Origin of the sequence: Paraburkholderia phenazinium, from assembly GCF_900141745.1 — a bacterium.
Lineage (GTDB): Bacteria > Pseudomonadota > Gammaproteobacteria > Burkholderiales > Burkholderiaceae > Paraburkholderia > Paraburkholderia phenazinium_B.
The window spans coordinates 2,295,854-2,352,815 of the sequence record NZ_FSRM01000002.1 but is presented as its reverse complement, the minus strand read 5'-3'; the positions used below and the strand labels follow the sequence as shown (position 1 = coordinate 2,352,815).

Genomic DNA, 56,962 nt, shown 5'->3' with positions numbered 1-56,962 from the left:
ACCAGCTTCGGATCGTCGCGATGCCGCGGATACGGCGCGTCGTTGCGAACTTCCGCGAGGATGCGTGCCGGCCGCTCGCTCAGCACGATGACCCGGTCGGCAAGCAGCAATGCCTCTTCGACGTCGTGGGTCACGAGCAGGACCGAGAAACCTGCGCCCTGCCACAGGCGCGCCAGTTCACCCTGCATGCGGATGCGCGTCAGCGAATCGAGCTTGCCAAACGGTTCGTCGAGCACCAGCAACGCAGGATCGTTGACGAGCGCGCGCGCCAGCGCCACACGCTGCGCCATGCCGCCTGAGAGTTGATGCGGAAACGCATCGGCGAATTCGCCAAGACCGACGAGTTGCAGTACGGCATCGATGCGGTCCTGCGTCTGGTCGTGAAGCGCGTTGCGTCGCCAGCCGCGCCGGCGGCGCTGCGCCTCGGGGCCCACACCGACATTGCCGCGCACCGTGCGCCACGGGTACAGCGTGGGATCCTGGAAGACCACGACCCGCGACGGATCGGGCCCGGTGATCTCGGTGCCATCCGCGTGCAGCGTGCCTTGCACCGGCTTATCGAGGCCGGCGACAAGCCGCAGCAGCGTCGACTTGCCACAACCGCTCGGTCCCAGCAAGGCAACGAACTCGCCGGGTTCAACAGAGAAGTTGATGTCCTGTAGCACCGGCAAAGTCGCGCCACGCAGCGCGAACTGATGGCTCACACGACGCACATCGATACGCGCGCCGCCACGCAACGCACGGCCACTGTCGGATCGCGCAAGCACTTCGGGTACGGCTACCATTTGAGCAATCCTTTCTGCCATCCGAGCAGCCGGTCGCGAACGCGGAACAGCAGCGTGACGAGGCCCGAGCACATCAGCGCCATCACGAAGAGCGCCGCATACATGTTTGCGTAGGCGGCCCAGCCTTGCGCCCACTGCAGATACCAGCCGAGCCCGGCCTTCACACCCATCATCTCGGCGACGATCAGTACTGAAAACGATGCGCCGAGTCCCATGAAAAGACCCACGAAAACCGACGGCAACGCCGCGGGAATCGCCACCCTGAGAATCAGAAACCCGGGCCTCGCACCCAGCGTGCGCGCGATGTCGTAATAGGCCGTGTTGACGCTGGCGACGCCCGACCACGTCAATACAGCTACCGGAAACGCGGTGGCGAGCGCGATCAGGAACACGCTGGCGCTGAAACTCGATGGAAAGAAGAAGAAAGCCAGTGGCAACCAGGCGGTCGCCGGCAGCGGGCCGATGAGACGCAGCACCGGATGCACCCAGTAGCCCACCGCCTTCGACCAGCCAATACTGACGCCCACGACAAAACCGGTCGCGGCACCGAGCACGTAGCCATAGGCAAGCAGACCAAACGAATGCGCGATGCTCGAACCGAGCCGCGGATAGTCCTCCGCGTAAACACCGATCAGCGCCTGCGGCGGTGCGAAGAAAGGCCGCGGCAGCCATTCGAGTTGTGCGGTCAGCACTTCCCACGCCGTGATGCCCACGGCCAACGCGAGCAGCCACGGCATCGCGTGTACCCATGCATCGACGCGCGCCTGCGGTTTGACGTTATGTTGCGCTGCACGCGCATCGCCCGCTTTGCCGTCTTCGCCCGCCCGGCTGCGCCACCCGGCCACGCCGACGGCAACAGCCAATACCGCGAGCACCAGCTTGATGACGAGGTATTGCCGCGTGTAAGGCCAATCATCGGCGGCGGCCCAACATTGGGTCAGCCCCGCGCTGCCGAACCACGCCAGCGCGGCGAGCCACGTAATGGCCGCGCCACGCGAAAACCTGGTACGCGCCGATACAGCCGCCTTCACGCTGACCGCATCGCGCGTCGTAACCGATTCGAGCTGGGTGGACATGATGGTTTCAATCTCCCGCATGGTTTCGCAAGCAAGCCGCAAACGCTGCGCTGTTAAAACGCCTGGATGGCGAAGAGTTCTTGTCCGAAGAAATGGAGCGCTAATGCGAAGCAGGGGCCAACGTCAACCCGCGATAACCTGCGCTCTCCAGGCCCTGAGAAACCAAGTATCGCGGCGGCCCGCGCGAGCCCCAACCAACAAATTTCGCTTTGCTTATGTGTTGGCGCCGCGGCTCTCTGTTTTAACGTTTGCGCGGCCAGCATGAGAAATGGACGCACGGGCTGGTGACATCAATCCAGGGCAATCCCGTGACAATCGACCGGTTTAAAGCTTGCCGTCACTTACATTGAAAGCATTTTGAAAACATATCGGGTGTCGACGCCTGTCGTTTCGTCCAGCCGCGATATATGCACATAACAAAGTAATAGGTGCCTCGCTTATGCACGTTGTGAGAACGAGACAGAGCAAAATTTTCCAGCCCTAAACAATTCTGTTTTGGATATATTCACGGCATTCTTACTGGCCACTGATAGCGGTACCCCGAATTGGAGACGGGGAGGTCCTGGCCGAGCAGAAAACGCGGGAACAGCATTGCTGTCGTCCGTTCTCGCTATCAGCCGGTTGTTCGAGCGCGGGGTTTATATCGTAGTCCATACGATTCGTGCACCGAACAGCTGACATAAATGGGGCTCGCCCGCCTTGCGAGTGATAGCCCTACTCACACAAAGTGAAATCAGATGAAAATGAAAAAGACCTCGGTGGCACTACTCGCTCTTGGCGCGTTTGCCGGCGCCGCACATGCACAAAGCAGCGTGACCCTGTACGGTATCGTCGACGCGGGTATTCTTTTCAATAACAACGTCAAAGGCTTGCACGAATACGCACTCTCGCAGGCAAACTCGTCGCGCTGGGGCTTGAAGGGCACGGAAGACCTGGGTGGCGGTCTGTCGGCAATCTTCACCCTTGAAAGCGGCTACACCACGGGCACGGGCGCACTCGCCCAAGGTGGCCTGGAATTCGGCCGTAAAGCCTTCGTCGGCTTGAGCAGCACCACGTTCGGTACGTTGACGGCTGGCCGTCAATACTCGGCCAGCAACGACCTGACCTCTGTGTTCGCATCCGGCGCCGATTGGGCCGCTTCGGGCCTCGCCTACGGCACTCGCGCCGCCGACGTCGACAACGTCGATACGTCGAACCGCGTCCAGAACTCGCTCAAGTACATAAGCCCGAACTACAACGGTCTGCAAGCAGGCGCGCTGTACAGCCTGGGCGGTCAGGCTGGCGACTTCACGAAGAACTCGGTGATCGACGCGGCAGTCTCGTATGCGAACGGTCCGCTCCACCTCGGCGCAGGCTACACGTTCGTGAAGGATCCGTACTACGCGACCTACGGCAACCAGGGCAATTCGTCGACGCCGACGACTACGGCTTCGGCGAGCGCAACCGACAACATGAACAACAAGATCTACGGCGGCTACGCTTCGGCGGGTTCGCAGCAGATCATCGTGGCAGGCGGTTCGTATGCAATCGGACCGGCAACCGTCGGCCTGCTGTACTCGAACACGCAATTCGGCAACCTGGGTTCGGTCACCGCCATCGGCCAGATCTCGGCTCCGAAGTACACGGGCAATGCAACGTTCAACTCGGGCGAAGTCAACCTGAAGTACCAGGTGAACCCGGCTCTGCTGCTGGCAGCCGCGTATATCTACACGCATAACAGCGGCGCAGACGACGTGGGCAGCGCGAAGTACAACCAGTTCAACCTGGGCGCGATCTACTCGGTATCGAAGCGCACTTCGTTCTACGCGATCGGCTTCTTCGAAACCGCTTCGGGTATCGACTCGACGGGCAAGAAGGCAGTGGCCGATCTGAGCAGCAGCACCTACTCGGCTGACAACCATCAGCTCGCCGCAATCGTCGGCATCACCCACCGCTTCTAAGTGGGTGAACACCGGCCGCTCCCTCGCGGCCGGTTAGTCAGAAGAACCGCAGCGCTCACAGTTCGATACTGCGAGCGCTGCGCGCATCGACGACCAAAGCGCTCATTCCAGAGCCCGCTTCCCCTTAAAACGATTCGCTGAACGGCCGCAGATCGATTTCCTGCGACCATGCGCTGCGCCGCTGCTGATGGAGATGCCAATAGGCCTCGGCGATATCGTCGGGATTGAGCAGACCATCCGCACCGCTTTCGGCAACCCGCTGCGGTGCCGACGTACGCAACCGCTCGCCGTCGATGCCTCCATCGATCACCACGTGCGCAACATGAATATTCTTTGGCCCGAACTCGCGCGCGAGACTCTGCGCGAGTGAGCGCAAAGCGGCCTTGGCAGAGGCAAATGCGGCAAATGGCGGACGGCCGCGCAACGAAGCGGTCGCACCCGTGAACAGCAGCGAACCTCGGCCCGCGGCCAGCAGCGCAGGCAGCGCCGCCCGGGCGAACAGGAAGCCGCCGAGCGTCGTGACGCGCCACGCCGCTTCAAACTGCTCGCCAGTCAATTCGAGCGTCGGCACACGTATCCCGCCAGCGGCATTGAAAATTGCCGCTTCGAGCGTGCCTGTCTCAGCAAGTTGCCTTGCAATTGCGATCAGGTCACTCTCGCTTGTGACGTCGCCGGGGAATGCCAGAGCATGACCACCCGTACCGCGAATTTCATCGACGAGGGCATCGAGCCGCTCACGCGAACGGCCCGTCACGGCAACGCTAAAGCCCTCGCGAGCAAAACGGCGCGCAAGCGCCGCACCGAGTCCAGCGCTCGCTCCCACACCGGCAATCCACGCGACACGCTTGTGCGCATCGCCTTGCCCGACAGCGTCGGTCATTGCGCCCTCCTTTGCGTTCTGTTCGTGAGCATCATCCCGGCGGGATGTCGAGCGGCACGACAAACATGCCGGCAGTGTATTCCATATGAAAATAGCCGCTGCGCGCGTAGGCGGCAATGCGTTCCAACCGCTCGGACGATTGGCCGCTGCGGGCTGCCGCCGATCTCTCGTCAGGGGATTGATCCAGATTCACGGGTACGCGTTTTGACAATTGCTTTTGCAGGCTTCGCACGGGATGGCGAAGTCCGCCCCAGAAAAGCGTCGCTGAATGCGTGGCCATACGACCTCCGTCGATTGAATACCATCCAGTCAAATCTAGTGACCCGCTCAAGCAAGTGCAAACAAGTTTTTGTGGATTGGTTTTCGGAGAACGTAGCAAAAACCGCATTGGCAATAAGGGGAAACGGCCTGCTTCGCCTCGGCACCGCTCAGAGTCGTCCCGGTCGGGGATCGGCTACGAAGCCGTCGCGGTTCGGCATTTTCACAGCGGGCAAAGACCGTGCGTCCAGACGGGTATCCGGTGGCACGATGCCGTTCTGGTTGAGCAGGAATGCGCAAACGGCATAGACGTCATCGGCTGAAAGCGACTCGGGCGCGGTAAAGGGCATTGCACGACGAATATAGTCGAACAGCGTGGTCGCATAGGGCCAGTAGCTACCGACCGTGCGCTTCGGCTTCGCACTCGCCAGCGTACCGCGACCACCCACCAACGCATCTCCGAGCAGCCCTTGGCCCTGCGCGCCATGGCATGCGGCACATTGGGCCGCAAACACGCGCGCACCCGTGGCGACGTCGCCGCTGCCTGCGGGCAAGCCACGGCCGTCGGGCGCGATGTCAATATTCCACGCCGCGAGGTCCTGGTCCGATAACGGTGTGCCGACGCCGTAGCCCGCGTGTGCGCTCGACGCGAGCAAACTCGCAACGACAAAAGCTGTAGGCGCAAGCGTACGTCTCAAGACATTAAGCATTTCGCACCTCGCCACTCGCGTCGACACGCCACTGCTGAATCGCGTTGTAGTGATACTGCGAGTTCAACCCGCGTGCCGCCACTAGCGCTTCCCGCGTAGGCTGCACATAGCCGGTCGAATCCGTGGCGCGCGACAGGATCACTGCAGGCGCACCTTGCCACAACCAGTCCAGTTGGAAGCGCGTCAGCGCGCGATCGCCCGGGGTTCCGTCGAGGCGCGCGAGTTGCCACGTAGCGCCCGCATCCGTCGATACCTCGACCTTGCGAATCGCGCCGCGCCCCGACCAGGCGAGGCCACTGATCGGGTAGTAGCCTTGCGTGCTCAGACGATGCCCCGGCGAAGGCCGCGTGATCACGGACTTCGCATCCATTTCGAATGCGAACTGCCGCGCGGTTCCATTCGCCATCAGGCTCGTGTATCGCGAGGTTTCCTCGCGCGTCTGCAGCGGCGCATCGACGAACTTCAGGCGGCGCAGCCATTTGACGTTCGTATTGCCTTCGAAGCCCGGCACGATCAGGCGCAGCGGATAACCGTTTTCCGGGCGCAAACGCTCGCCGTTCTGCGCATAGACCACCATGGCGCGCTCGAGGATGCGATCGAGCGGCAAGCTGCGCGTCATTGCCGCGGCATCCGCGCCCTCCGCCAGCACCCAGCCGCCGCGTCCACCTTGCCCATCTTTCGACGTCGACAGGCCCCCCACCTCTTCCAGCAGGGTCGAAAGCCGCACACCCGTCCATTCGCAGCACGACAGCAAACCGTGTGTCAGTTGTACCGGTTGACCGCTCGGTCCATTCCATTCGCCACCGGTATTGCCGGAACATTCGATGAAATGGATCCGCGATTCGGACGGCAGGCGAACCAGGTCGTCCATCGTGAACAGTTTCGGCTCGCGTACAAGACCATGAATCACGAGGCTGTGCTGATCGGGATCGATATCCGGCACACCGTTGTGATGCCGTTCGTAGACGAGGCCGTTCGGCGTGATCGTGCCGAACAGGTCCGCTAGCGGCGTCATCGACGAAGCGGCCCCGGGCAACGGCCACGCCTTCGCGCTACGACGCACCACATCGGCTTCGTGCGCTGAGGGCACGCCATAGGGATGCTCGAGTATCGGCGCGCCCGGCGTGCGGCTCCATGGTGCGATATCAAGTGGCTTTAGCAGCGGGTTCGCGGCCGCGCCGGCACGTTGTGCGGCCACCAGACCGCTCGCGGCGAGTCCGCCCAGCAAACGGCGACGGCCGCGCGAAGTGGGCCTATCGGCTGCATGGGGTGAAGTGTCGCGAACCTTTTTCATCGGTGTCAGTGCGTCATGGGCCAACTGGCCACTGTAGCAACTGAAGCGGCGCCGACAAAACGAGCAATCGTGATATCGATCGAACCCAATGTGTGGAACGCCCCTTGCCCTCGGCTTGCCAGGCTTACCAGGCTTACCAGGCTCGCAAATAAACTAAACAGAAATGCGCCGATAAGGATTTGAGGATTCGTTATTGGAGCGCCCCGTTGGCGATTCTTATACTCGATCACGGTCAGCACTCGCCAGCGAAGAGTGCCAAATCTCCACAGCAGGAATGTCTAAATGAGCCTACGTCCTTTGCATGACCGCGTGATCGTCAAACGCCTCGATCAGGAAACGAAAACCGCTTCGGGCATCGTCATTCCCGAGAGCGCCGCGGAAAAACCCGATCAAGGCGAAGTGCTCGCCGTCGGCCCCGGCAAGCGCGATAACGACGGCAAGCGTATCGAGCCGGACCTGAAAGTCGGCGAGCGCGTGCTGTTCGGTAAATACGCGGGCCAACAGGTCAAGGTCGACGGCACGGATCTGCTCGTGCTGCGCGAAGAAGACATCGTCGCCGTAGTCCACCAATAAGGGAGCATCACAAGATGGCAGCCAAAGAAATCGTCTTTAGCGATAGCGCGCGTTCGAAACTGGTCGAAGGCGTCAACATTCTCGCCAATGCAGTGAAAGTCACGCTCGGCCCGAAAGGCCGCAACGTCGTGCTCGAACGTAGTTTCGGTTCGCCGGTTGTGACCAAGGACGGTGTGTCCGTGGCCAAGGAAATCGAGCTGGCCGACAAGTTGCAGAATATCGGCGCGCAACTGGTGAAGGAGGTCGCCTCGCGTACCAGCGACGCCGCCGGCGACGGCACCACCACCGCCACGGTGCTGGCGCAAGCGATTGTCCGCGAAGGCCAGAAATACGTCGCGGCAGGCCTCAATCCGCTGGATCTGAAGCGTGGTATCGACAAGGCCGTGACCGCGGCAATCGAAGAGCTGAAGAAGATCAGCAAGCCAACTACCACGAGCAAGGAAATCGCTCAGGTTGCAACGATCTCGGCGAATGGTGAAGAATCGATCGGTCAGCGTATTGCCGAAGCCATCGACCGTGTCGGCAAGGAAGGCGTGATCACCGTCGAAGACGGCAAATCGCTCGCCGACGAACTGGACGTGGTCGAAGGACTGCAGTTCGATCGTGGCTACCTGTCACCGTATTTCATCAACAATCCGGACAAGCAGGTCGCCGTTCTCGACAGCCCGTTCATTCTGCTGCACGACAAGAAGATCTCGAACATCCGCGATCTGCTGCCGGTGCTCGAGCAGGTTGCCAAGGCAGGCCGTCCGCTGCTGATCATCGCTGAGGACGTCGAAGGCGAAGCACTTGCAACACTGGTAGTTAACAACATCCGCGGCATTCTGAAGACAGTGGCGGTCAAGGCGCCGGGCTTCGGCGATCGCCGTAAGGCCTTGCTCGAAGATATCGCTATCCTGACCGGTGGTCAGGTGATTGCCGAGGAGACCGGTCTCACGCTCGAAAAGGCGACGCTGGCGGAACTGGGCCAGGCCAAGCGCATCGAGGTGGGCAAGGAGAACACCACGGTCATCGACGGCGGCGGCGACGCGAAGAACATCGAAGCGCGTGTCAAGCAGATCCGCGTGCAGATCGAAGAAGCCACCTCCGACTACGACCGCGAAAAGCTGCAAGAGCGCGTCGCCAAGCTCGCAGGCGGCGTGGCGGTGATCAAGGTAGGCGGCGCAACCGAGATCGAAGTCAAAGAGAAGAAGGACCGCGTGGACGATGCGTTGCACGCGACTCGTGCGGCCGTGGAAGAAGGCATTGTGCCGGGCGGCGGTGTCGCGCTGATCCGCGTCAGGAACGCAATCAAGGATCTGAAAGGCAGCAATCCCGATCAGGACGCCGGCGTGAAGATCGTGCTGCGCGCGCTTGAAGAACCGCTACGCCAGATCGTGGCCAACGCGGGCGAGGAAGCGAGCGTGGTAGTGGCGAAGGTCGCGCAAGGCAGCGGCAACTTCGGCTACAACGCGCAAACCGGCGAGTACGGCGATCTGGTGGAATCGGGTGTGCTCGATCCGACCAAGGTCACGCGCACGGCATTGCAGAACGCGGCATCGGTTGCGGGCCTGTTGCTCACCACCGATGCGACCGTGTCTGAAGCACCGAAGGACGCGCCGCCGCAGTCGCCGGCGGGTGGGCCGGGCGCAGGCGGTCCGGGTTTCGACTTCTGACGATCGATGAGCCCCGCGCGGTTCGCGCGCGTTGATTCTTTGGTCTTAACAACACGCATGCCTGCCTCGCGCAGGCATGCGTGTTTCTGCAATAACGTCCTTAAGCATTTTTTCGCAAATGCTTATCAGCATTTGTCGTTTCGGCCATATTCAGCAGACCATTAACATCCTGTCGTCCCGGCCCGAGCGCGCCGGAGGATTCACAGGAGAGCATCATGGTCGCTCATCACGGCGGAGCGCCAGAGGTCGTCATCGTCGGTGGCGGTCTTTCCGGCACGGCGCTCGCCATCAAGCTGCTGCGCGAAGCACAGCAAGCCCTCGCGATCCGCCTCGTCGACCCGTGTGCGCAGCCGGGTCGCGGCCTCGCTTACTCGACCCGGGAGCCGGGACATCTGGTCAACGGCCCTGCCCTCCTTTTCACGCTATATCCAGAGCAACCGGAGCATTTCGTCGACTGGCTTACCGCGCAGCCCGAGTTTGCCGCCCAGCCTCGTGATGCAGTCGCCCAGGCGTATGTGCCGCGCTGGCGCTTTGGCGATTACGTAAACGAGCAATTGCGGCAGGCACAGCAGCAAGCTGCGCCCGGCGTCACGTTTGAACATGTCCAGGCACGCGTCGAAGATCTCGATGTTTCATCAAACGGCGTCACGCTCGCGCTCGACGCAGGCCGGGTGCTGCTCGCCGATCACGCGGTGCTCGCGCTCGGCGTGTTCCAGTCGCGGCCGCGTTTTGACGCGAACGGCCGGCTCACGCAAGCGGGCCAGTATGTCGCTAACGTGTGGGACTGCTCGCGTCTTGCAGCACTCGTCGACGCAGACGAGCTCGTGCTGGTGGGTGGAAGTCTGACGATGATCGACGCCGTCGTATCGCTCGAAAAGCTGGGGTATCGCGGCACCTATAAGGTGCTGGCGCGGCACGGCCTGACGCCGGTCGAACGGCGTAACCCCGCGCCTGATGAAGCGCCTTTCGGAAGAGTGGGACCGCCGCGCACATTGCGGCAGGTCGTGCGCGAACTACGCGAAAAAGCTCGAACCATCATCACGCATGGCGGTGACTGGCAATCGCTACCGGGCGCGCTCAGGCCATACCTTGCAGACTGGTGGCATAACGCAGCGTTGATCGACAGGCAGCGGTTCTTCCGGCACGTGAGGCCGCATTGGGACGTGTTTCTGCATCGCGCGCCGCCCGTCAGCGCAGCGCTGGTCGACGCGCTGCGTGCAAGCGGCCGTCTGAGCGTCGAGGCGGCCATCGTCAACGATCTCGCGGAAGCTCTGGGGGGAGGCGTGAACGTGCGTTACCGGCTACGCGGTAGCGAAGAAGAACGCACGATCGTCACCCAGGGTGTCATCAACTGCACCGGGCCCGACTATCGCTGGCACGCCGGTTGTGAGCAGCCCCTGGTGCGCAATCTGTTTTCGCGCGGCCTTGTGCAAACGGGACCGGTAGGGCTTGGCATTACGGTCGATCCATCGCTAGCCGCGATCGCAGCGAACGGTGCTGCTTCGCCGTACATTTCGGTGCTCGGCGCAGCATTGCGCGGCACGATCGTCGAACCTGGGACAGTCATCGAAATCGCCAATCAGACCACGAAGCTCAGTGCGCGTCTGCTCGCAGCGTTAAGTGTTGCGCAGGCGCCTGCGGTGCTTCAGGTATCCTGATCAGACACCTGAAGCACCTGGAAGCGCTAAACGCTAACGCCGCGTCGACAAACGCCGCACCACCGCGACCAGCGCATCGACCTCATCGCAGGTGTTGTAGAACGCGAGCGATGGCCGCACGGTAGCTTCGAGGCCGAAACGCCGCAAGATGGGCTGGGCGCAATGATGCCCCGAACGTACTGCAATGCCCTCTTCGTTCAGCGCCTGCCCAACCTCTTCCGTCTCATAGCCCTTCAATACGAACGACAACACGCTCGCCTTGTCCTTCGCAGTGCCGACCAGCCGAACACCTGGAACGGGTTGCAAGACGCTCGTCGCATACGCAAGCAGATCGTGCTCATAGCGGGCGATATTCTCGATGCCCACGCGCGTCACGTAGTCAATCGCCGCACCCAGACCCACCGCATCCGCGATGTTGCCAGTGCCCGCTTCGAAGCGGTTGGGCGGCGGCTGGAACACAGTGCGCTCGAAGGTTACGTCGGCGATCATGTTGCCACCACCTTGCCACGGCGGCATGTCGTCGAGAATCGCGCGCTTGCCGTAGACCACGCCAATGCCGGTCGGACCGAACACCTTGTGGCCCGAGAACACGAAGAAGTCCGCATCGATTGCCTGCACATCCACGCGCATATGCGAAACCGACTGCGCGCCGTCGACCAGCGCCTTCGCACCGGCACGATGGGCCATCTCGACGATTTCCTTCACAGGTACCACCGTGCCGAGCGCGTTCGAAACCTGGGTTACCGAAACGATCTTCGTGCGATCGTTGAGCAGTTTGCGGTATTCGTCGAGCAGCACCTGGCCGGAGTCATCGACCGGAATCACGCGCAGCTTCGCCCCGGTTTGCGCGGCAAGCTGCTGCCACGGCACGATGTTAGCGTGATGTTCCAGGTGCGACACGATGATCTCGTCGCCCTCGCCCACGTTCTGCACGCCCCACGACTTCGCGATGAGATTGATCGCCTCGGTGGTGCCGCGCACGAAGACGATTTCATCGGGCGAGGCCGCGCCGATAAAGCGCTGCACCTTGCTGCGCGCCGCTTCGTAGGCATCCGTCGCACGGCCCGCCAATGCGTGGGCGGCACGATGGATATTCGAGTTCTCGTGGGCGTAGAAATACGCGAGCCGGTCGATCACGGACTGCGGCTTGTGCGTCGTCGCCGCGTTGTCGAACCACACCAGCTGACGACCGTTCACCCGTTCCGAAAGAATCGGAAAGTCGCGCCGGATTGCATTGACGTCGAACGGCGGGTGCGCCGAAGCCGCTGCGTTCGGCACGCCGTGAGCGGTTCTCGCCGGACCGGTAGACGGATGCGCTTCCTCGACGAAATAGCGTGACCCACCGCTATTGACAGCGACCGGTTCATACGAGCCGGCATCATGCGGAAAACGCTGCACCGAGAGCAACGAGCGAAGCTCGTTCTCGCCTGGCAGGCCGAACGATTGAGCGGTGACCGAATCGCTCAACTGTACGACGATGTCCCGGCCGCCCGCACCGCTGCTGTACCGCGTATCCGCGTGCGGATCGAGAAAGTAGTACGGCGAAGCATTAGCAGACGTACTTGAAGCCCCACCCGCAGACGGACGTTGCGCACCATGTCCCTCGGGCACGGCCAGCGCTGCACCACCGAAGCGCGGCTCGAGCGCCGGAGCGATCGTCACCGCGCTATCCGGCAAGCCATTCTGCGCAGTGGCATGCGGTACGAGCGCCGGTACACGATTGCCGAGCGACAGCACATGAGTCGGCGCCGAGGGCAACAGGTTCGCTCCAGGCACCTTACCTTGCGGCAAGGCGGCACCCGGCACGCCCGTGCCGAAACCACCAGGACCCGCGAGCGGCGAACCCGCCGGCGCCGGATTGCTTGCGGTGGACAGCACCGGCGCAGCGACCGGCAATGCCGAAGCGAACGACGCCGACGACGAGGCGTCGCTCAGCCTATTGCCACCCGGCACCGCGGACGACACCCCGCCACCGGGCAGGGCCGAGAAAAACTCCGTCGCGAGACGTGCGAGCGTTGCCGGATCGGGCAAGCCGGCCGGCAGCGTCTGCGGTACACCTGCGCCTGGCGGATTACTTGTAGGTGTCTGGATAGTCATGGTACTTACCGATCTCCACGTCATCGAGAACCGCCAGCGCGTCCGGCGAATGCACCGCCAGCGAGCAGTACAGGGAAATCAGATACGACGCGATCGCATGACTGTTGATGCCCATGAAGCGCACCGACAACCCCGGACCCTGCTCGCCCGCGACACCCGGCTGGAACAGGCCCACCACGCCCTGGCGCTTGTCGCCCACACGTAGCAGCAGGATCTTGGTCTTGCCGTCGGCCACCGGCACCTTGTCGGACGGAACCAGCGGAATCCCGCGCCATGTCAGGAACTGCGAGCCGAACAGGCTGACGGTGGGCGGTGGCACACCACGGCGCGTGCACTCGCGGCCAAACGCAGCAATCGCGAGGGGATGGGTCAGGAAAAACGCCGGCTCTTTCCATACCTTGCTCAGCAGTTCGTCCAGATCGTCGGGCGTCGGCGCGCCGGTCAGCGGGAACACGCGCTGCTCGTCCGCCACGTTTGCAAGCAGACCGTAATCCGGATTGTTGATGAGCTGGCTTTCCTGCAGTTCCTTGATCGTTTCGATCGTCAGGCGCAACTGTTCCTTGATCTGATCGTGCGGACTGCTATACAGATCGGAGATACGCGTATGCACGTCGAGCACCGTGCTCACGGCATTCAGGAAGTATTCGCGCGGCTCTTCTTCATACGGCACAAACGTGCGCGGCAGCACCGTTTCGTCTTCGCGCTGTGTGCAGGCAACCTTCACGGCGTCCGGATTCTTGACCTGATTCAGGCGGTAGATACCCGCTTCGACCGGCACCCATTGCAGCAGATGCGTCAACCAGCGCGGCGTGATCGTCGCAAGTTGGGGGACGGTCTTGGTGGCGTTGGCTAGTTGCCGCGCGGCATTATCGCTAAGCGCCGTATGGCCGCTCGCTATGGTCGACATGTGTGGCTCCGGGTTCTATAGATGAAAAACAGGAAAGCTTATGACGAGCAGTGATTATGAGGACCGGATCCACTCTGGCTCAACATGCTATAGACGTCACGAGGACGTCTTCAGCACATTAGTGAGCGTGGGAAGCGGCGCGGCGGACGGTGTTGGAGCGACTGCCGCACTGGCACCCGCGAACGACGAACGCAGCAAACTCGAGATAGGTACGCCGAGCGCGCGTGCGAGCTTGTCGACTGTAACGATCGACGCAATCGCGCCGCCGCGCTCGATCTCGCCGACGTAGGACCGGTTTAAACCGGCATGCTCGGCGAGCTGCTCCTGCGACCACGTGCGAGCCTCGCGCAACTCACGTACTGCAGCGCCGAAGTTTCTGACGATCGTGCTCATGACGTGGCGCTCGCAACAGGGTTCAACTGCGGCGCCTGTGGCACCAGCGTGACCTGCGCCGGCTGCGAAGCCTCATTGCGCGACACGGCCTGGGTGACGTGACTACCCGGCGCGACATCCTGCGTCAGCCATACATTACCGCCAATCACCGCCCCTCTTCCAATCGTCACGCGGCCAAGAATCGTGGCACCGGCATAGATCACGACATCGTCCTCGACGATCGGATGACGCGGCAAACCCTTCTCCAGATGACCCGCCGCGTCACGCGGAAAACGCTTGGCGCCGAGCGTCACCGCCTGATAGACGCGCACGCGCTGCCCGATTACAGCAGTTTCGCCGATCACGACACCCGTGCCGTGATCGATGAAGAACCCCGCGCCGATCTGCGCGCCCGGATGAATATCGATGCCGGTCTCGCCATGAGCCTGCTCGGCCACGATGCGCGCCAGCAGCGGCAACTCAAGCCGGTAGAGTTCATGCGCGAGCCGATGATGGATCATCGCCAGGATGCCCGGGTAGCACAGCAGCACTTCGTCCACGCTGCCCGCCGCCGGATCACCATGAAACGCCGCCAGCACATCACCGTCGAGCAGACCGCGAATCTCCGGCAGCCGCGCGGCGAACTTGCGTACCGCTGCGCTCGCCTGTGCCTCGATCTGCTCGTCGGCGCGCGCGTGATGGCGGGCCTTGTAGTTCAATTCGAGCCGCGCCTGTCCAAGCAGTGCGTGCAGCGCCGAATCGAGCGCATTGGCCACGTAGAAATTTTCGCTTTCCTGACGCAGATCGGGCGGCCCCAGCCGCATGGGAAACAGCACGCCCTTGAGCGTGTCGACGATGTGGGCCAGCGCCTCGCGGGCCGGCAAGTCGCGCCCGCCCGGCTCGAGCGAACGCTTTTGCACTTCGCGCCAGCGCTGACGCACGGTCTGGAGCGATTGAACGATATCGTCGATGTCAAATACGGCCACAGTCAATGCTCCCCGTCCTTATGTTGATCTCGCTAGTCCTGCACCCACGGCAAGCCGTGAAAGCGCCAGCCGTTATGGCGGCCGCGCTGCTGCTGCGCGTCCAGTTCGCCTTCGAATCCTTCCAGCACATTGAAGACCTGGGTCATGCCCGCCTTCGCCGCCGCCTCGGCAGCAAGTGCCGAGCGATTGCCGCTGCGGCACAGCAGCAGCACGACTGCCTCCTTGCCCGTCTTCGCTTCCAGTTCGCGCGCGAAGCGCGGGTTACGGTTCAGGCTCGTGCCGGTCGCCCAGGCGACATGCAGGCTATCCGGCACGTAACCGACAAACTTGCGCTCCTCGGGGGAGCGCACATCGACCAACACCGCCTCACCCGCCGAAAACAACGCCCACGCATCTTGCGGAGAAATCCCGCCCGCATAGGGCAAACCCGCAGCTACGGCGGCCTCGCGGGCCGCTACCAGCGCTGCATGTGTAGTGTGTTCTGCCAGTTCAACTGTCATGACATCTCCTTGCTCATTCGTCGTACCTGTCCGGATCTCCCCCGAACGGCGATGCTGGCCGGCCGTTGCCCAACACCTGGGCTTCACCGCCTATAGCCATCAAAACGTACTATGCGAGCGCGTCATCGAAAGCAGAACCAATAAAAAGTGATTTCTAAAGAAGCACGACGATGGACGCTTGAGCAGCGAAGCTTCACGGTGGCCTTTCAACTCCTTTGTGCAGCGTCTGATCGCTCACCAGCATAAATTTTCGGATCTGTGTCGCACAACAAAGAAAACCATCTATCGATATGCGCGCCACCCGATGCTTCCGCATGCAAATCTTCATCGAGGCAGAAGCAGGCACGCACCTCGTCTACGCCATGCGCCAAACACATAAACACACCCGGCAATATGCATAGCTCAAATCCTTTCTTGTCCTTAACAGTGTCGTCGGCAAAGAATGGCTGTGCTCTGGCGCGGCAGCAGCCTGCAATTCGCGGCTACAACGAATGCGGCCCCGGCGCACCCACTTCCCTATCCCCACTCGAATCGATGCGATATCTACGTTTGCTCAAGTCAGTACTCGCGACCGCTACATTGGCGCTAGCGGCCATGCATGCCTATGCCGACAAACCGACGGTGATCCGCATCGGCGTGGCGGAACAAGGCTCCGGGGACCCGCCGACCTTCGGAGGCTCACCAGCGGCCACGGTGCAGATTCAGCAGTTGCTCGAAAAGGAGTTCGCGCCCGACGGCATTAAGGTTGAATGGCTCTTCTTCAAGGGAGCCGGGCCAGCTGTCAATGAGGCGATTGCCGACAAGTCGCTCGACTTTGCCTTCCAGGGCGATCTGCCATCCGTATTGGGGCGCGCCAATGGTTTGAAGACACGTATCCTGCTCGAATCGGGCGTGCGGGTAGGCGTGAAGATTGCCGTTCCAGTCGACTCCAGCATCCACGGCATCAAGGATCTGAAGGACCAGCGCGTGTCGATCTTTCGCGGTACGAATCTGCAACTTGTCGCAGATAACGCCCTCGCCGCCAATCAGCTCAACGAGCGCGATCTGCATGTGATCAACCTCGACACCGCTAGCGCGCTTGCCGCGCTGGCATCCAAAGGCATCGACGCATCGTTCAGCGACTATCACCTGTACAAGCTGCGCGACCAGGGTCTCATCAGGATCATCTACGAGTCGCAAAACGAGGGGCCGCAATTGACGCGTCAATCGCATCTGCTCGTGCTTGACGATTTCGATCACGCGCATCCGGACATCGTGCAGCGTGTCGTGACCACGTTCGTGAAAGGCTCGCAATGGTCGTCCGACGAAGCAAACCGCGACGCCCAGTTCAAGTTGTGGGCAAGAACCGGCGTCCCGTATGCCTCCTGGCAAGCCGAGTTCGCCAACCGGACCTTGAAAGAACGCAATTCGCCACTGATCGATCCGTTCATCGTGGCGCGCTATAGGGCGGTCTCCCAGGATGCCCTCAAGCTCAAGCTGATCCGTCAGCCCGTCGACGTGGATAGCTGGTTTGAGCCCAGCTATCTCGACAATGCGCTGCGCACGCTCAAGCTCGACCACTACTGGACGCGCTACGACGCAGCGGGCAAACCGCTCACCTGACGGACACGACGATGAGCGAAACCGCGATCAAGCTGCCGGCGAAATCGGCCATCCATTCCGACGCCGAAAACACCGCGCCGCGCAGACACGAGCGTTTGCGTGCCGTTGCGTGGCATCTGGCGCCGTGGTTATTGCCAGCGTTGCTGTTCGCCCTATGGAACACCGGGTGCGAGCACGGCTGGATTGCACCGCAGATTCTGCCGCCGCCTGAACGCGTGTATGAGACCTTCATCGATCTGGCAAAGAGCGGCGACCTTGCGCACAACACGCTGATCAGTCTGCAACGTGTGTTGATCGGCTTCGGCGTGGGGACCTTTCTAGGCTTCGTGATCGGCGCAGCGCTTGGCCTGTCGCGCACGCTGGAAGCCTATGTACTGCCAGGTTTTAACGCGCTGGTCCAGATTCCAGTACTCGGCTGGCTGCCCTTCCTGCTTCTGCTGGTGGGCGTTGGCGAGCCGCTCAAGTACATCCTGATCGCACACGCCGCGCTGGTTCCCGTCACGCTCAGCACCTTGCAGGGCTTTCGGCAAACACCCGTGGCGCTTGAAGAGGTGGCGCGCGTGTTCGCTTACAACCGCTGGCAACGCATTGCCTATGTCGTGCTGCCCGCCGCGGTGCCGACGCTTGCCACCGGCGTACGGCTCGCGTTCACCAAGGCATGGCTCGCGCTCGTTGTGGTGGAACTGGTGGCGTCGTCGGAAGGGCTCGGCTATCTGATCGTCTACGGACGGCAGCTGTTCCAGCTCGATCTGGTGATGGCGTCGGTGGTGATAGTCGGCGCCATTGGCCTGACGATGAACCGTCTGCTCGATGCGCTCGAAGCGCGTCTGCGGCGCGGCCAGCCATCCGCGTTTCGCGAGTGAGCCACCGACACGTCCCGGAGTCAGTTATGAGCCGAATTATCGATTCACTTGCGCGTCGTGCGGGTCTGCTCGAACAGGAAGGGCCGCCGCCGTGCGGTTGCGAATTGCCGGTTGCCGGCAAGGCAGCGGCCAGCAAGCCTCCGTTGGCGTCGCGAAAGCGCCGCCTCGACTTGCGCGGCGTGGTGCTGCCCATCGTTGCGCTTGCGCTGTGGTGGGCTATTTCAGAGGCTCATCTGGTGAAGAGCGGCTTACTTGTCAGCCCTGCCGACGTGGCGCGAACCGCATGGCAACAGATCGTCAGCGGGGCGCTGGTACGTGCGCTGTCCGCGTCGCTCGCGCGTGAAGCGAGCGGTTTCGTGATCGGCACCGTGGGCGGCCTGCTGCTCGGCAGCGTGCTCGGCCTCTCGCGCATTGCGACCCGGGTGATCGGACCGAGTTTCGACACCTTCAAACAGATCTCGCTGTTCGCGTGGATTCCACTGATCTCCGTCTGGTTCGGCCTCGGGGATGCCGCGAAAATCGTCTTTTTGTCGCTTGCCGCGCTGCTGCCGGTCACCGCGCATACCTGCGATGGCATCCACACCGTGCCGCGTGCCTACATCGAAGTCGCGCGCGCCTTCCGCTATACGCGGTTGCAAATGATCCGCCACGTGATCTTGCCCGCAGCGTTGCCGTCGATTTTCACCGGCATCTATCTCGCGTTGATCTATTCATGGCTCGCCACGCTCGGCGCCGAATATCTGCTGGTTGCGGGCAGCGGTATCGGCAATACGCTGGTCGACGGCAGCGAGCAGTTCCGCATGGATCTGGTGCTGTTCGGGATCATTGTCGTCGGCATCACCGGGTGGGTGCTCAATGCACTGGCGCGTGCCGTCGAGCGAGCGGTGCTGGCGCGCCGCCACACCGCTTCGAATCCGGCGCGAGCCACGTTATAAAGAGGATTGCCGATCATGAGCACCGCCCTTTCCGAATCACTCGACATTCTTCACGTCAGCAAGCACTACACGCAGCGTGGCGTGCCGCTGGCGGTTCTCGACGACATTACCCTGCGGGTGCGGCCCGGGGAATTCGTCAGCGTGCTCGGCTCGAGCGGCTGCGGCAAGTCGACCTTGCTGCGCCTGATCGCCGGACTCGACAGCGACTACAGCGGTGAGATCCGGGTCGCCGGAGAACGGGTGAAGGATACGTCGCTCGAGCGCGGCATCGTGTTTCAGGACCACCGTCTGTTTCCTTGGCTGACAGCCTCGCAGAATATCCTCGCTGCCTTACGCAATGCGCCATTGTCCGCTAAAGAAAAACGCGAGGCCGTCGCCGAACACATTGCGCTGGTGGGTCTGAACGGCTTCGAGAATGCCTATCCGCATCAACTGTCAGGCGGCATGGCGCAGCGCGTGGCGATTGCACGCGGTCTCGTCAACCGGCCGCGTGTGCTGCTGCTCGACGAACCGTTCGGCGCACTCGATGCGCTGACCCGCGCCCGTCTGCAGAACGAACTGCAACGGATCTGGGAACGCGAGCGCATCACCATGATCCTCGTGACGCACGATGTCGACGAAGCCCTGTACCTGGGCGATCGAGTCGTCACGATGGCGCCGCGCCCTGGGCGAGTCAAACGGATTGTCGACGTCGCGCTGCCGCGGCCACGCCAGCGCAGCGATCCCCGCTTTATCCGCCTGCGCGACGAAGTGCTCGCCGATTTCGCCGAGGATGGCGCCGCAGCTCACAGCGATGGAGGCGGCGCGCCCTCTGGTGGTCAGCACGTATCAGGTGCTCCCGTCGATTCGCCAATCACCGACTGGCGGCTTGCCTGGTAAAACCGCGCGCGCAAAGCAATCACGCCACAATCTCATGGAGCAAAGAATGAGCGAAAACAAGCGGCAAATCCGGTTAGGCGCATTCCTCATGGAGACCGGCCATCACATCGCCGCATGGCGTCATCCGGATGCGCATGCGAGCGGCGGACTCGATTTCGCCCACTATGCCCAAGTCGCGCAAATCGCCGAGCGCGCGAAATTCGACACCATCTTCTTTGCCGACAGCGTCAGCGTGCGCGACACGAATCTGGCTTCGCTCTCGCGCACCGCACGGGCCGATCACTTCGAACCGTTAACGTTACTCTCGGCGCTTTCCGTGGTGACGCAAAATATCGGGCTGATCGCGACCGTTTCGACCACGTTCAACGAGCCATATAACCTGGCCCGCAAGTTCGCTTCACTTGATCACTTGAGCGGTGGCCGTTCGGGATGGAACCTCGTCACATCGAGTACCGAATCCGAAGCGCACAACTTCAGTTTCGAACAACATCCCGATCACGCGGTGCGTTATGAACGCGCCCGCGAGTTCTACGACGTTGTGGCAGGCCTCTGGGATAGCTGGGAAGACGACGCGTTTCTGCGCGACAAGGAGAGCGGTGTCTACTTCGATCCGGACAAGCTTCACGTACTCAATCACAAAGGCAAGCACTTCAAGGTGCGTGGGCCGCTTAACGTCGCACGCTCACCCCAGGGTTGGCCGGTGGTTGTACAGGCAGGCGCCTCGGAAGCCGGCAAGGAACTCGCCGCGCAAACTGCCGAGGTGATCTTCGTCGCACATCAGACGCTGGAAGAAGCCCAGGTGTTCTATCGCGACGTCAAAGGGCGACTGGCGAAATACGGACGGCAGCCCGATCATCTGAAAATCATGCCAGGTATCTTTCCTGTGATCGGCCGCACGCAGGAAGAGGCGCGCGAGAAATTCGACGAGTTGCAGAACCTGATCCATCCTACGGTCGGTCTATCGCTGCTATCGAATATGTCCGGCGGCGTCGATCTCTCGCAGTACCCCGTGGATGGCCCGCTGCCCGAGCTTCCAGAAACCAATGGCGGCAAGAGCCGTCAACGGTTGCTGTTCGATCTCGCACGCCGCGAGAATCTGACCATACGTGACCTGTATTTGCGCATCGCCGGTGCGCGTGGTCATCAGCAGGTAGTGGGCACGCCGCAAAGCATCGCAGATCAGCTACAGCAATGGTTCGAGGAAGAAGGTGCCGACGGCTTCAATATCATGTCGCCGTGGCTACCAGGCGGGCTTAGCGAATTTGCGGAACAGGTGGTGCCGGAGTTGCAACGCCGTGGGCTTTTCCGCACCGAGTACGAAGGCCACACGTTGCGTGAGAATCTGGGGCTGCCGCGGCCCCAGAACCGTTATACCCAAGGCACGGCGCAGGCACGGGCTGCAGTCCGCTAAACCGGTTTGGCTCGATGTCACGCCGGCCGTTGCGCCGCCGTGACATCAAATGATTATTTCGCCGCGGGCGGCGTCCAGATCCGGACGTCGGTCGCCTTCAACGTGTTCGGGATCAACCCTGCCGCAAAATACGTGTCCGCGATCCGCTGTTGTTCGCCAAGCTGGTCGCGCTTCACCGGCACGATGTCATAGCTGCGCCGGCTGTTCGCCAGCTCGACGGTCGGCGTCGGAATATCGCCCCACAACGGTCCAAGGATCTGTGCAGCCTCTTGCGGGTGCGCCTTAACCCACTTGCCTGTTTCGTTCAGCTCATCGAATACGACACGAATCACATCCGGGTGTTTGTCCGCAAACGCCGTAGTCGCCGTGTAAAAGCGGTTGTATTGCGCGACACCGCCAGTGCCGTCGGCGATCACGCGGACATGCGCGTCGCGCTGCTGTGCGGCAAGGAACGGATCCCAGATGGCCCAGGCGTCGATGTTGCCACCTCGAAACGCAGCGAGCGCATCCGGCGCTTCGAGGTAACGTACCTGAATATCCTTGATCGTCAGTCCAGCCTTGGCAAGCGCTGCAATCAGAAGAAAATTGCAGCCGGAGCCTTTCGATACCGCCACGCGCTTGCCCTTCAGATCCGCGATCGAATGGATCGGCGAATCCGGTGGGACGATGATGGCTTGTGCACTCGGCGCAGAGGTCTCTTCGGCGTAATACGTCAGCGGCGCGTTCGCGGCCTGCGTGAAGAGCGCGAATGCATCGGCGACATCCGCATGCAGATCGACGCTCCCAGCGTTTAGCGATTGCAGCAGCCCCGTTGAAAACTCATGCCAGCTGACGTCATAGCCCATTGCGTTGAGCTTCTTTTCCAGCGCGCCGGTGCGCTTTAACAGGATGAATAGCGTCGACGAGCGCTGATAGCTGATCGAAACCGTTTCGTTGGCTTGCGCGGCGTTCGTGCACAGCACGCCGAACAGCACCAGGGCGCAAACGGAAAACCGGCGCAGTCCAGACAGACCGGCCAAAGCGGAAAGAGCGAAGCGCATCGGGGAGATTCAGAAGTAGGCCAAGCTTTCGACTATATAAAGAATCGCGGGGACGCCAAATACGTATTTCAGCAATCGATATCGTCACAAATTGGAACGCGTGGTCACGTCGCGGCGCAGTGCGTCAGGCATCATTGACGTTTCCCCGGCACATATACTTGTGGAGGTTCTAGCGCCATGCCGACATCACCTGCCCGTTTCGGTGTCTGGGCACTCGTTCATGGCAGCCGCGCCGCGCTGCAGGATCCTGACGAACCGTACGACGCATCATGGGTGCGCAACAAGGCGCTGGTACTGGAGGCCGAGCGTCTCGGCTACGACTCCGTGCTGGTCGCGCAGCACACGATCAATCCGCACCGCGAGGAGCTGGATCAGCTCGAGGCGTGGACGGCTTCCGCTGCGCTTGCAGCGCTCACCGAGCGTATCGAGATTATCGCTGCCATCAAGCCCTATCTCTATCATCCGGTCGTGCTCGCGAAGATGGCGCAGCAGATCGAACACATCAGCGGCGGCCGCTTCGCCATCAATCTCGTCAATGCGTGGAATCGCCCCGAACTCGAGCGCGCCGGCATTGGTTTCGCCGAGCACGACGCGCGTTATGCATATGGCCGCGAGTGGATTACCGTTGTCGATTCGCTGTTGCGCGGCGAACGAACGAGTTTTAACGGCGAACACTTTCATGTCGACGACTATTTTCTGCGGCCGACCGACCCATTCCGCAATCGCCCGCGCATTTATGTGGGAGGCGAGTCGGATCCGGCGCGCGAGCTGGTGGCCGATAAGGGCGACGTCTGGTTCATCAACGGCCAGCCGCTGGAGGATGTGCAAAAGCTGATCGCCGATGTCGCCGCGCGGCCGCGTCCGGCATCGTTGCCCGCACCGTTGCGTTTTGGTCTGTCGGCATTCGTGATTGCGCGCGAAACCGAAGCAGAAGCACAAGAGCATCTTGCGCATCTGTTCGAACTGGCGGCCAAGGATGCGCCGTTACGCGAGCAGCAGAAAGCGAACATCGATCCAAACGTCGTCATGATCAAGACCTTCGCCAAAACGCCACGGGTGGGTTCGAACGGCGGCACGGCAGCAGGTCTTGTCGGCAGCTACGAGACAGTCGCGCAACGCATTGCCGCGTTTCATCGAGCCGGCATCGAACTGTTCATGCTGCAATTTCAGCCGTTTGAGGCGGATATGCGTGGCTTCGCCGAGCGGGTCATTCCGCGTGTGAAGGCGTTAACCGCGTGAGGTAAGCGCCTTCTGTTCTTCAGTTCAACGCCACAGCAGCCGCAGCCCCGACCGGCGATCCTTCCAGCGCGATCGATTGCCGGCCATCCGGGCCAACCGGAATATCGCCAACCAGCGTGGTGCGATATAGCTGACGGTCGAAGTCAAGATCGTAGATATCCGTAGGCGCCAGATGCGCGGTGGCGCGATTGTCCCAGAAGGCAATGCTGCCTAGCTCCCATTTGAAACGAACCGTGAATTCGGGGCGCGTCACGTGTTCCCAGAGCAGTTCCAGCAACACCTGATTTTCTCGCGGCGTGACGCCAACGATGTACTTCAGGAAGCCAGGGCTCACATAGAGCGCACGTTCCCCCGTTTCCGGATGCACACGTACCAGTGGATGCTCGGTCACGAGCGTGTGCTGCGATACGGCCTGCACGAATGAATCAGTGCCCTTCGCGCCTGCCGGCGGCGCAAACCGGTGCACGCCGCGCAAGCCATCGACCAACGCGCGCAAAGGTTCGGACAGCTTCAGATAAGCGGTGACGAGATTGGTCCACTGGGTGTCGCCGCCGAATGGCGGGATGGTGACGCCACGCAAAATCGACGCATACGGCGGATTGATCGCGGCGGTGACATCGGTGTGCCATCCCGTCCACGGTCTCAGCAGCGGCTCCCCCTCGAAGCGGGTGGCCTTGCGAAACTTGGAGATCGAGTAGATCTGCGGATGACCGTCCACGTGTCCGAAGACCGGATGCCCCACCGTAAGCTCACCGAACTGCGCGGAAAAGGCGACGTGCTGCTCGTGCGTCAAAAACTGCTCGCGGAAAAACACCACTCGCCATCGCAGCAAGGCCGCGCGAATCTCCGCGACCTGTTGAGCGGATAGCGGCCGGGTGAGATCGACGCCGTGAATTTCTGCGCCGATATGCGCCGAGAGCGGCGCGACCTGGATCGAGCCGATGTCGGCCGAGACGGCTGCACTCATTGAAGACTCCTGTTCCTGAAGAAGGGGGACTCGCGCGATACCTCGCTAACAGTAAAGCCGGCCAGACGCCAGGCCAACCAATCTTTGCGCATATGCAAAACCTCTGCGGTGTGAACGCGCTGCAGAGCTGTACCCGGCCGCGTCCTCGTCAATGGGAAAGCACCATCGGCCGCAGTTGGCGCGGTATGCCTCTCAGGCATGCCCGCCAACCTACAAAGTCTTTTATCTTTCCACGTGCTGCCACTAGATTACGCATCAGGCGGGACGCAACGACAGCCGCTCCGGCGAAGCGGACCGGCAATCGCACTCCATACCTGCCAGCTATATCGCCGAGGAACTGAAGTAACTGGAATCTGATCATGAGCCCTCTCAGTGGAAAAACCGCGCTCGTCACGGGCGCCTCTCGCGGGATAGGCCGTGCTAGCGCGCTGGCCCTCGCGAAAGCAGGCGCCCAGGTTCTGGTTCACTATTGCCCTGAAGACACAGCGGCCAACGAAGTGGTTACGCAGATTCGCGCAGCCGGTGGCCACGCCGACAGAATTGCTGCGGATCTGAGCGCCCCGGATGGGCCGCACCGGCTGGCAAATCGAGCGCGCGCCGTAATCGGCGCACGTCTGGATGTACTGGTGTGCAGCGCCGACATGACGAAGGGCGCGAGCATTGAAGACACCACCGTCGCCGATTTCGACGAGCTGTTCGCCTTGAACGTGCGCGCGCCCTACTTTCTGGTGCAGCAACTGATGCCGGCGATGTGCAAAGGCAGTAGCGTCTTGCTGGTCTCCTCGCTGGCGACCCATGATCAGGTGGGCACCGTATCGTCACCGGCATCGGCCTATGCGGCAAGCCAAGGCGCCGTCGACACGCTGGTGAAGTACTTTGCGACCACGCTCGGTGCCCGCGGCGTGCGCGTCAATGCGATTGCTGCGGACGTGGTGGCAAGCGGAATATCAGACCCAAAAACAAAAAATAGTGGCCGGCTAACGCCAACGGCCCCCGAAATGCAGAGGTTCAAGCGTAGCGCGCAACCCGAGGACATCGGCGGGGCAGTCGTTTTTCTCGCTTCGGACGCGGCACGCTGGATTACCGGCGAGACGCTGTGCGTCGACGGCGGTTCGAAACTTTAATCAGCATACCCAAGGAATAGCCATGGACAACCAACCTGTCGTACTCATCACCGGCGCACTGACTGGCATCGGTCGCGCTACCGCAATCGCTTTTGCTCGTGACCACGCCCGTATCGTCGTTTCGGGGCGCCGCGCGGAAGAAGGCCGGCAACTCGCCGAGGAGCTACGCTCGCTCGGTGCCGAGGCAGAGTTCGTGCAGTCAGACGTGCGCTTCGAAGACGAAGTGCGCAAGCTCGTCGACGCCACCGTCGCGCGATTCGGACGGCTAGACATCGCGGTCAACTCGGCGGGCACCGAAGGCGAATCGGCCCCGGTGATCGAGCAAACCCCCGAACGCTACGCCGCCGTGTTCGAAACCAATGTGCTCGGCACGTTGCTCGCAATGAAACACGAACTTCGTGTCATGGCGCCGCAAGGTAGCGGTAGTATCGTCAACATCTCGTCGACGATGGGCGCGCGCGGTGCAGCAGGCGCATCGCTATATGTGGCCAGCAAGCACGCCGTGGAAGGCCTCACGAAGTCGGCGGCGCTCGAGGCCGCGGCGTTCGGTGTACGCGTCAATGCGGTCGCGCCTGGTCCTGTCGAAACAGCGATGCTCGACCGGCTCACGGCGAATGCGGAACGCAAGGCTGCCTTTCTCGCCGGTGTCCCCCTCAAGCGTGCCGGGACGCCGGAAGAAATGGCCGACGCGATCCTGTTCGTTGCGTCGCCGCGCGCGAGCTTCATGACCGGTGAGGTGCTCAGAGTCAATGGTGGAAGAACTGCTGCCTAGAAGTGCCCGATCAACCGAGGCCAACACGCGAATCAGACGCCATCCGGCCCATACGGAGAGCTGCCATGCTTTACGAAATCCGCACTTATACTTTCAAGCCGCTGCGTGCAACCGACTTCTCGCCGCTCAAGTAGCCCTTAAGTACCCTCAAACGTTCCCATGACTCTGGTATGACACCCCCATGCCATCAACCGACAAGGTGAAGACGATGTCTACTCCCGCTTTCGAAGACCTGCCCGCCGCGCTCCAGAGCATCCAGACGCGGCCGTTGTTCGTGATGCGGCTCGATGTCAAGCCGATCGTCATCGTCGGCGACACGCCGGGAACGTTTCGCCGCATCGGCATCGTGCCGTCCGGCACCTTTGCGGGCGAGCGCCTGAGCGGCAAGGTGCTCGACGGCGGCAGCGACTGGCAAAGCGCGCGCAGCGACGGCAGTACCACGCTCGATGTGCGCCTGATCCTGCAGACCGACGATGGTGTCAACATCACGATAGCCTACCGCGGCATTCGCCACGGCGCGGCCGACGTGATCCAGCGGCTCGAAAAAGGCGAACCGGTCGATCCGGCCAGCTACTACTTTCGCATCAATCCGGTCTTCGAAGCCCCCGCTGGCAAGTATGAATTTCTGAACCGGGTGATCGCGGTGGGCACGGGTCACCGCTTCAAGGACGGGCCGGTCTATAGCGTGTTTGAGGTGCTCTAGGCAAAGGACCGGCAGCCACGCCTTCCGCGTTGCCATCACCGACAAAAAACCGGAGTATGTCTAAACATGTGCAGCCACCCTTCAACAAAGAACTCAAAGAGTATGTATGAGCTAAATTCCAGGCCTACAATGCGCTGACAATGGACTCGTCGTCGATAGCCCCAGAGGAGGGAGAAATGACGGAACGGCCCGCATACATCTACACCAGTGGCTCACCGGTGCAGCACACGCCCATGCACCTCAACGCATCCGACATGTACGGCTTTTTTATCAAAGGGGATCTGAAAAAGCTGCAGGCTACCGTCGACGGGACGCTCAATCGGGTGGCTGCCGGCCGGATGACTTTTCAGGTGCTGTCGCCCTACATCATGCTGACATTCACACGCGTGGAGCATGCCCAATCGGGCTTCCCCGCGGATGAAAACAAGGGCTGGGGTAAGGAAACCGACATCATCACGTGGATATCGGTTGGGCAAATCGAAGAAAAAGACGGCGCCACGAAGTTGCAGCGCGTCTTTCTTTACCCGGCGTATACATGGGTCGACGTGCCTATGGCCATTTCCATCGGCCGTGAAGTCTTTGGCTATCCAAAGAGCCTGTGTCAATTCAGCATGCCGGAACCAGGCGGGGACCCGCGCGAATTCAAGTTTTCCTCCGAAGGCTGGCAACCCTACAGTCCTCAGACGCAACTAGGCATGCACCCTCTGATCGAGGTCACTGCAATCGATACGCAGAACGCGCATCGGCCCTTGCTTGGATTTATCGATGTGATACGTGAGGGTTTAGACATTCTGCGCTCGGAGAAGGATCTGTTTGCACTCGACGAGGCGGGGATAGAGGATCTCGCAACACTCTTTTTGCGAACACGCGTCGATCAGCTATTTCTCAAGCAGTTCCCGGACGCCAATGGCCTTAAGGCCGTGTACCAGGCCATTGTCGTTGCGCCCGCCACAGTCGACAAAGTGCACAGCGCCAGATTGCTTGGCTATACCTATGCGTGCACATTGCACAAGTTCGATACTTTCCGGCTAGACGAGACCTTGGGCCTCCAGCTCGGAGAACAGCCTGTACTCCTACCTTTCCACATCAATATGGACTTCACCATCTCAGCGGGTGAAGAATTGCTCCAGACCGCGGAGGCAAGCTCGCAGAAAATCGCCGTTCTCGGCGGCGGCCCAGGCGCGATGGCTGCCGCGTTTTATCTTACCGAGCAGCCCGGCTGGCAAGACCGTTACGACATAACTGTCTATCAGATGGGGTGGCGCCTGGGCGGAAAATGTGCCAGTGGACGCAATGCCGAGTTGGGCCAGCGCATCGAAGAGCACGGACTGCATATGTGGTTCGGCTTTTATGACAATGGCTTTACCGTGATGCAAAAGGTCTACGACGCCCTCAATCGGCCTGCTACTGCTCCGCTTGCGAAGTGGGAAGACGCTTTTAAGCCACAGAACTACATTGTGCTCACCGAGTATATCGACCAAAGCTATAAGTTCTGGCCGATCGAGATACCGATCAAACCGGGTGTCCCGGGGGCGCACAACGAGGAAATCACATTTTCGGCAATATTGGAAACCGTAACGGCATGGATTGGGCAATGGCTGGACGATCTCGGCCATCATTTGTTACATGCCGCCAGGGAATCTGGAGGGGTTATCGAGGAAGCAGAAGCCATTCTGGCAAGCGTCATCGGATTCGTGAAGCGCCTGCCCGAAGTGTTCCACTTCCGGGAGAAGCAGCATCACCAGTTTGTACTAACCGAGTTGCAGACGGTTCAGGCTTCTCTGCCCCAGTACGTCTCCCATCATCTGGGCATTGACGACAAGGTGCGGCATCTCTTCATTTCCATCGATCTGGCCGTCACGAGCCTGATCGGCATGCATGCCGACGGCGTCTTGCACCATGGCTTCGACGTCCTCAACAACATCGAATTCCGCGACTGGTTGCGCAAGCACGGCGCCAACGAAGCCTATACGATTGATTCCGCGCCGGTCCGCGGACTCTATGACCTCGTGTTCGCCTTTATGGATGGCGACACCGCTCGCCCGAACATCGAGGCTGGCACGATGCTGCGCGGCATCTTGCGGTTGGCCATTGGTTATCACGGCGGCTTCATCTGGAAAATGCAGGCCGGCATGGGCGACACCGTCTTTACGCCGCTGTATCAAGTGCTAAAACAGCGTGGCGTGAGCTTCCAGTTCTTCCACAACGTGGACGAACTGATTCCGGACGCCGACGGTGTAGGTGAAATCGTCATGACTCAACAGGTGGCTCTTGCAGAAGGCGTCACCGAATACAACCCGCTGGTCGATATCGCCGATCTGGAGTGTTGGCCAAGCTGTCCGAACTACGAGCAGATCGACCCGGCACAGGCACGCACACTGCAGGCCAAAGATGTGGACCTCGAATCCCACTGGAGCGACTGGGCGCAAATTTATAGCGCTGAGTTTGGCAAGCCATTACCGGTCAAGCGGCTAAAACGCGGAGTGGACTTCGACAAGATTGTCTACGGACTGTCGATCGGCTCCCTGCCGCATGTCTGCCCAAAGCTGCTAGAGAAGAGCGTTCCCCTCAAGGCAGCCAGCGACAACGTGAAGACGGTGGCGACTCAGGCCTATCAGATATGGCTGAGCAAGAGCATCCGGGACCTCGGCTGGAATGTATTCGGCTCCAACGGAGAGGAGCCCGAGTTGAGCGCGTTCAGCAAGCCCTTCAATACCACGACGCCGATGAATCAATTGCTGGCGCGTGAAGTGTGGCCGACTGGTCACGTGCCACAGAGCGTCTCTTACTTTTGCAGTCCGCTGCCTACGCCTGATTCGCCGCCCCGCACCGATGCCAACTACGCCTCGCGTTGCACGGAAGAAGTAAAACTGAGTGCGCTTGGTCAACTGCAGCACGAGGTCTTTAACCTCTGGCCCGCCGTGGCGTCTCCAGGTTTATTCGACTGGCGGATATTGATCGATCCGACTAACGGCAGCGGGCTGGCGCGTTTCGACGCGCAGTATTGGCGCGCGAATGTAAACCCTTCCGACCGCTACGTGCTCTCGACCGTGGGTAGTACGCAGTACCGCATAACGAGCGATGCATCCGGCTTTAGCAACCTGTATCTTGCAGGCGATTGGCTCAAGACGGGCATCAACGCTGGTTGCGTGGAGGGCGCCATCATGGGCGGCATGCAGGCTTCACGTGCAATTAGCGGATATCCGCCCATCATCAAGGGCGAGAGTGACCACTGAGGGGTAGCGATCTTTCAGTGTCAGGCTTGCGGCAGTTTTCTCACGTCTGCAATGGCGGTGCACCAATGCGTTCGTGCTGAACACGCGCCTGCTCCAGAAACTCGGTTCTTTCAGAGCTATCGTGCGGACTGTGGTTGCCGAGTTCGTACAGCAACACCGCCTCGTCATAGCCGGCGCCGAGCGCGCGTGCGGCGGCAAGCCCTCTGCGCCAGCATGCGAGAGCGAAACGTCTGTCATGCCGGGTTGCCGCTAATCTGCCCGCAAGCAACGCGGCACGCGGCGCGGCTACCTTCGTTGCGCGCGCATATTGCGCAAGGATATGACATGCGCGTTGCGCATCGCGCCGACTCGCCAATCCGCACTCCGAAGCATCGATCAGGGTTTGCGCAATGCCCGCAATTCCGTCTGTCACATACCACGCGACAGGCACGCCTGCCGACAGGTTGTCGAGGCCCGCTTGAGCCGACTCGACCGCGCGCACGCGATCGCCTAGCCGCCAATACGACGCCGCGATCAAGCCCTGGCAGAATATCCGGTCGAACTGCGCCAGCTCGCGCGCGACAATCACCTTGTCGAGGCGGATCACCAGCTCCTCCAACGGACCTCCTTGCGCCAGCGCGAGCGAGGTATCGAAGCCATGCAGGTAAGCCGCTATTTGCGCCGGCATGTCATGGCGTGCAGGACGCAATTTGTCCAGCCACTCCTTGGCATGGGTCAATTGCCCTCGCGCCAGAGCAACAGCGCACAAACCGGCAATCGATTGTTGCCAGCGCTCGATTGAGCCGAGACGCGCATAGAGCGACGCCGAGTAATTCAAACATTCCACGGCCTGTTCCCAGCTGCCAGCGGCCGCCCAGTACACGCCACTCACCACGTTAGCGTAAGCGATATCGTCGATACCGCCCTGCTCCTCCGCCAACGCCAGCGAACGCCGGTTGTAGACCTGCGATAGCCAGCGCAGGTCCGCGCCGGCGAAGCCAATCGCCATGGCGGCGAAGCCTTTCACAGCCTCACGCACGCTGCCAGAGCGTTCGGCAAGATTGAGCGACGTCAGCGTCGCATGCAGAAGCGACAGCTTTCCGCTGTTGAAGTACGCGATTTCGCTAAGTTTCTCGTGAATGTGCGAGATCCGCGGCAGCAGCGGATCTGCGCTCCGTCCTCGCATCAGGCCCGCACGCGCGCTCAATTGCTGGACTAGTTGCCAGGCAAGGTCCGCGACCATCGTCCCGGCGAAACGCGGCACCGCCCGGCCGGCGCACACGAGCGCACGATTGAAGTGATCCCTGGCCGCACCGTATTGAAACAGCTCGATATGCGCTTCTCCGAGCATCGCCTCGCAACGCATCTCGCCTTCCCGATCCGGCGGCAGCTTGTATTCGTTAGCAAGCCTGATCGCCCGCTCCGCCTGCCTGATAGCGTCGCGGTTCGCATAGTGTTTCAACGAAAGCTCTGCAGACCTCTCGAGATACGTCACGGCAGCAGGAATGTTCCGCGCGCGTTCCCAATGGGACGCCAGTGCCGCGAAGTGCGGCTCGAGATCGTGCGATTCGTTGCGTTCGACCCAGTCCGCTATATCGCGATGCAGTTCCCGGCGCAGCGAGTACGGCAGCAGTTCGTACACTGCATCCTGCACCAGGACGTGCTTGAAACGGTAGCAGTCGCTCTCGTCGCCTACGGGGTACACGACGTCTTCGCGCTCAAGCACCCGTGCCAGGGCGATGAGATCGGCCGTGCCTTGCTCGCCAGGAAACAGATCGCGGAGCATCTTGAGCGAAAACTCCTGCCCGATCACAGCCGCGATCTTCAACATGAGCTGTTCGGCAGCGCCGAGCGTATCGAGCCGGCTGACGATCACGCCGCGCAATCCCTCAGGCAGCATGGCATTGGCTTCGCTCTCAGCCTCGGCAGAAAACGCTGCAACACGGTCGGTCATCTCGAGATAACCGGAGACGTGAAGCGCCGAAACAACCTCTTCGGCATACAGCGGATTTCCCTCCGTGCGCTCCACTACGAAATCGACAAGCTCGTGCGTCGCCTCCGCCGCACCCAGACGGTCGGCGATCAATACGCTCAAGGCCGCTCGCGTGAGAGCGGGTAAGTAAATACAGCGCGACTCGCGGACAACCTGATGCGCCTCGACAGCGGCGGAGTCGTCGAGCGGCCGCGTGGCGGCCAGCAGAAGAAGACCCGGCGGTCGCGCGATCGCGAGTTCCAGAAGCATGGCCGCGGATGCGCTGTCGAACCAGTGCAGATCGTCGGCAATCAGCAATATGGGCGTATCGCGCGATGAGCGCGAAACAAGCGCCGTCACGAGCATCCGCAAGCCCTCGGCTCTCGCGTGGCCGACCATCTCCCGCGTGAGCTCCGTATCGGCGAGCTGGAACGGCATGACGTCGTTAAGGAGTGGCAACCATGACGTGAGGTTTTCGTCGTCCACAACAAGATTTGCGGCAGTACGGCTCGCCAGTACCGGGTCGAACTTGCCTGTGCCGCAAAGCAGTTGCGCGAGGATGTGTCGCCAGACGTAGAAAACCGACATCGATTCCAGCGCAAAGCCTGCGCTCCAGATGACTGAAGCGCCCCGCTCACGCGCATTGGCCGCCATATCTGCAATGAGCCGGGTCTTACCGAGGCCCGCCTCACCGCACAAAGCGATAGCGTCGCCGTGCCCTGCAATGACCTCATCGAGCGCAAGCGATAATTGTTGTGCTTCCTTCTCGCGGCCGACCGATACGCCCGCGAACGAATGTCCCTCACTCGCCGCACCTGCCCGCGGCTGCCAGACGGCGACAACTTCAGCGAAGCCCTTGGCCGAGACAGGGTCGCACGCTTCGAATTGAAATTCGCGCGCGGCGCCGTCGCGTGTTGCCCTGTCGCACAGTACGCGGCCATGCGCAGCGGTCATGAGCCGTGCGGCGCGGTTCACCACCCCACCCGTCAGTCCCGCATGGCGGCGCTCGTTGCCGCCGCGGTCGGCGTAAAGAGCCAGTCCCGAAGTGATGCCCATGCTGAGCGGAATTCCGCGCTCGCGCATTGCGGCGGCAAGCGCTCGCCCGGCGGCCACCGCGCGAACTGCGTCATCTTCGTGCGCCATGCCCGGCAAGCCGAATACCGAAAGTAGCGTGAGCCCCTTGTCATCCGCAGAAAGTTCGGTGAGGGCGCCGCCAAAACGTTCGTGTACTTTTTGCGTGCTGGCTACCGCAGCTTGCAGAAGGCTCAATGCATTCTCGCCGGAGTAATCGACGATGGACGGCCCGATGAATAGCGTGGTGATATTCCTGAACTCTCCGAACCAACGCCCGCCGCCCATGCGTACGCGTTCAAGAAAGTGATGCCCGAAAAACTTTTCCAGCATACCGGATGGTGGACCAGGCTCCTCCAGCGGCGGCGGTAAAGGCGCCAATACGGGACCGTATTGTTCCGTGATGCAAGCAGCGCCGCACGGCAGCGCTCGGGCAACAAAATGCGCCTTCACCACGTCCCACAACGATTCACATACTACGACCTCGTCCGCACTGCCCTTATGATTGGCTGCCGCCGCCTCGGCCACTGGCCCGCCTGCGGTGAGGCTGTACCACTTCCCGCCGACCCCGCCGACAGTCAGATGCGTGAGCGTGCCCTCTGCGAGCGATACCCGTTGACGCATTTGCACACCGGTTTCCGCGATGATTTCCGGTAACGCACGTTGCAGCTGCAGGCCACACTGCACGGCGAGCCGCGCGGTCGCATCCGGTGTCGCGTCGTATTCCCATATCACGCGGATGGCGTCGCCGACGAAATCCAGAACATCACCCCCGTGCGCGATCGAGATGCCGGTCATTCTTCCAAAGTAACGGTCAAGGATCGCCGACAAGCGTTCCGCACCCGCGACCCCTTCGCGTGCAAATGTTTCGGTGAGCTCGGTAAAGCCCGCGATGTCCACCATCATCGCCACGCCCCGGAACTCACGCGCACTCGGGGTCTCACACGTTCCCGCCGTCAACAGATGTCGCGGTACGTAGCGTGAAAGCCCCGTCGGAATGAATGCGCTGGTCTCGCCCACCTCTCCCCTCCCGCAGACAATAAAATACCTACATTTACTTTACATGCAATGGTGGCATTGCGCTGGAAATCTGTATTCGCCCAGCGTTCGCGTTCGCGCGCCGCGAATAGCATGTCTCGGCCTCGTTACGGCCGGGTTAATGGACGAATGCGAATTCGTTAAGTGTGTTGTATAACGAACACCGACGCGTCAATGGGCGCAGCAGGTTCTGTTTCTGTCTTAGTTCATACGAATACAGGTACGAGACCCGCCAGGCGCAGACGCGGGTAAGGTTAACCGTTCCAAAAAAATCGAGGCTTATGCATATCATTTTCGTTGCGCCTGCCGGTCTGTTTCGCGAGGGCGTTGCGCGTCTGCTCGCCGAACTCGCGCCACGCACTGAAGTGACATGTGTGGACTACCGGACGGGCGCTTTCGACAGCGGCTCGAGCGCCGATCTGCTGGTACTGGACGGCGAGCACAAAAGCGAAGCGCTTGAAGCGCTGGACGCGTTGCGTTGCAACATTCCGCTTTTGCCTGCCCTCGCGCTGCTGAACGAGATTGGTCAGAAGACGATCGACACTTTCATTGCGGCCGGCGTGACAGGGTGTGTGAGCAAATCGGAATCCGCCGGTGCGCTGCTGGGCGCTCTGCGGATCGTGCTGGCCGGCGCCACATACCTGCCGCCCGCGTTGCTCGCGTTCGCAAACAAGATCGTTTCGCCCACCGCTGCGCAGGCCGCCTCACGCGCCACCACGGCATCCGCCGCCAACGGCGCTGTGCTTACGCCGCGCCAGATCGAAGTGCTGGCGCTCGCGGCGCGCGGAGAGTCGAACAAGTCGATCGCGCGGCAACTCAACATTGCGGAAGGAACCGTGAAAGTGCACCTGTACACGGTGTACAAGGCGTTGAAGGTCGGCAGCCGCGGCCAGGCCAGCATCGCGGCCGCACGGCTGGAAAAGGTTGGCGATGCACAGCTTCATCATGCGCTCGACGCTCAGCTCACCATCAAGCGGTTGCTCTCGCACCTGTCTCCCAGCCACTTCAGACGTGGCGACGTGCTGTTCCACAAGAACGCGCCGAGCGATGCGCTCTACTATATTGTGCGCGGGACAATCGGTCTTCAGGAGATCGGGGTCGAAGTGGGGGCTGGCACCATACTGGGAGAAATTGGGCTGTTTTCCCCTGACCATCGCCGCACCTGCACGGCTGTCTGCAAGAGCGACTGCGAACTGCTGATGGTGTCGGCGACCGACGCCATGCGGATGTACTACCAGGATCCGGAGTTTGCCACCTACCTGGTCCGCCTCATTACGCGCCGGCTGGAGGCCGACAAATCGCGTCCCAAGCTCACCAGCTGAACCGGTAGCCCACCTGCCCGAACTCGGTGCGCCGAGAGTCCCTGCCGATGTTGTGGGCGTACTGCAAATCCGCGTATAGCTCCGAGCGTCGTAATTGGATATTTTTAGGCACCGACGGTGGCGCTGGCGCGACTCGTATTGGACAGCATTCCCAGGTAGTCCTGCTTACTTTCCATGGATCACGATGTCGCGTGGGCCGACTGCCAAGCCACGACGCGCCGGGTGGGGCGTGATTTTTCTCACGAACGTCGATTCGGTTGACGAAGCAAAAGCGGAGCCGGACACGCTGCCGCTCGTGACAGGTGGCTTCGTGCAGTACGAATTCATCCCGGTCGGCACGCTCGCGCGTCTGGGTCGGCTGATCCAGGGCAAACAGGCGTCTACACTGCCTTTAACCGGCAAGCGCTCAGGCGGCAGTCTGCACTACTGCGTGCCGGTTCGATCTGCTTTCCTCGGTACGCAGCGGCGAAAAATCAGTGGCCTGGAGTTGAAGCGTGTCCGACCCCGCGATCGACCGTTTCGCAGTGGCTCGGGTCAGAATGCGGTTCAGGAATTGATAGAAAAGCTGGAGTTGTCTCGCGTCCGAAGCCCGCGGCTCGAGGTCGAATACATTCTCCAGCACCCGGCGCGACAGGTAGAAACGTTGAAGTCCATGGGCAATGCGAACCTGGAAGACGACGCCGTCGCCATTGTGCGGCACCGCTGCCCAACTGAGTACCTGGCTACTCATGGAGCCCCCCGTGGATCATGACCTTCAGATTAGAAGCTAGTTGATCCATACTCGCACACAGAAACGCCGGTGGATATTTTTTCAAAATTGTGACGCTGGACGTTTTGGCATTTTTACCACGGCTATGTGCTTCGACATGGCAAGCTGTCGATAACCGGAGTAAATCAGGCTGTCATCGATTCGGGAGATAAATGTGTCTACAACCCAGGCGCTTCATGTGAACGCACCTAGAGCGCAGGTGAATACGTTTGCGCTCGTGCCTTCGACGTTGCGCGCGCTACGGGCCGGCATCGTCGCGCTTTGCCTGCTAGTGGCAGCCACTGGCTTCTTCACGTGGCACGCATTTCATTCCATCGTCCAGACAATCGGCTACGAATCGGAACCGTCAATCGTCGCAGCCGAGAATATCCGCGGTACGTTAAGCGATGCGCATACCGATTTCCTCAGGGCGTTTGTCAGCGCAGAAGGCACAAACGGCAAAAGCATTAGCGATTATCGTGCGGCAATCGAGCTGGCCAATGACTATCTCGTCGCCGCGTCACAGAATATTGCCTACGGCGAGGCGGAACGTCAGCCGATCCTGCGCGCCCTCGACAACCTCTCCCTGTATCAGACGCTCGAAGGTTCGGCACTGGCGGATGGCGGCAATATTTACGACATACGTGCCGCCGACGACGTTATCCGGGAGCACATCATTCCAGCCGTGGATGATCTGGCGGCAGCAAATTTCGCTCATCTGGACAACGCCTACTCCGACGGCCGGACGGCCGCGCGGATATGGCTGATAGCGTTCTGCGCGGTCTCCATTGCCCTCCTGCTTCTGCTCCTCCATACGCAGCGGTATCTGCTTGCCACCTTCCGGCGCGTCATCAACCCGTGGATTGCCGCCGGTACGGTAGCGCTGGTTCTATGCGCGATTGCATTTGGCGCATGCGGAACGAATTTTCTGTCGAACATCCGGATCGCCAAGGAAGATGCGTTTGACTCGGTGTTTGCCCTGTCGCAGGCGAAAGCGTTGGCCTACAACGCCCACTCGCAGGAAAGTATCTACCTGCTCACGCGCGACAAGGACGAAAAGGCCGAACCGGCAGGCAATTTCCAGCGTTCAGCGACAATGCTGCTGACGCCGGAGCGCGCCGATATGAGCCAGTTGTCGCCCCGTGCACCCCGCCCTAAAAGCGTCGGACTGCTCAACGAGGAGCTGGACAATATCACCTTTGACGGCGAGGAACAGGCCGCACGCGCCACCGTTGCCGCATGGCTCGACTATGCCCGGATCGATAGCCGGATTCGGGATCTCGAGTCGTCCGGGCTACACAGCAACGCGGTTGCACTCGATCTGGGCACAACCGCGATGGAGTCCGAAGGCGCATTTGAGCGATTCGTGGCGACGTTAAATAAAACCACGGACATCAATCAGGATCAGTTCGACGCCGCAGTCGCGCGCGCCGCGAACGAGGCGCGCCTGCTGTGGATCCTTCTGATTCCGTTGCTGCTTGCGCCGCTTGTGGGATCGGTGGCCGGCATCCAGCAACGTCTCGCCGAGTTCCGGGAATGAACGACGTCGAAGATGAACGATCGGATCACCAACCGTAAAACCTCGGCCACTCCTCAACGTTCCCGTCCTCGACGAGCGCCTGATACGCAGGATGCTGCGCGCCAGTGGCGCAGGCATGATTGGGCAGAATGCGCAGTCGCGTGCCGATCGGAAAGCGGCGGGCGATCTCATGATCGGGCTGCCCCGTTCGAGAGATTATTCCGTGCTCCTGATTTGCTCCACTCATCAGATAGTCACCCAATACTTCGCCGCTTTCCGCGCAGACAAGGCCGTAGCCAAAATCCCGCTTCTGCCGTTGGGTCCCGCGATCACGACTCATGGCCATCCAGCCCGCGTCGACGATCGCCCAGCCTTTCTCTTCCTGATGGCCGATCACGGTCGTCAAGACACTCAGCGCAATCTCGGATGTTTCGTTGACGCCGACGTTATGCATGACCAGATCGAACAGGACATATACGCCAGCGCGGACTTCAGTCACGCCTGCGAGATTTTCAGCGGACAGCGCCGTGGGTGTCGATCCGATGCTCACCACCTCGCACGACATTTCGGCAGCGCGAAGCCGCTCAGCCGCGCGAACCGCTCCAGCACGCTCCTGTTCCGCGATACGCACAAGCGCGTCGTGCGTGTCGTATTCGTAGCTCGATCCGGCGTGGGCCATGACGCCACCAAGGCGCATACCGCTCTCAACCAGAGCTTTGCCGACGTTGATAAGCAGATCGTCGTCCGGAGCGATGCCCGAGCGATGACCGTCGACATCCACCTCGATCCATACCTCAAACGCTTCACCTTGCTCACGGCCGAATGCTCCGATGGCTTCGGCACACGTAACGCTGTCGGCAACGATCTTCAGATCGCAGCCTTTCCGGCGCAGTGCCAGCGCGCGGCCGAGTTTGTCCGGTGCCATGCCGACTGCGTACACGATGTCCCGAATGCCCGCCGCAAAGAACTGCTCCGCTTCCTTGAGCGTCGACACGGTGATGCCTCGTGCACCCGCGGCGATCTGTGCTTCAACCACCTGCAAGCACTTGGTAGTTTTGACGTGCGGCCTGAAACGCACACCGAGCGAATCCAGCCGTTGTTGCATCCGTTGGATGTTGCGTTGCATGCGTGCGACGTCGATCACTGCTGCCGGGGTATTCAGGGACTGCAGGTTCATCCGGGACTCCTTAGGAAAGGCGATTCGAAACTCGCTGCCGGGCTAGCGATAGTTAATCACGTTGATGATGTCATTGAGGAACCACGGCAGAATCAGTTGCGTGTCGGGATAGCTCACGCCGACGCTGAGCCTCGGTGGCCTCGAGGTGGAGTCACCCGGCATCAAACGGTCGGGCGTATGCAAAATGTAGCTATCCGTGTCGGCCGGACCCGGCTGGGCGGTTTGACTATCGACGGGCGCCGACGTCGAGGCACAGCCGGCGATGAACACGACGAGAACCGCTGCGAAGCAAAAGGGCTTCATGATGGTGTGAACTCCAGCAACGTTACTTTCACAGTATGGCCGATGACGACGCCCGCTTCATCCGCCCACACTCACGCTTAATGAATCCCGGCGTTTAGCGCCGGCCACTCGTCACCTCGCACAGGCACTCGGCAAACTCAGCTGCCGCGGCCTGCTCATGACGGCCGCTACGCTCGACCAACCCGATCTCGCGAAAAAACACGTCGTCATCGCCAAGCGGCAATGCGGCCACCGTGTCGGGCATATAGAGTCCGGCCGCCTGCGGCACAATCGCGACACCAACGCCCTGGGCCACCAACCCGACTATCCCTTGCAATTCGTCGAGTTCAACGACGTCGTGTACCGTCACACGGATCCTTCGTAGAAAGCGATCCACCAGCCGGCCGCCGAACGAATTGCGATCGTAGCGAATAAAAGGCTCCGATTTGAGCACCGAGCGCCACGGGCGAGCGGCCAGTTCACGCGGCACGAGCAAGACGAACGGTTCCAGAGTCAGCGTGCGCCACTTCAATTCGGCCGGCAGCGCGAACGGCGGTTTGATGATCACCGCCACGTCCACCTCCCCCGAGTCCACGTGAGCCAGCAGATTCAACGACACGCCCGGAATGACACGAATGCGCCATCCCGGCGAATCCTGCCTGAAGCGTTGAATGGCGCTGACCAGAAACGAACCTTGCGCCGACGCGATCGCCCCGACGCGCAGCAAGCCTGACTGCTCCGCCACACCGCCGCGATCGGCCAGGCGCGCGTACACCGAGAGCAGCTCCTCGGCCACCTCGACCGTATGTTTGCCGGCCGCATTGAGCGTCGCCGAGCGGCCGGTCCGCTCGAACAACGGATAGCCCAGGTCCTCCTCCAGACGCTGGATCTGCGCGCTCACCGCCGATTGCGTCAGCCCGATATGAGAGCCGGCACTCGCGAAAGTGCCGTAACGCACGACAGCCAGAAAGGTTTTGAGCTCTCGCATCATGGTGGGATTGATCGATTTTATTGTTGCTGAGGACAAAAATATATCGCTATTCCACTATTTTTGTCATCCCTAGACTGGTTTGCGTGGCACCACATTGAACTACCTGAGGATCCCAACATGAGCGACACCACGACTGCCGTGCCCCCCTTTCACCTCGCCTTCCCGGTGCACAGCATTGCCGCTGCACGCGAGTTCTACGGCGACCTCCTCGGTTGCCCCGAAGGCCGCAGCTCGGAAGACTGGGTGGATTTCAACTTCTACGGCCACCAGATCGTGGCCCATCTCGCGCCGGACGAAGTCGGCCATCGCCAGACGAGCGCCGTGGACGACCACGCGGTCCCGGTGCGCCATTTCGGCGTTGTACTGCCCATGGAGCAATGGCACGCCGCAGCGAAAAAACTCACGGACGCGGGCATGCAATTCATCATCGAACCGTACATCCGCTTCAAGGGCGAAGTGGGCGAGCAAGCCACGATGTTCTTCCTCGATCCGTCGGGCAACGCGCTTGAGATGAAGGCGTTCGCGAACATCGAATCGCTGTTTGCCAAGTAAGCCAATATAACCAGGCAGCAGCCCTTCCCCTTTTACAGGCTCAAGACCCGTTTGCGGCAACGCAAACGGCTGGAGGAGTATTAACGTGAGCGCCGCGATACCCGTCAATGATGAAGCAAAACGCAGCGCGTCCGATGCAGCCGCATGGACGCTCCACGCTTCCGGCGAGCGTCTGCTGATCATCGAACTGCATGCCGGGGACCGCGTCGCCGCAAACCGCAGCGCGCGCGATTTCGCCGCGCGCATCGCGGCGGAAAATCTGCCGTACGTGACCGGTATCGTCCCGGCCATGACGACTGTCGGCATTCACTACGCGCCGCATCGGGTGCCGCTGGACAACACCAGTCTGGCACCCTATGACGCACTCCTCGAAGCGCTGAACAGTCTGTTGAAAACAGTCGACGCCACGCAAGAGGCAGCACGACGCGTGGTCGAGATACCCGTTTGCTACGGCGGCGAACATGGGCCGGATCTCGGCGAAGTAGCTCACGCCTGTGGCCTTTCCGAGCACGAGGTCATCGAACTGCACAGCGGAGCGCTCGTGGACGTGATGATGCTCGGCTTCGCGCCGGGGCATCCCTACCTCGGCATGCTCGACACCAGACTGAGTCCCGCGCGGCGCGCAACGCCCCGCACCGCTGTCGCCCCAGGTTCGATCGGTCTCGCCAACCGGCAATCCGTGATCTATCCGCTGACGTTGCCCGGCGGCTGGAATCTGATCGGACGGACCCCGCTTGCACTGTTCGACCCGGCGCGAGAAGCGCCTTGCCTTGTCAATGCGGGAGACCAGGTTCGCTTCGTGCCGATCACGCCAGAGCAGTTCGAAACCATCAGTCACAACGCAGGAGCGGCGCGATGAGTATCGAAGTCATCAAGCCCGGTGCGTTGAGCACCTTTCAGGATCTCGGTCGGACTGCTTATCGGCACCTCGGCATCCCCGTCAACGGCGTGATGGACGAGCGCGCGCATCGTCTCGCCAATGCACTGGTCGGTAATCTGCCGTCTACCGCGACGCTCGAGATTACGTTGATGGGCCCGACGCTCCGGTTTCACGAAGACGCGGTGATCGCGCTCAGCGGCGCGGACCTCGGCGCTCTGTTGAATGGCGAGCCTCTTCCTGTCAATCATATGGTTGCGGTTGCGAAAGGAAGCGACCTTTCGTTCGGCAAGCGCAGCTTTGGGACGCGTGCATACCTTGCGGTGCGCGGTGGATTCGTCTTCGATCCGGTGATGGGTAGCGCCAGCACCTACACGCGCGGCGCTTATGGCGGCCACGCAGGGCGTCCATTGAAAAAAGGCGATGTGCTTTCTTTGAGTCAACTGGCACCGTCCAGCAGGCTGGCAAAGCTGTCGCAAGCGGCACGAAGCCTGAGCCAGGCGTTCGACGATCAGGTTGCATTGCCGTCCGATTCGCCCATACGGGTGATTCGCGGTCGTGAGTGGTCCTGCTTTTCATCGCACGCCCAGCAAGCGCTCGAGGCTGCGCCGTATCGGATCTCGCCGCAGTCGGACCGGATGGGTTATCGACTCGAAGGCGAGAAGCTCGAGCTGACGGCGCCGCGCGAAGTGATATCGGAAGCGGTCGATTTTGGTTCGATCCAGGTTCCCGCCGACGGCCAACCAATCATTCTGATGGCAGACCGCCAGACGACCGGCGGCTATCCGAAGATCGGCCATGTTTGTGCAGTCGATCTGCCACGGCTCGCACAAAAGATGCCCGGCGAGACCATTCGCCTTACGCTCGTCGACCTGGGTACCGCCCAACGACTGATGTTGTCCCAGCAAAGAAGCTTCGCAGCACTAGAGCAGCTTTGTGTGGCGTCAAGCTGACTACCCCCCACTCTGGAACCGATGATCATGCCGAACGCCTCAACTGCACACTTCGAAACAGACGCGACGCCTTCCGCATCGGCGACGAGGAGTGCCGCTCGCAAGGCAGCGCTTGCCGCGGCCGCCGGAACGTCAATCGAGTATTACGAGTTCGGTGTTTATGGATACATGGCATCCATCATCGGCCCGCTGTTCTTTCCAGCAGGCAACGGCACGGCTGCCCTGCTTTCGGTGCTGGCGATCTTCGGCACGGCCTTTCTGATGCGCCCGGTCGGCGGTATCGTACTTGGACGCCTCGGCGACAAGGTAGGACGCCGTAGTGTCCTGATCGTGACGGTGATCGGCATGGGCGTCGCCACCGGAGCAGTGGGTGTGCTGCCCACTGCGTCTCTCGTGGGAGGACTGGCTCCCATCGCACTCCTGATGGTCCGTCTCGCGCAAGGCTTTTTCGCCGGCGCTGAGGTGACCGGTTCCGCAGCGTACGTGGCGGAGTGCGCGCCGCGCGGCCGGCGCGGTTTCTATGGTGCGGCGACGCCGGTGGGTGTGGCAATTGGCGGCGCACTCGCCGCAGCCGTCTGCGGCTTGACGAGCGGCTTCATGAGCAGCGCGCAACTGCACGACTGGGGCTGGCGCATTCCGTTTCTGATGGCGCTCCCGCTCGTGCTGGTTTCGGCTTACGTGCGCAAACGTATCGAAGAATCGGCCGTGTTCAGGAAGACCCTCGAACAGAGCAAGCCGGTCAAAGCCCCACTGAAAGAAGTCTTCACGCACCACCGTGCGGCGATGCTCAAGGTCTTCCTGATTTCGTTTGGACAGAATGCCGGGTACTGGGTGGGCTTTGTGTTCATGAACATCTACATGATCACCTACCTGAAGTACGACAAGACCAGCGTGTATTGGCTCATGTCCTTGGTCAGCCTCTCGATGGCCGTGCTGATGCCCGTATGGGGCGGCCTGTCCGACCGCATTGGACGCCGCAAAGTGCTGGCCATCGGCTTCGCTGCGTATATCGTGCTGGTCTTTCCGATGATGATGCTGATGAATCACCAGAACATCGGCCTCGCGTTCCTCGCGATGTTTATCGTGGCGCTGCCGATGCCGATCGTGCAATCGGTGGGCTACCCGACCTACGCGGAGCAGTTTCCAACCCGCGTCCGTTATACCGGCACCGCGTTCAGCTTTAACTTCGGCGCGATGCTCGGCGGCGGCGTGACGCCCTATCTCGCCACCGCGCTGATCGGCTCGACCGGCAACCTGCTGAGCCCGGCGTTCCTGCTGGTCGCGGCCGCGTTGATCGGTCTTTTGACGCTCACCAGGACACGCGAAACTGCGTCGGAGTCGTTGCAGTAGCGCGATCGGATCGGGAGTGAGCTTCATGGAACGTCTCAAGCGCAATTCACCTGAAATCTCGCCGACGCCTGCATGGGCGCTGACTCCGCAAGGCGCACGCGCTGGAATCCGCGCGGGTTTCAATGGCAACACGAGCGGCATGGCGCCGGGCTACGCGCAAGGCAATCTGGTCATCCTGCCGCAATCGTGGGCGGATGACTTCGCGGGCTACTGCCGGGCCAATCCCACGCCTTGCCCGCTGATCGGCATGACACGGGCCGGCACAAGCCTCGTCCCCATGCTCGGTGACGACGTCGACCTGCGCACCGACTTGCCGCGCTACCGGGTATGGCGCGATGGCGTCCTCGCAGAAGAGCTCGATGACATCTCCACCCTCTGGCAGGACGATTTCGTCGGCTTTGTGCTTGGCTGCTCGCTGTCATTCGAGCATGCGCTGGAAGTGGCCGGTTTGCGCGTACGCCATGTCGACGAGGGCAAGGTCGTCCCGATGTATCGCACCTCTATCCAGACGCAACCGGTTGGACGGTTTCACGGCCCGATGATCGTGTCGATGCGACCCTACACGCCGCAGGAAGCAGCGATTGCATATGAGGTATGCGGCGGGCTGCCCGGCGCGCATGGTGCCCCCGTCCACATGGGCGACCCCGCGGCGATAGGAATCCGCGACGTGGCCGTTCCGGACGAGGGAGAACCCACCGAGATCCTCGACGGCGAGCAGCCCGTGTTCTGGGGCTGTGGTGTGACGCCGCAGGCCGCGACCATCGAGGCGCGGCCCCCCATTTGCATTACGCACGCGCCGGGCTACATGCTAGTCTGCGATGTGCGCGTGGAAGACCTGGTTCTTCTTTAGGACGCCTTTGCTTGAGGCGCGACGTCCAACGAACGCTGTTCTTCATCCGCGTCGGTCCATTCGTCGCCGAACAGCTCCGGCTTGGCATAAGCCTGCAACGCCGCGTAATGCTCGTCGCAATCGTCACAGAACATGCGTGAGACGATGCCTTGTGCGAGCCGCTCGGCTCCGATGCTCACCGCCGGAATATCGCCCGACAGCTTGCCCTGACTGGCGAGCGCGGAGTAGTTGAAGAGGTGAATGCGGCCCACTGACGGACAGCTTCCCGCGACCTTTTCCTGACACTCGAACGCAGCACCGAGATAAGGCGAATTGGCGAGTTCGTAGTTCGGTCCTTCCTGCGAGGCGTCGAACGCATCCTTCCAGAGCCGGATGTTGCCGGCCACCGTCGCAAGCTCTGGGCGCACCTGCAGGTCTGTCGTGAAGCCCGTGGCGAAGATGATGAAGTCGAGCGTATAGCGGCCATGCGGTGTCTGCACCACCAACTCGTTGCCCTCTTCGACCACATCTTCAACCGGGCTGCCCAGGTGGAAATATGCCTGCTCATGGCGTGAGACCCGCAGCGTGCTGCTGCGCGGAGGCGGGGTCTGGGTCGCCATCGCATAGCTATTGAAGCGCCATTTCCAGGCGTCGGGTAGCGACGCGAAGCCGTGCGCGAGACCCGGGCTGGAGACACCGGTCAGCTTGTTGATCCGCGGCAGGTCCTTGCGCCGGATAAACATGTCCAGGCGCGCGGCGCCCGCCTCCAATGCGGTCGCTGCATTGTCCATTGCGGAAGCGCCCGCGCCTACCACGGCCACGCGCTTGTCGCGCAAGGCGGCGAAGTCGATTTCGTCAGCGGAGTGTGCCCAACGCTGCCTGCTCAATTTTTTCGCCATCGCCGGGACCTGTGGCTGCCCGCCGCCGTCGCGCCCCGTGGCAAGCACGACATGGCGCGCCAGCACCCGTTCTTCTCCAGTGGGCGTCGCCAATGTCACTTCGAGTACGCTATTCGCGGGCGTTGCAGGACGAATTGCCAGTACCGTCGTCTCGCTTTCGATTTCAAGGCCCAGTACGCGTCTGTACCAGACCAGATAATCCATCCACTGCACACGCGGAATCTTGTCGAGCGACTGCCAGGCATCTGTGCCGAACTGCGCTTCGTACCACGCTCGAAACGTCAGCGCCGGCACGCCGAGACAGGGGCCAGTCAGATCTTTAGGCGAACGCAGCGTTTCCATGCGTGCGAAAGTAATCCACGGTCCTTCCGTGCCCAACGGCGCCTTGTCGACGATGCGCATGTTGTCGACGCCAAGCAGCTTCAGTGCTCCCGCCGCAGCAAGGCCACACATGCCGCCGCCGACGATCAGGACATCGGTCACGGCAGCACCGTCAATCGTTCTGCGCGGCGACCAGCCTGCTGGCGGCAGGCACAGCCACTGCAGATCTTGTGCTAGCCGCGCCTCCAGGTCATCGAGCGAGGCAAGGCGGGTCAAGGCGGATTCACGCATGACCCGCCCCTGCTTCGCTGCCGTCCCGCCGGTTGGGAAGAATGGGTGCGCCAAGCGTTTGCATCAGACGGTTTGCCCACGCAAAAATAGCCACAGCGTGCGAATAGTCGAGGATCTCGCCGTCGCTCATGCCTAGCGAGCGAAGCCGCGTCACGTCGTGTACACCAAACTCACCGGACTCGAGCGTCAGCCGGCGTGCGTAGCGCATCAGTTCGCGCTCCCGCTCGTTTGCGCCGCCGCTAACGGGATCGGCAAACACGCGTGTGACGAGATCCGACTCCTTCGTCAACTGATTCAGTCTTTGTGCATGCACGGATGCGCAATACGGGCAGCCGTTTAAGGTGGAAACAACTAGTGCCCCCAGTTCCCGGTCGGCGCGCGACAGTCCGCCCGGCGCATACATGATGGCGTTATACGTGCCGCTACGTTGCCGCAGTACCGCGGGATTGTGAACGAGCGTCAGGTAGTAAGGTGAAGTGCGGGCCGTCGGGCCGCTTTCGTCGAGGACCGCCAGTTGATCGGGCGTGGCCGTGGCGAGATCCACCGGCGTGAGCCACGATGCCCATTCGATCGGCTCGGCGGTAAAGCCGCTATGACGAACGAAATTCCTAGAGCCACTCTTCGCGGTTGCCGCCGCACGTTCGACGCCGGCAAGCGCACGCACCGTGAGAATCAGACGTGCCTGAAACGATACATAGCCGATCAGTTGCGAAAGCGTGACGATTTCGTACTCCGTCATACCCACTGCGTTCAAGGCGTCGAGCGCAGCTTGATCACACGATGCCGGTGCCGACGTTACGCGCGTGGTGTGTTCAAACACCGCTTTTTCCAACGCATCTTCTTTGGCGTCCGTATCGAGCGGCTCAATACACTCAAGCGCGTCAAGATAAAAACGCGCCAGCCCTGCTTCCTCGGTCAACGCTGCGACCTTGGCGGCACATAAGAAGCGCAGACGCAAATCGAAGTTGCCGGGTTCGTCGACAAACAGGGCATCAAACGTAGCCTGGATAAAGTCGACGATCTTCGGCCGATGTTGCCGGATGTCCCGCGCGATCTGCGGATTTGCCGGATCAGCGATCTGGTCGACGACATCGCCGTCTGGATGATGGTTACTCACACTACACTCCTTTTAAGCTTGGTTCTGATCTGACTTTTACGCTGGCCTTCACGACTCAAGCGTCCCAAGCTGAGCCGTCGCGGACTCGTCCCGCGATGGGCGTTTCATAAAAATTACCGATATCAGCCCCAGCGTCAGTCCAATCATCACGTAGAACACCGGCGCTAACGGCGAGCCAGTCAGCTTGATCAGGCCGGTCACGAAAAACTGCGCAAAGCCTCCGAAAATCAGCACTGCCACGTTGTTGACAATCGCAAGAGACGTGGCTCTCGTTCGCACCGGGTACAGTTCTGCAAGGGTCGTGCAATAGACGCCGAGAAAGGTGGCACTAAACACGCCCGCAATCACCTGAGTCAGCAGCAGGCGCTCGATTGAGGGAGCGGCCGTCACCCATGCGTACAGCGGATACAAGGTCACGAGATAGGCCCCTAACGACGCCAGCAGAAGCCGTTTCCTGTCGAAGCGGTCGGACGCTGCGCCAGCAATAGGCACCACAATCAGCATGACGATGGCCGCAATCATCTGCACCATGAAACTTTGTGCAAGCGGCAAGTGCAGAACCTGCTTCGCGTAGGTCACCGTATAACCGAACGTGACATAAAACGACACCGCACTGGCGACGACCATGCCCATGCCGATCAGGTACCTCGCGCCGTGCTGTTTCAGACCAGCGCTCATGGCCGTCGAGCGCGTTTTGGCGCGGCTCAATACCTGGGTGAAAACACTTGACTCCATCACACTGCGGCGCATGTACAGCGCAATCGGCACGATCACGAGGCCGACTGCGAAGGGAATGCGCCAGGCTCCGGCCGCCTGTTGTTCCGGTGTAAAAAGCTGCGTGATCAGCATGCCGAGTGCGGCACCCAGAACCTGTGCCATCAATTGCCCGGTGATCTGCCATGAACCGAAGAAGCCGGCCCGGCCTGGCGGCGCGAGCTCGATCAGAAACGCGGTCGAGGTGCCGAACTCACCGCCCACCGAAAATCCCTGCAAAAGGCGTGCAATCAGCACAATCAGCGGTGCGACGACACCTGCGCTGGCATACGTCGGCGCCAAGGTGATCATCAGGACGGAGACGGCCATGATAAACATGCCGAGCGTCATGGCCGCCTTGCGGCCGCGGCGGTCGCCATAAAGCCCAAGCACGATGCCGCCAACCGGCCGCATGAAAAATCCCGCACCGAACAGCGCCGTTGTGAGCAGGATGGCATTGAGCTCGCTTCCCGGTATGGCTGAATTAACCGGGAAAAACAGCTTGCTGATTACCGGCGTCATCACCGCGAACACGGTGAAGTCGTACCACTCCATCGCGTTGCCCAACACCGCAGCGACCACACCGCGTCTACTGCTCGATCGTGATTCCATCGGTTCGATTCCTTGCTGTGATTTGCAGGGCAGGCGCTAGCATGCCGGCCTCAGCGGCTATTTTGCCTTGAAACAAAGTCTTTCAGCGAAAGTCTGTCGACAGCAGGAAGAAAGAAAAAATTGAACGGACAGAAAATCTCCATGCATTTCGCCCGGCGGGTAGACTTGCGTATATCCGCATACACTTCGTATACTTAACATATAACTTCAGTGAGAGCGCGTGAATACTAATTCCACCTCCAGTCCCGAGAAGCTCGGCGAACTGGCCTATCAGACGCTGCGCCGCATGATCCTCGACAAGGCGTTGCGCAGCGGTGGTCCGGTCGTCGAAGGTCGGCTCGCCGAAGAACTCAACATCTCCCGCACCCCGATGCGCGAGGCTCTGCTGCGGCTCGAAGGCGAAGGCCTGTTGGCGCGCGCCGGCGCGCGCTCCTATTCGGTGCGCTTCGTCAGCGCGCAGGAATACTTTCAGGCCATGAAAGTGCGCGAACTGCTCGAAGCGGAAGCCATCGGGCTCGCAATCGGCAAGATCGACAAGAAGCTGGTGCATCAGCTAGTGAAGAAGATCAAGGCGCTCAGCAGCGGCCAGCAGGAACAGGCCCACTGGCAGCTCGACGATCAGGTGCATACGATGATGGCGCGCGCAAGCGGCAACGATGTGCTCGCCCATATGATCGACCTGGTGCGCACGAACAGCCGGCTGTTCGAACTGGTCACGCCGTTTAACCGTATCGAGGAAGATCGCGCCGAGCATCTGGCGATTCTTGAAGCGTATCTGGCGGACGACGCGGAAGCGGCGCGTACCGCCGTGCGCACGCATCTGCAGAACCTGCGCCGTTTTGTGCTCGACCGGCTTGCAGAAGGCACGTATAGCTGAGCGGCGCAGCAGCGCATGGGCGCTGCACGCAAGGGATTGTGTGCAACTTCCGTACTGCCTGCGTGCCGCTTCAGTGCCGCAAAATCTTCCCGACAAATTCCCGCGTGCGCGCTTCCTGCGGCGCATCGAATAGCTGCTGGGGCGTGCCGGTCTCAATCACGTGACCGCCAGCCATAAACACAACCTTCGACGACACTTCCCGCACGAAGCTCATTTCGTGCGACACGATGAACATCGTGATGCCATCAGAAGCGAGTTCACGGATCGTGTCGAGCACTTCGTTGACGAGCTCAGGATCGAGCGCAGCGGTCACCTCATCGAGCAACAGTACCTTGGGCTTCAACGCGAGCGCACGCGCAATCGCTACACGCTGCTGCTGGCCGCCCGACAATTCGTCCGGATAGGCATGCAGGCGGTGCGCGAGCCCCACACGCGTCAGCAGATTGATCGCATTCTGCTCGACCTCGGCGCGCGGCCAGCGTTTTATCTTGGTCGGCGTAATCATCACGTTGTCGATCACGGTCATGTTCTGGAACAGGTTGTATTGCTGGAACACAATCGCGATGTCCAGACGCAGCGCGCGAACAGCGGTCCTGTCCGCATAATTCACCTCGCTGCCGTTCAGAAGCACGCTGCCGTGCTCGGGCTGCAGCAGCCCCATCAGGACACGCAGCAAGGTGCTCTTGCCCGACCCTGACGGTCCGATCAGGCTGACAATCTCGCCCTTCTCGACGGACAGGTTGATACGCTCCAGTACCGTGTGCGGACCATAGGAGGCTTTCAGGTCAACGATTTCGAGTTGAGGCAAGATTCTTCTCCAGGCGCTTACCTAAGCGCGACAGGGGATACGACATCAGGAAGTACAGCGCCAGGATGCTCCCGTACACGAGCGTGGCGGAAAAACCCTTGTTGCTGAGCACCTTCCCCGCCGATGTGAGTTCCATCACACCGATCTGCGAGGCAAGCGCCGTGTCCTTGATGAACATGACGAAGAAGCCAAAGGTGGGCGGCAAGATCACACGCCACGCCTGCGGCACGATCACGTAGCGCAGCGTTTGCAGATAACTGAAGTTAAATGTGCTGGCGGCCTCCCACTGATTGACGTGAACCGACTCCAGGCCGCTGCGCACGATCTCGCCGAGATACGCCGCGGCAATCAGGCAGACGCTGATCAGCGCAACCGTGAAAGTCGACAGGTTCGCGTTGAGCGCCTGGCTGGCAAAAAACACCAGCATCAGCGTGACGAGAAACGGTACGCGCCGCAGCAGCAGGCAGTATGCGAACATCAGCGCGCGCACTGGAGCCATCGCCCGCGAGCGCGTCACACGCAGGACTGCCACCGCAAAACCCGCAACGAATCCAGCCAGACAACCGATTACCGACAACACGAAGGTCGCGACCAGCCCTTCGAGCAGCAACAACAGGTTGTAGTACGAAAACAGGCCAGCGAGTTGCATCATCATCGAAGAGCCGGCCATCAAAACACCCTGATCTTCGCGCGGCACACATGGCGGCCGAACATCGCAAGCGCGAAAGTTGCCAGCAGCGTGATCGCGATATACATGACAGCCGCCACGCTAAACGCTTCGACCGACAGGTAGGTCTGCGAGCTGATGTTATAGGTGCGCCCCGTCAGTTCCTCGACGCCGAAGATCGAGGCCATCGAGGTACCTAACGTCATGACAATGAACTGATTCGACAGAGGTGCAAACATCACTTTCACTACGTGTGGAAAAATCACATACCGCACGATCTGCGGCGTCGAAAAGCCCAGTACTTCCGCAGCCTCGATTTCCGTCCACCGTACCGATGCGAAACCGGCGCGCTGAATTTCACACAGGTAAGCGCCTGCATTAAACGTAGCGCCGATCAGAACCGCGGAGTACGGCGACAGCGTGATGCCGATGTCGGGTAACGCGAAAAACAGGAAGAAAATCTGCACGAGCTGCGGGGTATTGGTCGCAAAGCTCACATAGGCGGTTACAACACGGCGCAAAACGGCCGGCCCGTACCGCAGGACCGACGCGCAGACAAGTCCGATCAGCATGCCAAAAGCGAACGCCAGTACCGCGATCTGCAGGCTGAGCCACGCGCCGCCCAGCAGATACGGCCATTGCTCGAGGATGGGCCCGAACTGAAGCGTCATCTAATCAGCACTCCTTGAAACGAAGTTGTGCAGCGCCCGTTGCAGTAAAACCGCAACGCACGCTGTCAGTGACGCGAAGCAAAGCTTATTGCGCTGCAACCGCAGGCGGCGCAGCGGTCGGATCGTACAGCATCGGGCTGCCAAACCACTTCTTCCAGCTTTCCGCCACAAAACCGTTCTTCTGCAAGACGCCGATTTCCTTGTTCAGACGCTCGGTCAACGCGGTATTCCCCTTCTTGATGCCGATACAGTCGTAGTCCACTTCAATCGGTGCGTCGACGACACGCCATTTCGTCGGATAGCTTTTCGTGAAGCTCAGCATGAAATCGAGCACGTCGATCAGCGCGTCGGAGCGGCCCTGCGCAATCGAGCGTACCGCGTCGGGATAGTTGTCCAGCAACAGCAGTTGCGCCTTCGGCAGCTTGTCCTGAATCAGCTTGACCGGTGTCGTGCCGCGCACCTGCACGAGCCGAACCGACGGATCGTTCAGTTGCGTCCAGTCCTTGTACGGCTTGTCTTGTGTGGTCAGCACGCCCAGTACTTCAGTATTGACCGGGTCCGTGAAGTCGATCACTTTCAGCCGGTCGGCGTTGCGCGTCATACCGCCCATCACCGCGTCGATCTTGTCGGACATCAGAAACGGCACGCGGTCGGCCGAGCCAACCGGCACGATTTCCAGCTTGACGCCCAGCGAATCCGCAATCTTCTTCGCGATGCTCACATCGAAACCGTCGATATTGTTCTTGGCATCATAGACGCCAAGCGGCGGCAGGTTCGGGTTGATACCGAACACAATCGTCTTCGAGGCAAGAATTTCGTCCAGCGTGCGGGCGCTTGCATCGAGTGAGCCAAGCAGCGCGCAGGCCGCGAGGCCAGCGGCAAGCATGCGGCTCAGGGTGATCGAGGGTTTCATGCTGTAACTCCGTGAGAGGGGCGGCTAGGTGTGGGAAGGCTCGGTCGAGGCGTTCGCAGCGCCACTTGTTTTTGGCGACTTTGCGTATACGTATCGTATACGTTAGTATCAAAGCATCGCCTAAATTACTTGTCAAGCGAGGTTGGTGCCGATGTCTGCAGCGGATGCCATGCGTATTCACGACTCGAACCGTGTTGCAACCGTCGAGCTGTTTCTCGACGGGCAGCGCTTCACGGCACGCGCGGGCGAAAGCGTCGCGGTCGCCCTGTTTGCGTCTGACGTAAAGGCCTTGCGCTCGAGCCCGCGTCTGCGCGAGGCACGTGGCATGTTCTGCCTGATGGGGTCGTGCCAGGAATGTCTGGTGATGGTCGACGGTCGCCGCACACTCGCGTGCCGAACACCGGTGACCGATGGCCTGCATGTCGAAACCGTCCCGGAGACCGGCGCCGATGGCTGAGTTCGACGTGGTGGTGCTTGGAGGCGGACCGGCGGGCGTGCATGCGGCGCTGGCAGCGGCATCGGCTGGGCTGAACGTCGCGCTGTTCGACGAGAACGCCAGCGCGGGAGGACAGGTCTACCGCGCCCCCATAGAAGGCATGCGCGCCGCGAGCAGCGCCGATCAGCAGGCAGGCGACGTATTGCGGCGTGAGCTGACCGCCAGTACCGTGACTACCTTCTTCGCCCACTCGGTGTGGGCCGTGACCGGCGATTACCGCATCGACGCCACCGGCCCCAACGGCCCTGTGCATTGCATGGCGCGCGCGCTGATCGTGGCATCGGGAACGACTGAACGGGTCGTACCGTTCGAAGGATGGACCACGCCCGGTGTAATCGGCTTGGCCGCTGCGACGATTCTGCTGAAATCGCAAGGAGTACTGCCTGGTCGCTCGACGCTCGTCGCCGGATGCGGGCCGCTGCTCGCGGCCGTGGCGGCGAAGACCATCGAAGGCGGCGGCAAGGTCGAGGCAATTGCCGATCTCGCCGGCACCGCCGACTGGGCACGCGCGCTGCCGGCGATGCTCGCGCGCCCCGGTCTGCTGCGACAAGGAGTCGACTGGTGGCGCACCATCAACCGTGCCCGGACGCCGCGGTATGGACGTCACACCATCATTCGTGTCGAACCGGCTGACGAACGCTTGCGTGCCACGCTCGCCCCCTGCGACGCGGCTGGACGTCCAATCAGCGGACAGCGAACGACCGTGCTGGCCGATTGCATCGCCGTCGGTCACGGTCTCACGCCAGCCACGGAAATCACCCGTCTGTTGCGCGCGAAGCATCGCTTCTCGCGTGCGGCGGGAGGATGGATCGCCGTCGCCGATCAGGATGGACGCACCTCGCGCCCACTGCTTTATGTCGCTGGGGACGGCGCCGGCATCGCCGGTGCGGCGGCGGCCGCCACGCACGGCGCGTTGGCCGGACTGGCCTGCGCGCTCGATCTCGGCGCGGCTAATCCCGTGCGCCTGACGCGCGGTATCGGGCCTGCACGCAGCGCCCATCGACACGCCGCGCGCTTTGGCCATGCGATGGCCAATCTGATGGCGCTGCGCCCGGGACACGTGGAAAGCATTACGCCAGAGACGATTGTGTGCCGTTGCGAAGACGTGACACGTGCAGAGATCGAGGCCGCCTGCGACGCCGGCGCCCGCGACATCAATCAGCTCAAGGCGTGGACACGCTGCGGAATGGGCCCATGCCAAGGCCGCACGTGCGGCGACGTAGCCGGCGAACTGCTGATGCGGCGTATGGGCACCGCTTCGCGCGAAACCGTCGGCTGCTTCTCGGCCCGCACGCCGTTACGGCCGGTGACGGTGGAAGCGTTGACCGGGAATTTCACGTATGACGAAATCCCCATTCCGAAGGCGGCTCCGCTATGAGTACGCCGGGTCAGACCGTACACGGACCATTCGACGTTGCCATCGTAGGTGGCGGCGTGATGGGTTGCACCACTGCGCTATTCCTCGCACGCGGCGGCATGCGAGTCGCGCTGATCGAGCGTGATGCCCTGTGCCGCGCCGCCTCGGGCGTGAACGCGGGCACGCTCACGCTTCATATGACGCGCGCCGCGCTGGTTCCGTACGCCAGGCGCGGCTGGCAAATGTGGATGGAATCCGAACAATGGCTTGGTTCCAGCGTCCTTGCGACCGCGGTGCCGGGGCTCTCGCTCGCGTTCACCGAAACAGAGCGCGAACTGCTGCGCGCTCGCGCCGCAGCACGACGCGAATATGGCGCGCAGATTGACCTGCTCGAGCGCGACGCCGCGCTAGCGGTCGAACCGGGTCTCAATCCCGCGATGCTTGAAGCCGCGTTCTGCCAGACCGACGGTTTTGCCAGTGCTTATTTAACGGGGCGCGCCTTTCACGCGGCGCTGCGGACAGCGGGCGTGCAGATCTTCGAGCAGACCGCTGTCACACGCATTGATCACGCCAATGGGCACTACCGCGTACATGGCCCCGAACACCAGGGCGCCTCGGTTCGCATCGACGCCACGCGCCTCGTCATGGCAGGCGGTGTCTGGCTCGAACCGCTGCTCGCGATGCTCGATATCCGCATTCCCGTAAAAGCGCTGGTAAACCAGCTCATCATCACCGAACGGATGCCTCCCGTCATACGCACGGTGCTAAGCATTGCGAACGGCTTGCTGTCGATGAAGCAGTTCGCTAACGGCACCGTACTGATCGGCGGCGGCTGGCAAGGTGTCGGCGATCGCGCGCGCGGCCCGGTCGAAACGATTCCGCAAAACCTCACCGGCAACCTGCGTCTTGCACAGCACGTGATTCCCGCGCTGGCAAAAGCGCGCGTCGCGCGCATCTGGCTGGGGCTCGAGGCCGAGACAGCCGACGCCATGCCGATGATCGGCGCGCTGCCTGGACTCGCTGACGCATGGGTCATCGGCTGCGTGCATTCCGGTTATACGAGCGGGCCCTACATGGGCAAGCTGCTCGCTCAAACGATGCTCGGCGCGACGCCCGAGCTGCCGTTGTTCGATCCCGCCCGGCTCATCGCCGCCGCGCCCGAACTCCCTCAACGAGAACAGACCCAATGATTCCCTCGCACGACGCTCCCTTCAACGGCATCTACGCCTCCACACTGTGCCCGCTCGATGCGCACGGCCGCCATCTCGACGAGGCTGCGCTCGCGTCCCATCTCGAGGAAGTGACGGCGATCGATGGGATAGTCGGACTCCTGATCAACGGCCACGCTGGCGAGAACTTCGCTCTGTCGCGCGATGAAAAGCGGCGCGTGGTGGAAATCGCGCATAGTGTCTGCGGCGACCGCTCGATCATCGTCGCAGGGATCAATTCGGAGGATAGCTACGAAGCGCAGGCGCATACCGACGATGCCCAGCGGGCAGGCGCCGACGCCTTGCTGCTGTTTCCGCCGTACTCGTGGGCGCTCTCCACCGATCTGGAGACCGTCGTCACGCATCACCGGCTGGCCAACGCGAACGCCGGTCTGCCGATGATGCTCTATCAGGCCGGCGTCAGCACCGGTGGAATGGCCTATACGCCTGAAATGCTAACGGCGCTGGCCAGCTTGCCCGAGGTGGTGGCCATCAAGGAAGGCAGCTGGGAAACCGCCGCGTATGAGGCCAATCGCAGGCTTTTGAAATCGGTGGCGCCGCATATTGCCGTCATGGCGTCGGGCGACGAGCACCTGTTCCCATGCTTTGCCATCGGCACCGAGGGTAGCCTCGTCAGCCTGGCAGCGGTCGTGCCGGAGCTGATCGTCGCCCTGCACCGGGCGGTGCTGAACGGCAGCCTCAGCGAAGCGCAACAGCTCCATGCGCGCGTCTATCCGCTGGCAAAACTCATCTACGGCACCGCGCCCGGCTCGCACGCGAACGCACGTCTGAAGGCCTGTTTGCACCTGCTTGGCAAATTCCCGCATGCATCGATGCGACCGCCCATCTC

51 protein-coding genes (2 of these 51 cut by a window edge) are annotated in these 56,962 nt (G+C 61.4%); 26 read left to right on the top strand and 25 right to left on the bottom strand.

The genetic code is table 11. The features are described 5' to 3' along the window. Both BUS06_RS30455 and BUS06_RS30450 read right to left on the bottom strand, forming a co-directional pair. Positions 1–785 carry the 5' portion of an ABC transporter ATP-binding protein gene (locus tag BUS06_RS30455; protein ID WP_074268047.1) on the bottom strand. The gene continues 46 nt to the left of window position 1, outside the view, so only the first 785 of its 831 coding nucleotides appear in the window; it begins with the start codon at positions 783–785; the stop codon falls past the left edge of the window. After that, positions 779–1,861, bottom strand: coding sequence for an ABC transporter permease (locus BUS06_RS30450; RefSeq protein WP_074268046.1), 1,083 nt, complete (start codon positions 1,859–1,861; stop codon positions 779–781). Before BUS06_RS30450 ends, BUS06_RS30455 begins: the two co-directional genes overlap by 7 nt. A gap of 743 nt (positions 1,862–2,604) precedes the next feature. Here BUS06_RS30450 and BUS06_RS30440 point away from each other — a divergent pair. Next, the gene (locus tag BUS06_RS30440; protein WP_074269383.1) at positions 2,605–3,801 is read left to right on the top strand and encodes a porin; all 1,197 of its coding nucleotides are present in this window, start codon (positions 2,605–2,607) and stop codon (positions 3,799–3,801) included. A gap of 124 nt (positions 3,802–3,925) precedes the next feature. On the opposite strand, the gene BUS06_RS30435 is transcribed toward BUS06_RS30440, so the two are convergent. The 4 genes from BUS06_RS30435 to soxC all read right to left on the bottom strand — a co-directional run bounded on the left by BUS06_RS30435 (position 3,926) and on the right by soxC (position 6,943). Then, on the bottom strand, positions 3,926–4,681 hold the full coding sequence (locus BUS06_RS30435) for an SDR family NAD(P)-dependent oxidoreductase (RefSeq protein WP_074268044.1): 756 nt from the start codon (positions 4,679–4,681) through the stop codon (positions 3,926–3,928). Between the two features lie 31 nt (positions 4,682–4,712). Beyond that, positions 4,713–4,961, bottom strand: coding sequence for a hypothetical protein (locus BUS06_RS30430; RefSeq protein ID WP_074268043.1), 249 nt, complete (start codon positions 4,959–4,961; stop codon positions 4,713–4,715). A 148-nt stretch (positions 4,962–5,109) separates the two neighbouring features. Beyond that, positions 5,110–5,649 carry a c-type cytochrome gene (locus BUS06_RS30425; protein ID WP_074268042.1) on the bottom strand — a complete coding sequence of 180 codons (540 nt, stop codon included), beginning with the start codon at positions 5,647–5,649 and terminating at the stop codon, positions 5,110–5,112. Continuing rightward, positions 5,642–6,943: a sulfite dehydrogenase gene (soxC, locus tag BUS06_RS30420; RefSeq protein ID WP_074268041.1), complete on the bottom strand. Its 1,302-nt coding sequence runs from the start codon at positions 6,941–6,943 to the stop codon at positions 5,642–5,644. Before soxC ends, BUS06_RS30425 begins: the two co-directional genes overlap by 8 nt. A gap of 282 nt (positions 6,944–7,225) precedes the next feature. Between soxC and BUS06_RS30415 the strand changes: the two genes are divergently transcribed. From BUS06_RS30415 to BUS06_RS30405, 3 genes are all read left to right on the top strand, one after another. After that, positions 7,226–7,516: a co-chaperone GroES gene (locus tag BUS06_RS30415; RefSeq protein ID WP_074268040.1), complete on the top strand. Its 291-nt coding sequence runs from the start codon at positions 7,226–7,228 to the stop codon at positions 7,514–7,516. A gap of 14 nt (positions 7,517–7,530) precedes the next feature. Beyond that, positions 7,531–9,171 (top strand): chaperonin GroEL, encoded by a 1,641-nt coding sequence (gene groL, locus BUS06_RS30410; protein ID WP_074268039.1) that lies wholly within the window; start codon positions 7,531–7,533, stop codon positions 9,169–9,171. A 215-nt stretch (positions 9,172–9,386) separates the two neighbouring features. Beyond that, entirely contained in the window at positions 9,387–10,829 is a 1,443-nt protein-coding gene (locus BUS06_RS30405) for an FAD/NAD(P)-binding protein (protein WP_074268038.1), read from the top strand. Between the two features lie 33 nt (positions 10,830–10,862). On the opposite strand, the gene BUS06_RS30400 is transcribed toward BUS06_RS30405, so the two are convergent. The 5 genes from BUS06_RS30400 to BUS06_RS30380 form a co-directional block, all read right to left on the bottom strand. Beyond that, entirely contained in the window at positions 10,863–12,926 is a 2,064-nt protein-coding gene (locus BUS06_RS30400; RefSeq protein ID WP_074268037.1) for a family 2A encapsulin nanocompartment cargo protein cysteine desulfurase, read from the bottom strand. After that, entirely contained in the window at positions 12,901–13,833 is a 933-nt protein-coding gene (locus BUS06_RS30395) for a family 2A encapsulin nanocompartment shell protein (RefSeq protein ID WP_074268036.1), read from the bottom strand. Before BUS06_RS30395 ends, BUS06_RS30400 begins: the two co-directional genes overlap by 26 nt. A 96-nt stretch (positions 13,834–13,929) precedes the next feature. Continuing rightward, complete coding sequence (locus tag BUS06_RS30390; protein ID WP_074268035.1) at positions 13,930–14,226, bottom strand: helix-turn-helix domain-containing protein; 297 nt, start codon at positions 14,224–14,226, stop codon at positions 13,930–13,932. Continuing rightward, positions 14,223–15,191 (bottom strand): serine O-acetyltransferase EpsC, encoded by a 969-nt coding sequence (gene epsC / locus BUS06_RS30385; protein WP_074269382.1) that lies wholly within the window; start codon positions 15,189–15,191, stop codon positions 14,223–14,225. Before epsC ends, BUS06_RS30390 begins: the two co-directional genes overlap by 4 nt. 32 nt (positions 15,192–15,223) lie before the next feature. Further along, positions 15,224–15,691, bottom strand: a complete 468-nt coding sequence (locus BUS06_RS30380) for a rhodanese-like domain-containing protein (RefSeq protein WP_074268034.1) — start codon at positions 15,689–15,691, stop codon at positions 15,224–15,226. 534 nt (positions 15,692–16,225) lie between these two features. Here BUS06_RS30380 and BUS06_RS30375 point away from each other — a divergent pair. Genes BUS06_RS30375 through BUS06_RS30355 form a run of 5 tightly spaced genes read left to right on the top strand, consistent with a single transcriptional unit; the run spans position 16,226 to position 21,381 of the window. Next, positions 16,226–17,293, top strand: a complete 1,068-nt coding sequence (locus BUS06_RS30375; RefSeq protein ID WP_074268033.1) for an ABC transporter substrate-binding protein — start codon at positions 16,226–16,228, stop codon at positions 17,291–17,293. A gap of 11 nt (positions 17,294–17,304) precedes the next feature. Beyond that, entirely contained in the window at positions 17,305–18,156 is an 852-nt protein-coding gene (locus BUS06_RS30370; RefSeq protein ID WP_074268032.1) for an ABC transporter permease, read from the top strand. A gap of 26 nt (positions 18,157–18,182) precedes the next feature. Further along, positions 18,183–19,091 carry an ABC transporter permease gene (locus BUS06_RS30365; RefSeq protein ID WP_083611682.1) on the top strand — a complete coding sequence of 303 codons (909 nt, stop codon included), beginning with the start codon at positions 18,183–18,185 and terminating at the stop codon, positions 19,089–19,091. Between the two features lie 15 nt (positions 19,092–19,106). Continuing rightward, on the top strand, positions 19,107–19,970 hold the full coding sequence (locus BUS06_RS30360) for an ABC transporter ATP-binding protein (protein ID WP_074268031.1): 864 nt from the start codon (positions 19,107–19,109) through the stop codon (positions 19,968–19,970). Between the two features lie 46 nt (positions 19,971–20,016). After that, on the top strand, positions 20,017–21,381 hold the full coding sequence (locus BUS06_RS30355; RefSeq protein WP_074268030.1) for an LLM class flavin-dependent oxidoreductase: 1,365 nt from the start codon (positions 20,017–20,019) through the stop codon (positions 21,379–21,381). A gap of 53 nt (positions 21,382–21,434) precedes the next feature. On the opposite strand, the gene BUS06_RS30350 is transcribed toward BUS06_RS30355, so the two are convergent. Continuing rightward, the gene (locus tag BUS06_RS30350) at positions 21,435–22,421 is read right to left on the bottom strand and encodes an aliphatic sulfonate ABC transporter substrate-binding protein (protein WP_083611681.1); all 987 of its coding nucleotides are present in this window, start codon (positions 22,419–22,421) and stop codon (positions 21,435–21,437) included. 177 nt (positions 22,422–22,598) lie between these two features. Here BUS06_RS30350 and BUS06_RS30345 point away from each other — a divergent pair, with 177 nt between their 5' ends. Next, complete coding sequence (locus tag BUS06_RS30345) at positions 22,599–23,660, top strand: LLM class flavin-dependent oxidoreductase (RefSeq protein ID WP_074268029.1); 1,062 nt, start codon at positions 22,599–22,601, stop codon at positions 23,658–23,660. Positions 23,661–23,679: 19 nt separating this feature from the next. Here the strand turns inward: BUS06_RS30345 and BUS06_RS30340 are convergent, their stop codons facing one another. After that, on the bottom strand, positions 23,680–24,627 hold the full coding sequence (locus BUS06_RS30340) for a TauD/TfdA dioxygenase family protein (RefSeq protein ID WP_074268028.1): 948 nt from the start codon (positions 24,625–24,627) through the stop codon (positions 23,680–23,682). Between the two features lie 359 nt (positions 24,628–24,986). On the opposite strand from BUS06_RS30340, the gene BUS06_RS30335 reads away from it, so the two are divergent. The 4 genes from BUS06_RS30335 (at position 24,987) to BUS06_RS30320 (ending at position 30,462) form a co-directional block, all read left to right on the top strand. Then, the gene (locus BUS06_RS30335; protein WP_074268027.1) at positions 24,987–25,751 is read left to right on the top strand and encodes an SDR family NAD(P)-dependent oxidoreductase; all 765 of its coding nucleotides are present in this window, start codon (positions 24,987–24,989) and stop codon (positions 25,749–25,751) included. 22 nt (positions 25,752–25,773) lie between these two features. Then, positions 25,774–26,523, top strand: coding sequence for an SDR family NAD(P)-dependent oxidoreductase (locus BUS06_RS30330; RefSeq protein ID WP_074268026.1), 750 nt, complete (start codon positions 25,774–25,776; stop codon positions 26,521–26,523). A gap of 208 nt (positions 26,524–26,731) precedes the next feature. Further along, entirely contained in the window at positions 26,732–27,226 is a 495-nt protein-coding gene (locus BUS06_RS30325) for a DUF3237 domain-containing protein (RefSeq protein WP_074269379.1), read from the top strand. 176 nt (positions 27,227–27,402) lie between these two features. Further along, positions 27,403–30,462, top strand: coding sequence for an NAD(P)-binding protein (locus BUS06_RS30320; protein ID WP_074268025.1), 3,060 nt, complete (start codon positions 27,403–27,405; stop codon positions 30,460–30,462). A 40-nt stretch (positions 30,463–30,502) separates the two neighbouring features. Here BUS06_RS30320 and BUS06_RS30315 read toward each other — a convergent pair whose 3' ends face one another. Beyond that, positions 30,503–34,504 carry an AAA family ATPase gene (locus tag BUS06_RS30315; protein ID WP_143787684.1) on the bottom strand — a complete coding sequence of 1,334 codons (4,002 nt, stop codon included), beginning with the start codon at positions 34,502–34,504 and terminating at the stop codon, positions 30,503–30,505. A 299-nt stretch (positions 34,505–34,803) separates the two neighbouring features. Between BUS06_RS30315 and BUS06_RS30310 the strand changes: the two genes are divergently transcribed. Then, a complete protein-coding gene (locus BUS06_RS30310) occupies positions 34,804–35,844 on the top strand; it encodes a LuxR C-terminal-related transcriptional regulator (protein WP_074268023.1) in 1,041 nt (346 codons plus the stop codon). 406 nt (positions 35,845–36,250) lie between these two features. Here the strand turns inward: BUS06_RS30310 and BUS06_RS38415 are convergent, their stop codons facing one another. Then, the gene (locus BUS06_RS38415; RefSeq protein WP_074268022.1) at positions 36,251–36,574 is read right to left on the bottom strand and encodes a hypothetical protein; all 324 of its coding nucleotides are present in this window, start codon (positions 36,572–36,574) and stop codon (positions 36,251–36,253) included. A 217-nt stretch (positions 36,575–36,791) separates the two neighbouring features. Between BUS06_RS38415 and BUS06_RS30300 the strand changes: the two genes are divergently transcribed. Continuing rightward, positions 36,792–38,132, top strand: a complete 1,341-nt coding sequence (locus tag BUS06_RS30300; protein WP_143787683.1) for a hypothetical protein — start codon at positions 36,792–36,794, stop codon at positions 38,130–38,132. Positions 38,133–38,157: 25 nt separating this feature from the next. Here BUS06_RS30300 and BUS06_RS30295 read toward each other — a convergent pair whose 3' ends face one another. From BUS06_RS30295 to BUS06_RS30285, 3 genes are all read right to left on the bottom strand, one after another. Then, positions 38,158–39,288, bottom strand: a complete 1,131-nt coding sequence (locus BUS06_RS30295) for a DSD1 family PLP-dependent enzyme (protein ID WP_074268020.1) — start codon at positions 39,286–39,288, stop codon at positions 38,158–38,160. A 42-nt stretch (positions 39,289–39,330) separates the two neighbouring features. After that, positions 39,331–39,591: a hypothetical protein gene (locus BUS06_RS30290; RefSeq protein WP_074268019.1), complete on the bottom strand. Its 261-nt coding sequence runs from the start codon at positions 39,589–39,591 to the stop codon at positions 39,331–39,333. Between the two features lie 94 nt (positions 39,592–39,685). Then, positions 39,686–40,561 (bottom strand): LysR family transcriptional regulator, encoded by an 876-nt coding sequence (locus BUS06_RS30285; RefSeq protein WP_074268018.1) that lies wholly within the window; start codon positions 40,559–40,561, stop codon positions 39,686–39,688. A 117-nt stretch (positions 40,562–40,678) separates the two neighbouring features. Here BUS06_RS30285 and BUS06_RS30280 point away from each other — a divergent pair, with 117 nt between their 5' ends. From BUS06_RS30280 to BUS06_RS30260, 5 genes are all read left to right on the top strand, one after another. Then, positions 40,679–41,113 (top strand): VOC family protein, encoded by a 435-nt coding sequence (locus BUS06_RS30280; protein ID WP_074268017.1) that lies wholly within the window; start codon positions 40,679–40,681, stop codon positions 41,111–41,113. An 85-nt stretch (positions 41,114–41,198) separates the two neighbouring features. Next, positions 41,199–41,972, top strand: a complete 774-nt coding sequence (gene pxpB, locus BUS06_RS30275) for a 5-oxoprolinase subunit PxpB (protein WP_254369003.1) — start codon at positions 41,199–41,201, stop codon at positions 41,970–41,972. Continuing rightward, positions 41,969–42,943 (top strand): 5-oxoprolinase subunit C family protein, encoded by a 975-nt coding sequence (locus tag BUS06_RS30270; protein ID WP_074268016.1) that lies wholly within the window; start codon positions 41,969–41,971, stop codon positions 42,941–42,943. Before pxpB ends, BUS06_RS30270 begins: the two co-directional genes overlap by 4 nt. 27 nt (positions 42,944–42,970) lie before the next feature. After that, on the top strand, positions 42,971–44,293 hold the full coding sequence (locus tag BUS06_RS30265) for an MFS transporter (protein WP_074269377.1): 1,323 nt from the start codon (positions 42,971–42,973) through the stop codon (positions 44,291–44,293). A gap of 25 nt (positions 44,294–44,318) precedes the next feature. Continuing rightward, entirely contained in the window at positions 44,319–45,143 is an 825-nt protein-coding gene (locus BUS06_RS30260; protein WP_074268015.1) for a putative hydro-lyase, read from the top strand. Here BUS06_RS30260 and BUS06_RS30255 read toward each other — a convergent pair. From BUS06_RS30255 to BUS06_RS30245, 3 genes are read right to left on the bottom strand one after another with little or no spacing between them, the layout of a single operon-like run. Beyond that, positions 45,140–46,633 (bottom strand): flavin-containing monooxygenase, encoded by a 1,494-nt coding sequence (locus BUS06_RS30255; RefSeq protein ID WP_074268014.1) that lies wholly within the window; start codon positions 46,631–46,633, stop codon positions 45,140–45,142. The two genes, BUS06_RS30260 and BUS06_RS30255, sit on opposite strands and share 4 nt — an antisense overlap. Beyond that, positions 46,626–47,750, bottom strand: a complete 1,125-nt coding sequence (locus BUS06_RS30250) for a CMD domain-containing protein (RefSeq protein WP_074268013.1) — start codon at positions 47,748–47,750, stop codon at positions 46,626–46,628. Before BUS06_RS30250 ends, BUS06_RS30255 begins: the two co-directional genes overlap by 8 nt. A gap of 48 nt (positions 47,751–47,798) precedes the next feature. Next, the gene (locus tag BUS06_RS30245; RefSeq protein ID WP_074268012.1) at positions 47,799–49,115 is read right to left on the bottom strand and encodes an MFS transporter; all 1,317 of its coding nucleotides are present in this window, start codon (positions 49,113–49,115) and stop codon (positions 47,799–47,801) included. Positions 49,116–49,335: 220 nt separating this feature from the next. Between BUS06_RS30245 and BUS06_RS30240 the strand changes: the two genes are divergently transcribed. Next, complete coding sequence (locus BUS06_RS30240) at positions 49,336–49,992, top strand: GntR family transcriptional regulator (RefSeq protein ID WP_074268011.1); 657 nt, start codon at positions 49,336–49,338, stop codon at positions 49,990–49,992. A 70-nt stretch (positions 49,993–50,062) separates the two neighbouring features. Here the strand turns inward: BUS06_RS30240 and BUS06_RS30235 are convergent, their stop codons facing one another. The 4 genes from BUS06_RS30235 to BUS06_RS30220 form a co-directional block, all read right to left on the bottom strand. After that, a complete protein-coding gene (locus tag BUS06_RS30235; protein ID WP_074268010.1) occupies positions 50,063–50,800 on the bottom strand; it encodes an amino acid ABC transporter ATP-binding protein in 738 nt (245 codons plus the stop codon). Further along, the gene (locus tag BUS06_RS30230) at positions 50,778–51,470 is read right to left on the bottom strand and encodes an amino acid ABC transporter permease (RefSeq protein ID WP_254369002.1); all 693 of its coding nucleotides are present in this window, start codon (positions 51,468–51,470) and stop codon (positions 50,778–50,780) included. Before BUS06_RS30230 ends, BUS06_RS30235 begins: the two co-directional genes overlap by 23 nt. Further along, positions 51,470–52,138, bottom strand: coding sequence for an amino acid ABC transporter permease (locus BUS06_RS30225; RefSeq protein ID WP_074268009.1), 669 nt, complete (start codon positions 52,136–52,138; stop codon positions 51,470–51,472). Before BUS06_RS30225 ends, BUS06_RS30230 begins: the two co-directional genes overlap by 1 nt. A gap of 85 nt (positions 52,139–52,223) precedes the next feature. Beyond that, on the bottom strand, positions 52,224–53,051 hold the full coding sequence (locus tag BUS06_RS30220) for a transporter substrate-binding domain-containing protein (protein WP_074268008.1): 828 nt from the start codon (positions 53,049–53,051) through the stop codon (positions 52,224–52,226). 151 nt (positions 53,052–53,202) lie between these two features. On the opposite strand from BUS06_RS30220, the gene BUS06_RS30215 reads away from it, so the two are divergent. The 4 genes in view from BUS06_RS30215 to BUS06_RS30200 are tightly spaced (each overlapping or abutting the next) and all read left to right on the top strand, a layout consistent with a single transcriptional unit that may run on beyond the window. Then, the gene (locus BUS06_RS30215) at positions 53,203–53,508 is read left to right on the top strand and encodes a (2Fe-2S)-binding protein (RefSeq protein ID WP_254369001.1); all 306 of its coding nucleotides are present in this window, start codon (positions 53,203–53,205) and stop codon (positions 53,506–53,508) included. Next, a complete protein-coding gene (locus tag BUS06_RS30210; RefSeq protein ID WP_074268007.1) occupies positions 53,501–54,925 on the top strand; it encodes a (2Fe-2S)-binding protein in 1,425 nt (474 codons plus the stop codon). Before BUS06_RS30215 ends, BUS06_RS30210 begins: the two co-directional genes overlap by 8 nt. Then, positions 54,922–56,094 carry an NAD(P)/FAD-dependent oxidoreductase gene (locus tag BUS06_RS30205; RefSeq protein WP_074268006.1) on the top strand — a complete coding sequence of 391 codons (1,173 nt, stop codon included), beginning with the start codon at positions 54,922–54,924 and terminating at the stop codon, positions 56,092–56,094. The genes BUS06_RS30210 and BUS06_RS30205 overlap by 4 nt, the downstream gene beginning before the upstream one ends. Then, positions 56,091–56,962 carry the 5' portion of a dihydrodipicolinate synthase family protein gene (locus BUS06_RS30200; RefSeq protein WP_074268005.1) on the top strand. 85 nt of this gene lie beyond the right edge of the window, so only the first 872 of its 957 coding nucleotides appear in the window; it begins with the start codon at positions 56,091–56,093; the stop codon falls past the right edge of the window. The genes BUS06_RS30205 and BUS06_RS30200 overlap by 4 nt, the downstream gene beginning before the upstream one ends.

What these genes read in the sequence shown, in the direction of transcription:
- BUS06_RS30450 (WP_074268046.1), bottom strand. Translation starts at nt 1,861, where the DNA reads ATGTCCACCCAGCTCGAATCGGTTACGACGCGCGATGCGGTCAGCGTG.
- BUS06_RS30440 (WP_074269383.1), top strand. Translation starts at nt 2,605, where the DNA reads ATGAAAAAGACCTCGGTGGCACTACTCGCTCTTGGCGCGTTTGCCGGC.
- BUS06_RS30435 (WP_074268044.1), bottom strand. Translation starts at nt 4,681, where the DNA reads ATGACCGACGCTGTCGGGCAAGGCGATGCGCACAAGCGTGTCGCGTGG.
- BUS06_RS30430 (WP_074268043.1), bottom strand. Translation starts at nt 4,961, where the DNA reads ATGGCCACGCATTCAGCGACGCTTTTCTGGGGCGGACTTCGCCATCCC.
- BUS06_RS30425 (WP_074268042.1), bottom strand. Translation starts at nt 5,649, where the DNA reads ATGCTTAATGTCTTGAGACGTACGCTTGCGCCTACAGCTTTTGTCGTT.
- soxC (WP_074268041.1), bottom strand. Translation starts at nt 6,943, where the DNA reads ATGAAAAAGGTTCGCGACACTTCACCCCATGCAGCCGATAGGCCCACT.
- BUS06_RS30415 (WP_074268040.1), top strand. Translation starts at nt 7,226, where the DNA reads ATGAGCCTACGTCCTTTGCATGACCGCGTGATCGTCAAACGCCTCGAT.
- groL (WP_074268039.1), top strand. Translation starts at nt 7,531, where the DNA reads ATGGCAGCCAAAGAAATCGTCTTTAGCGATAGCGCGCGTTCGAAACTG.
- BUS06_RS30405 (WP_074268038.1), top strand. Translation starts at nt 9,387, where the DNA reads ATGGTCGCTCATCACGGCGGAGCGCCAGAGGTCGTCATCGTCGGTGGC.
- BUS06_RS30400 (WP_074268037.1), bottom strand. Translation starts at nt 12,926, where the DNA reads ATGACTATCCAGACACCTACAAGTAATCCGCCAGGCGCAGGTGTACCG.
- BUS06_RS30395 (WP_074268036.1), bottom strand. Translation starts at nt 13,833, where the DNA reads ATGTCGACCATAGCGAGCGGCCATACGGCGCTTAGCGATAATGCCGCG.
- BUS06_RS30390 (WP_074268035.1), bottom strand. Translation starts at nt 14,226, where the DNA reads ATGAGCACGATCGTCAGAAACTTCGGCGCTGCAGTACGTGAGTTGCGC.
- BUS06_RS30380 (WP_074268034.1), bottom strand. Translation starts at nt 15,691, where the DNA reads ATGACAGTTGAACTGGCAGAACACACTACACATGCAGCGCTGGTAGCG.
- BUS06_RS30375 (WP_074268033.1), top strand. Translation starts at nt 16,226, where the DNA reads ATGCGATATCTACGTTTGCTCAAGTCAGTACTCGCGACCGCTACATTG.
- BUS06_RS30370 (WP_074268032.1), top strand. Translation starts at nt 17,305, where the DNA reads ATGAGCGAAACCGCGATCAAGCTGCCGGCGAAATCGGCCATCCATTCC.
- BUS06_RS30365 (WP_083611682.1), top strand. Translation starts at nt 18,183, where the DNA reads ATGAGCCGAATTATCGATTCACTTGCGCGTCGTGCGGGTCTGCTCGAA.
- BUS06_RS30360 (WP_074268031.1), top strand. Translation starts at nt 19,107, where the DNA reads ATGAGCACCGCCCTTTCCGAATCACTCGACATTCTTCACGTCAGCAAG.
- BUS06_RS30355 (WP_074268030.1), top strand. Translation starts at nt 20,017, where the DNA reads ATGAGCGAAAACAAGCGGCAAATCCGGTTAGGCGCATTCCTCATGGAG.
- BUS06_RS30350 (WP_083611681.1), bottom strand. Translation starts at nt 22,421, where the DNA reads ATGCGCTTCGCTCTTTCCGCTTTGGCCGGTCTGTCTGGACTGCGCCGG.
- BUS06_RS30345 (WP_074268029.1), top strand. Translation starts at nt 22,599, where the DNA reads ATGCCGACATCACCTGCCCGTTTCGGTGTCTGGGCACTCGTTCATGGC.
- BUS06_RS30340 (WP_074268028.1), bottom strand. Translation starts at nt 24,627, where the DNA reads ATGAGTGCAGCCGTCTCGGCCGACATCGGCTCGATCCAGGTCGCGCCG.
- BUS06_RS30335 (WP_074268027.1), top strand. Translation starts at nt 24,987, where the DNA reads ATGAGCCCTCTCAGTGGAAAAACCGCGCTCGTCACGGGCGCCTCTCGC.
- BUS06_RS30330 (WP_074268026.1), top strand. Translation starts at nt 25,774, where the DNA reads ATGGACAACCAACCTGTCGTACTCATCACCGGCGCACTGACTGGCATC.
- BUS06_RS30325 (WP_074269379.1), top strand. Translation starts at nt 26,732, where the DNA reads ATGTCTACTCCCGCTTTCGAAGACCTGCCCGCCGCGCTCCAGAGCATC.
- BUS06_RS30320 (WP_074268025.1), top strand. Translation starts at nt 27,403, where the DNA reads ATGACGGAACGGCCCGCATACATCTACACCAGTGGCTCACCGGTGCAG.
- BUS06_RS30310 (WP_074268023.1), top strand. Translation starts at nt 34,804, where the DNA reads ATGCATATCATTTTCGTTGCGCCTGCCGGTCTGTTTCGCGAGGGCGTT.
- BUS06_RS38415 (WP_074268022.1), bottom strand. Translation starts at nt 36,574, where the DNA reads ATGAGTAGCCAGGTACTCAGTTGGGCAGCGGTGCCGCACAATGGCGAC.
- BUS06_RS30295 (WP_074268020.1), bottom strand. Translation starts at nt 39,288, where the DNA reads ATGAACCTGCAGTCCCTGAATACCCCGGCAGCAGTGATCGACGTCGCA.
- BUS06_RS30290 (WP_074268019.1), bottom strand. Translation starts at nt 39,591, where the DNA reads ATGAAGCCCTTTTGCTTCGCAGCGGTTCTCGTCGTGTTCATCGCCGGC.
- BUS06_RS30285 (WP_074268018.1), bottom strand. Translation starts at nt 40,561, where the DNA reads ATGATGCGAGAGCTCAAAACCTTTCTGGCTGTCGTGCGTTACGGCACT.
- BUS06_RS30280 (WP_074268017.1), top strand. Translation starts at nt 40,679, where the DNA reads ATGAGCGACACCACGACTGCCGTGCCCCCCTTTCACCTCGCCTTCCCG.
- BUS06_RS30270 (WP_074268016.1), top strand. Translation starts at nt 41,969, where the DNA reads ATGAGTATCGAAGTCATCAAGCCCGGTGCGTTGAGCACCTTTCAGGAT.
- BUS06_RS30265 (WP_074269377.1), top strand. Translation starts at nt 42,971, where the DNA reads ATGCCGAACGCCTCAACTGCACACTTCGAAACAGACGCGACGCCTTCC.
- BUS06_RS30260 (WP_074268015.1), top strand. Translation starts at nt 44,319, where the DNA reads ATGGAACGTCTCAAGCGCAATTCACCTGAAATCTCGCCGACGCCTGCA.
- BUS06_RS30255 (WP_074268014.1), bottom strand. Translation starts at nt 46,633, where the DNA reads ATGCGTGAATCCGCCTTGACCCGCCTTGCCTCGCTCGATGACCTGGAG.
- BUS06_RS30245 (WP_074268012.1), bottom strand. Translation starts at nt 49,115, where the DNA reads ATGGAATCACGATCGAGCAGTAGACGCGGTGTGGTCGCTGCGGTGTTG.
- BUS06_RS30230 (WP_254369002.1), bottom strand. Translation starts at nt 51,470, where the DNA reads ATGGCCGGCTCTTCGATGATGATGCAACTCGCTGGCCTGTTTTCGTAC.
- BUS06_RS30225 (WP_074268009.1), bottom strand. Translation starts at nt 52,138, where the DNA reads ATGACGCTTCAGTTCGGGCCCATCCTCGAGCAATGGCCGTATCTGCTG.
- BUS06_RS30220 (WP_074268008.1), bottom strand. Translation starts at nt 53,051, where the DNA reads ATGAAACCCTCGATCACCCTGAGCCGCATGCTTGCCGCTGGCCTCGCG.
- BUS06_RS30215 (WP_254369001.1), top strand. Translation starts at nt 53,203, where the DNA reads ATGTCTGCAGCGGATGCCATGCGTATTCACGACTCGAACCGTGTTGCA.
- BUS06_RS30210 (WP_074268007.1), top strand. Translation starts at nt 53,501, where the DNA reads ATGGCTGAGTTCGACGTGGTGGTGCTTGGAGGCGGACCGGCGGGCGTG.
- BUS06_RS30205 (WP_074268006.1), top strand. Translation starts at nt 54,922, where the DNA reads ATGAGTACGCCGGGTCAGACCGTACACGGACCATTCGACGTTGCCATC.